Raw genomic sequence first — 41,869 nt, 5'->3', positions numbered from 1 at the left:
TTGTGCCTGGGCCGGCACGGCTCACCGATCCGAGGCCATGACGCCCCGAGGCCAGGAGCCCTGGCTCGACTCGGTGGGGATGTTCTACTTTTCGGCGGGGGTTGATTTGCTCGGTGGCGGGCCGGTTGTGCTTGGCGCCGAGACCGGGCCCCATGATCCCGGGGCGTGATCCGGCGGTTCCAGGTCTGCCACCACTCCGAAGTGATCGCTGGCCCACACGCCGTCGACCGGGCGGTCCAGGACGAGATCGCAGGACCGGACCTGAAGAGTGGGTCCGTGGTCGCCGGACCGGACCAGGATGTAGTCGATACGCCGGGACACCGCCGTGGCCACTTCACCGGCACGGACGAGTGGGTTGACGGCGGTGAACGTGAGGCCCGGTTCCGCCGTGTGCACCGTCTCCCAGGCGTCCTGATAACAGGCGCTGATCCCGTCGAGGGGTTGGCGTCCTCTCCAGAACCGCATGCTGGCCGCGTCGGGCGTCGCGTCGAAGTTGCCGAGCACGATGACGTGGTCGACCGAGTGGCCAGAGCCCCACCCACACCGTCCTCGGCGCTCCGCGAGAAGCCCCGGACGTGGTAGCCGGGGCCGAGCAGCTCGTCCACGACCTCGGGCGCGCTGCCGATGGGAACTTCCTGCAGGGCGATGATGTCGGGTCGCAGCCGCCGCAGCGCTTCCGCGATCAGCCGACGACGGCGGTCCCAGTCCGGATTCGCCGGTCCCAGAACATTCATCGTGACCACCCGCATCCGGTGATCATCACGGGGAGGCCGGGCGTCTGCTCAAGGGCAGCGGAAGGTGTGCTCGATGTCGAAGCGGCGCGGGAACGCCCGCCAGCACCGGTCGACATCCTCCGTGGTGGTGTCGACCTTGGACCACGACAGCTTTGCTCGCCGCGGCTGGGGCAGATGTCGACGGTGCGCCGGAGGACCGTGCCGGCGATGATCGGCAGCGGCTCGTCGTGGTCGACCCAGGCGGCCCAGAGCCAGCTGGACCCGGACGAGGTGCGGATCCGCCTGGAGCGGCCCGGCGGGTCAGCCGCGGGTGCAGGCGGTCTCGATCCAGGCCGACGGCCTCGTCGCGTTCGAGCTGACCATCCGATGCCACCGCCCGGCCGGCATCGTCGATTTCAGCCACGCCCGAGTCGAGCTGGCCGACCTACCCCAGCCGGCCGATCTTGAACGGCTTCATCTACCAGCAACTACGCAACCACACCGCCGTCACCGAGCGGCTCGCGATAATCCAAGACGCGAAACCGGCAACCGAGCCGCAGCCGTACGAGCAGCTGGCGAGCGTCCTGCGCGCCGCCGGCCAGGACGAGCAGGCCTGCGAGAGCAGAGAATGCGGATGCCAAATTGTCCTTCGTCCATCACGGCTTGGCCGGAAATGAGCGGCCGGGCGCGTTCTCCGCCACCGGACAGCCGGAAACGGAATGTTCGGTGGCGCTTAGGCGGTCGCTCGCTTGTGTGATCGTGGTCCGAGGCGCTTGCCGTACCAGACCTCCATGTAGGGGCCGGTGCAGTACGCCGGGATCTCGACGTACCCGACCCGGCTGTAGAGCGATCGTGCTTCGATCAGATCGAGGCGGGTGTTGAGAACCATCTCTGTCGCACCCATCTCGCGTGCCTCGTCCTCCAACGCCGCCAGTAGACTCCGGGCGCCCCCGCTGCCGCGGAAGCGCGGCCGCACATAGACGCGAGTGAGCTCTGCGCGATCGTCGTCCAGCATTAGGAATCCGCCGCACGCTGCTGGCTCACCGGCGAAACGCCCGACCCGAACTGGCCCGTGGGTGGGGTGAGCAGTGCCACCCCGTCGTCGGCCAGCCCTTGGTCGACTTCCTCGGTAGTCGCGGGCCGTCGCCAGTAACGGCTGACGACCTCGGCGTAGTACTCACGACGAAGGCGGTGGCCATCGGACGAATCAAAGGTTTCGGCGGCCACTTCCCAAGAGGTCATAGCGCGCTTCCTACCGGACTGGCCCATGCGTCGCTACCGAGATTGCGGCGCGCTCATCCGGCCGCTGAGAATGTGCGTGATCTGTCAGGGTCGCCAGCTCGGCTACCGACCAACCAGCTCGTCAGCGATGTTGCCGAGGTGGAGGCTGGCGAAAAGACCTTCCGGGCGTGCCGGGACGCCCCGCGTCTCCATGCCCATCCGCGCCAGCAGCGCGTCCAGGAAGCCCCGGGACGGGCACACGTTCACGCTCGACCTCGAACCGAGTGACAAGCTCACCGATCTGTCCGTACGGGCGGCCAGCAAGCGCGCCCATCTTCTGTCAGAGTTGTTCCGCCAAGCCGGCGCTGTGCACACACGGCCGAGGAGCCTGGCCAGGATGGGCTGCCTCCGGCCGGCGCCCCGGCCGCGACGATAACCGTTACAGTCGCATTCGTGGGCGCAGATCAGGGTCTTGTCCGGGTGTCCGATTCGTTCGGCGTACGCCGAACCCGAGCCGGATCGATCCTCGCGGATGATGGGACGAACTATCAGGTCCAGTGGGATGACACCGATGAGGAAGAGCTTGTCCCACGGGGCGCTGGCATTCACGTCGCGACGAGGGGTTCGCTGCGTTTCCTGGCTCTGTCCGACTCCCGGCTGTTCCACGCCGTCTTCGCCCAAGAGCCCCTCGCGGTGGTTCTCCACCTGTTGGCCGAGTCGTCGGTCCCGCTGAAGGTGCGCGAGATCCGGGAGCGTCTGGCCGAGCTCGGTCTGCGGAACGAGACCTGGGCCCGGCACGGGCCCCGCGCGCTGGCGGTTCTGCCCAAGTGGCCAAATGTCGTCCGACGGCAGAAGGGCGACACTCTGGCCTACACCTGGGTGGGGGACGACCTTCCCGAACTCCCGTCAGAGGCCGAGCCTGACCCGGAGCCGGCACCTACGCCCGCGCCTGTGTCGAAGCCCGCTCCTTCTCCCGCCAAGCCGATCGCGGCTGCGACGCCGGCCGAACCGGCGGTGCCGTCTGCCGAGCGTCTTGGGCGCCAGATGAGCGCCGCGCGGAGCCTCGGCGAGGTCGCTCGCCTGCTCACGCTCCCGAGAGAGTTCGTGGCTGAGTTGTCACCGGAGGTGGTCGCTTCCGCGCTCCGCCGGGTCGCCGCTGAGGATCGGCTGGTCGCGGGCTGGCTCGACGCCCTGACCGCCTCCGGGCCGATCGGTGCGCTGACCGAGGAACTGGCGACGGCCCGGGCGGCGAACGCCGCCCTCCAGAGCCGGGTCGATGAGCTGGAGGAGTGGTGGGCGGCCCTTGAGCAGAGCACCGATCCGGGCGCCGCAATCCGTCAGCCGGGTAGCTGAGGAGCTTCGGGTGCGTCGGCTCGGAAGTGCGCAGGAAGGGCGATCCGCACCGCCTTATTTTCCCTCGTTAGAACACGCCGATTTCTATAACCGGGTACGAGTAGCGCGTCCTCATTTGCCGCGACGAGTGCGCGTCGGGTGGGTGCGTCTGGCGTGGCCGCTGTCGACCGGACACGGATCTGGTTGGTTCGTGGACACACCTCACCCGATGGCGCACGAACGACAGGCTCGCGCACGGCGGCGGCCCGGTGCCAGGGCAGGGCTGTCAGCGGGTCGCCGGCGGACTATCGTGCGCTCATGAGCGGAGATTTGGTGCCGGAGCAGCCGGCGATCCGGCTGTCCGACGCCGATCGCGAGGTCGTCGCCCAGCGGCTGCACCGAGCGGTCGGCGAGGGCCGGCTGACACTGGACGAGTTCGAGCAGCGGGTGGCCGGGGTGCACGCCGCCCGTACCGTCGCCGAGGTCGAGCCGTACGTGGCCGATCTGCCCGGCGGCCCGGTGTCGCCGCCCGCACCGGAGCACACCGAGCTGCGCACCACAGCCTCCTCGCTGAAGCGGCAGGGCCGCTGGGTCGTGCCGCGGCGGCTGAGCGTCACGGCCAGGGCCGGCTCGGTGAAACTCGATTTCACCGAGGCGGTCCTGCCACACCACGTCGTCGAGATCGATCTGAACGTTACTGCTGGCTCCACCGTCCTGGTGCTGCCGCCGGGCGCGACCGCCGACGTCGACAGCGTCGAGATGATTGCCGGTAGCGCCAAGGCCAAGGCGCTCCGGAGTTCGCCGACCGGCAGCGGCCACCATTTCGTGGTGAGCGGCTCCCAGCGGGCCGGCAGCCTGGTCGTCCGCTACCAGCGTCGTTTCTGGCGCTGGCGGTGGTAAATCCCTGAGCCCTCCGGCAAGCCCACGAGGCGCCCTTACCCGCGGAGCAACAGCCTGCACTGATGTGCCGCCGGTCGGGACCGGGATCGTCCCGGCCGGGGCCTTCATCGGTGTCCGGCGCCGCCCGGTGCGGAGTCCGGGCGGCGACCCGGCCGAACACGCCGGCCGGGCATGCCGCGCCCGGTGCCCGCGGCGGCCACGGCGAGCGGGCGACCACCGGCGTAGGCGTGCTTGTTGGTTGTTCGTCGTGCCGGCGGCCGCCGGTGCTCAGCGGCCCGGGATGGGACGTGCCGCGGTGAAGACGTCCTCGTCGACGGTCACCTTGTCGAAGGTCGGGTTGGGCGTCCGGTTCCTGGTGTCGGACCAGACCGGGTGCGCGATGCCGTTGCGGTCGACGGTGATGCCCGAGTAGTCGCCGTTGAAGCCGGCCTGGATACCGTCCGGCGGCGGGAACTTCGGCGACAACACCTCGAACCTGTACGGGGTGGCCTGGCCGCTGCCGCCCGCGAGCACGAAGTCGGACATCTTCGTGGCCACGTCGGGACCGAAGCCGCCCGGTGGCGTGACGTTCTCGCCCGCCACGCGCCCCGTCCGGTAGTAGCCGATCGCCACCTGGGCCCCGTGGTTCTCGCCGACGTCGATGGCGGAGAAGTAGTGGTCGGTGCCGCGGTCGGGGTTCACCAGCCGCGGCGGGCTCCACGTCGTTCCGCCGTCGGTGGAGCGCGTCACGAAGACGTCGAACTCGCCGAGCCGGTAGTCGTACCAGGTGTTGTAGAGGTCGCCGGTGCGCTCGTCGACGGTCAGCCGTTGCGCGGTCTCGAAGGGCGCCCGGATGTACACGCCCGGGATGCATTGTTCGAGGCCCCCGCCGAAGTCGCAGGACGGACCGGTGACGTAGTCGGCCACCTTGTGCGGCGTGCCGCAGTTGAGGTGCGCGGTGCCGGCGGTCGAGCTGCCGGCCGGGTGGCAGCGCAGGCCGAGGATCTGCGGGTTCTGCGTCGGGGTGTTCTGGCCGATGAACGTGACGGCCAGCTCGCCGTTGGGCCGCACGGTCAGGTCGGAGTGGCCGTCGAAGTTGCACGAACCCGGGTTGAGATCCGGGTCGAAAGTGTTGCCCAGCGTGCAGACGGCTGGATTCACGCCGCTGATCATCTCGGGCGTCGACCAGGTGAAGCCGTGGTCGGTGGACATCGATCCCCAGACCGGTGACTCGCAGAACTGGTCGTGGGCGGGGCCGCAGCTGAAGTTGAAGACGGTCCACGTGAAGTAGACGTTGTCGCGGTTGGGACTGTGCACGAAGTGGTCGGCGGTCACCTTGGGCGCGTCGTAGCTGGCGGCCGCGCTGTTGTCCTCGGCGACGATGTGCTCGCGTCCGGTGTACGGCGGCTGCACCCCCGACGGCGGCGGAACCTGGTCGAAATAGGACCCCTTGGCGCCCGGCGGGGAGGGCACGACGAAGGCGAGCGAATCGTTCGACGCGATGTCGAAGCCGACGCAGGTGTAGAAGAAGCGCCCGCGGGAGTCGGCGGCCACATAGGGGTCGCTGCACGCGTCGTACGCATGCAGGGAGCCGGCGTCGCCCCTGATGGTGTGCCGGTTGGGGTCGGCGGCAGTGGGCAGCAGGTCCTGCGGGTCGTTGAGGCGGTAGCCGAAAGGCGCGGTGCTGATGGCGCCCCAGTGCCGGCCGCCGTCGACGGAGAAGTCGATGCTGGTGCGGTTCCAGCCGACGAGGCTGTCGTTCATGCCGGCCACGAGGTTGTTCGGGTTGTTCGGGTCGGCCGCGATGTGCTCCTCGGCCTGCCGGCGGTAGGTGCAGTCCTGGTTCACCCGCACGTTGCGGCCGCCGGCGCGCTCGGCGCAGCCGGCTGACTTCACGGCGATGCCGGCGCCATCCGACGCCACCCGCTGCGCCCGCGCGGCGGCCCGGGAGTTGGTCAGCAGCTCGGTGCGGCCGGGCGAGAGGAACGGCAGCCTCTTCGTGCCGCCGTCGACCTTCAGGTATGTGGGTTTGAGCGTGCCGGCGGCGATGCGCTGGGGCACGCTCGGGCCGGCGCTCGAGCTCCCCGGCTGCAGGGTGACGGCCACTGCCGTCGCCACCGCGATCAACCCGACCATCCAGATGCGTCGTTTCACGTTTTCCTCCTTGCCCAATGCCGACGTCGATCCGTTGTCCGAGGCGCGAGCAATGTCAACTTCGCCCGCTCATTCTGATCCGCCGTTCGGCTTGATCGGAATCGACGGGCGTACCCATTCGACATTGATGTGGACCGCTATATGCGGCGAATGCAGCTCTGTCGTTTATCGCGGGGTATGTACGACAGCGTCGGCCGGGCCCGGCAGTGCCGCCGGGAGTGCGGTGCTGAGCACACGGAGGCTCCGTTGCGTTGGCCGAGGCGAAATCGAGGCGAAGTTGCTCAAAGTCGCCGGCCCACGGACACGCCGATGTGCGGAGGTGCCAGGTGATCCGACGCTGTGTCAGGTGGTGAACAGGCCCGAGGGGTCGTAGACGGCGTTGATTAGGCGTAGCCGGTTCGTGTTGGTCAGGTAGTAGGCCTCGGTGTTCAGATGGGGCTCGGGAAAGTTGGGATAGGCGCCGCCGGTGCCGTGGGGATTGGTGAGCTGGTAGGAGTCGTCCAGCCAACTGCTCGGTTGCTGGTCGGCCCGTACGGTGGCGGTCTGTTTGAGTAGGAATCGGGCGTCGCGGTGAGGGAAGGCCGTCGCGTCGGCCGACGGCTGGTTGTAGGCGCCTCCCCAAGGGGTGAAGTCCAGTTCTCGTTCTTCGCCGGGTGTCCGGTCGGTGATGAGTCGTTCGAGCAGCTCGGGTGCAAGAACCGTGGACCGGAAGAACTCAGAGTGCAGGTAGGCGAAGCGGGGATGGACGTCGTCGGATGTGGCCAGCCACCTCTTCGCCGCTGGCAGGGTGTCGTGGTGTCGTTCGTCAGCGCTGGGCTGCTGCCCGAGGCTGCGGCGCAGCAGGTCGACCGCGGCGCCGTCGGCTGCGGCGCCGAAGACGGTGACGCGGGTTGCATGCCTCGGGTCGGCCGGAGCGGTGATGGTGAGGCTGGGCGCGGTTGCTTCGTCTAGGTCGGGTAGCGAGTGCTGCCAGGCGTCGAGGAGATCGGCAGCGTGATCGGCGGGATAGCTGAGCCGAAAGGCGGTGCATGTGGGCGCGGCCAGGGTCGCGAAGGTGAGGGAGGTGACCACGCCGGGGGCGCCACCTCCGCGCATGGCCCACAGCAGGTCGTCGTCCGCCTCGACCGTCCGGCCGTCGGCGAGGACCAGTGTCGCCGCAAGGAGGCTGTCGCAGGTCAGTCCGTGACGGCGGCCGAGGATACCGAGCCCACCGCCGAGCGTGAGCCCGGTGATGCCTACGGTAGGCCCGCAGCCGGCCGGGATGGTCCGGCTGTGGGCGCCGAGCCGGCCGTAGACCTCGGCGAGGCGGGTGCCGGCGCCGATGACGGCGCGGCTGCCGTCAAGCTGCACCCCGGCCATCGGGCTCGTATCGATCACGACGCCGGTGGTGGTGGATCGTCCGGCGAAGCAGTGGCCGCCGCCACGTACCGCGACGGGTAGGCGACGCCGCCGCGCCGTGGCGAGGGCTGCGGCGACGTCAGCTGTCGTGGCGCAGGGCAGCACCGCCGCCGGCCGGATGTGCGCGAAGCGGGCGAGGACCACGGCTACGCGGGGACCGTGCTGCCGATGTGCCGAGCCCAGTTCGGTTGGCGCCCATCGACGTCGTACAAGCCGTAGTGCTCGGCGAGGTCCCAGGAAGTGAGGACCTGACCCGCTCGTTCAGTGATGTGCGGATCTGCGGCAAGCGCGCTGATCGCGCGGCCGATGTAGCGCGGTGTCTCGGACGCTAGGAAGTGGGGGTCGCGGGCGCCGCCGTCGCGCCAGTTGTCCTCGGTGACGCCGAACTGGTCGAGCATCGCCTCGGAGCGCAGGAAGCCGGGCGTGACGGCCAGCGCGGTGATCCCGTGTTCGCGCAGTTCCTCCGCCTGGGCCAGGGCCAGGCGGTTGACGGCGGTCTTGGTGAGGTCATAGGCGAGGTTGCCGCGGTACTCGCGCCCCAGCCCGTCGGTCACCTCGATGATCAGGCCGGTGCGGTGCCGCATCATCAGCGGGACGGCGTGCTGGCTGGTGATGAGATGGGTCAGCACCGCGCGTTCCCACATGGTGCGGAACGCGGCCAGGTCCAGCTGCCAGAAAGGCGTGCCCCACTCGGTCAGCGGATCGCCACCCCAGATGTCGTTGACCAGGACGTCGAGCCGGCCTTGCTCGTCGTCGACCCGCCGGAGGAGTGCCGCCACCTGCCGCACGTCGCTGTGGTCACAGCGCACGGCGATGCCGTGGCCACCGGCCGCGGTGACCAGCTCGGCGGTCTCCTCGATCGTCTCGGGCCGGTCCATGTCCGACCGCCCGGTGCGCGAACTGCGACCAGTGACATAAACCCGCGCGCCCCCAGCGCCGAGCTCTACGGCGATGCCCCTTCCGGCTCCGCGGGTGGCCCCTGCCACCAGCGCAACCGTATCCGTCAGTGGCTTGGTCAACGAAGTCTGCATAACGTTAGTGAATCACGGTTTACTAACTGCCGCGACCCGGTAATGTGCAGCCCATGGCTCGACCGCGGACCGTCTCGGATGCCGCCATCCTTGCCGCCGCCGCCCATGCCGTCGGTCAGGCGGGACCGGCGAACGCGACTCTTGCGCAGATCGGGGATCGTGTGGGGCTGACCGCTGCCGCCCTGCTGCGTCGTTTCGGCTCGAAGGACGGACTGCTGCTGGCCCTTGCCCGCAATGCCGTCGCGACCGTGCCGGCTCGCCTGGCCGCCGCACAGTCCGCCGAACGCCCGCTGGCGGCGCTGATCGACACCCTGGTGGCGATGGCCGGCACCGTCCGGAACGCCGCCGAGTTCGCCAACCACCTGGCGTTTCTGCTCATGGATCTGTCGATTCCGGAGTTTCAGCAGATCACTCGGCAGTACGCCGCCGCCGTGGAGACGGCGATCGGCGGGGTGCTCCAAGCCGCGACAGACGTCGACGAGCTGAACCCCGCCCGGGTCGACGAGGCAACAGCGGAGACGATCCATGCCACCTACAACGGCGCCATGATCACGTGGGCAATGGCCGGCCACGACGGCAATCCCGCAGAGCACGTCCGACGGCACTTGCTGCGCGTCACCCGTCCCCTCCTCAACTCGCCGCCCTGAGTCGGCCATCGACGCCAGCCTGTGCACGCCGAATGAAAGCTCACCGTGAAGACCCACACACGGATCTGCCGGCGATATCGCGCGGATGCACCAGGGGAGCGGTGAGGTGTCATTGCCGTCGTGTTCGCATACCGTTTGTTCCGCGCGGAGCCAGGTCAGTCGCGAGCATGATTCCCGCCCTTACGATCGATATACGATGTCAGCGCTTGATCGCCTTGGCTGCCTGTTCGGGGTGCCGGAGCACGCCGATCCCCGCAGCCCATCGCACCCACCGAGCGGCAAGGCCCTCCGGCGCACCCGGAGCGTAGGGCAGTGGCGCAGCACGCCGGGTCCGCGAGAAGATCGACATGGTGGGGCACCTACTTGACCATCCCGGAACGGTGCCAGCAACCGATACGTGTCGCCGCCTACACAGCACAACTCACGGGGCCGATCAGCGCACTCAACTGCCGCTGTGCGGACAGGAGCGCATCGATGGTCGCGATGGCATCGTCTGCTCCGTGAGGCGGCGGGCCAGACCCGGAGCACCCCGCGGACTTCGGCGATGGGTGGGGCCTGCGTCGTCGGGTGGCGTGCGGGTAGGTGCCGGTACTCAGGCTTGGTCGAGTACCGGCGCTCGGACGCTCGGGCCCGGCGAACGTGAGGCTGACAGTCATGAATGATTCGTGTGCGTGGAATCCGTCGCGTTGCGGGAGTGGTTGTCGCCGCCGCACACTCCCGGTGCGTGGTCCGGTCAGTGCGGGCGGGTCGGGCCGCGGTGGTCCGGTGAGGTACGGGCGGCCGTCGCCACCCCGTGCGGGCGTGGCGGTCGTCGGGCTCGCCGCCGCTGGTACGGCCGGGGTGCTGTGATGGGGGACGCGTCGGAGTTTCCGGACGCGGGGGCCGGGGGTGTCGGGGTAGTCGAGGAGTTGTCCGGGCGACGGCTGCGGTCGGGCCGGCTGGCCTTGCTGGTGGCCGCGGGGCTGGTGCTGGCCGGCCTTGTCGCGGCGTGCTCGGCGCGGAACCCGCCGTCTTCCGACCGGGCGGCCGATCCGACGGGACCGCGGGCCGGCTCGCCGGCCCCGTCGGCCGCCGCTCTGTCCATGGTGGACTCGCCGGTGGCCGATCCGGCGCCGCTGCCGGACCGGCCGCTGGCCCGCGCGGCCTTCCTCTATTCACGGTGCAACCCGATGAACGTCGAGGACGAGAACTGCCGATTCCGGCTCGTGCTCACCGACGGCTCCCAATACACGCTGCCCAAAAGCGTGATGCACGAGGGGCCCGGCCCGATTTCTCCGGACGGCGCGTTCCTGCTGCTGTACGACGGGTCCGACGGGTTGGTTCTGCGCCATCTGGACAGCGGAACGTCGCGCACGGTGGCCCTACCCGACCACCTCGCGGCGTGGGGCCCGGTGTTCTGGTCACCCGGCACGCGCTGGGCAGCGGTTTCTGCGGACGGCCCCGATGGGCAAAAGGTCGCCGTCGTCGACATCGCCAGCGCGAGCGTGCGGCGGGTGGAAGATCCAGCCGCCGCCAGTGGCGCCCAGCTTGTCGCGGTCTCCGCCCACGGCGACCCGATGTGGGCCAAAGCCGCGAACACCAGCGCGACCACGGTGCACTGGATGGTGAAAGGCCGGCAGCCCGGCGTTGTCGACGCCGACCTGCGCTCCCACCTGCGACCCGGTGAGATCATCAACCCGACGGGATGGCCGGGCGAGGTGATGCTCGGCGACGGGATCACCGCCGTAGTGCCCATCATCCGGGCCGGCGGCGACCCACGAGAGGCCCCGTGGGCCGACGGCGATGCGATCCTGCTGGTCGACCTCACCACCGGCGTTGTCCGGCACCGCTTGGATCTGCCCACCCACACCGCACGCGTACGCCTCCACAGCAGTGGATGCGCACTCGGCCCCAACGCCCTCGTCCAGTTCGAGGGAGGCGACCCGACCACCGGGCAGCAGCCGACCGATCCCACCCGTCCCACCGACATGGTCGCGCTCGATCCCTGGACCGGCGCCCGCGGCAACGGCTACCGCTTTCCCTCGGAAGGGGTCCCTTTGCTCATCTGCTGACCAGCCACAGACGACTCACCGTCGGACCGGGACGGGCCACACATGACGAATCCGTAACTCGACCGCGACCCACGCCCCGGTCGGCCCCGACGAGCCGACCGGGGCGTCGGCATGCGCGGTCGAGCAGGCGAGAACGGACCCAACCACGGCAGTGTGGTCTCCACGAGGGCCGGAGATGCCCGGCTTGCAGTGAACACTGCCGGACGCCGAGCCGGAACTCAGAATTACTGTTCTGCCGCATCAAGGGCGTCCGCTGGAGACGCCGGAAGGATCGCGCGCTCGGACCGGGCCACTTGCTTGGCGGCCACGTCGACGGTGAGGAGGTCCGGTAGCCGAAGGTCGGCCCAGAAGGCGCCCGGGTCCGCGAGGGCGACCGTCGTGGTCAGCCACAGGGTCATGGCCATGCCATGGCTCGCGATGACCAGCGGTCGCCCATCCGCCCGAGCAGCCCAGAATCCCACTCCCTCAGCGAATCAGGCCACTACCTGGTCACGGGCCTCCCAGCCGGTGTGGTCGGTCCCGGTCACATACGCGCGCCGACGCGTAGGAGACGATGCCGACTGGTTCCGCGGCCGACTCGGTCGTGCTTGGCGGTCGAGTGGTCACAAGTTGACCCGGCGATCTACACGCCTGGCTATCCGTACGCGCCGGCCCAACAAGCTCCGGGTGTGGCACTGATCGTCCTGGCCACGTTGTTTTCCGGCGTCCTCGGGCTGGCTTTGGTCATCAATCGCGCCGGCACCGCGCGCCGCATGGGCCTACCGACCCGACGCTACTGGCTGGCCTGGACCATCCCGCTGACCGTCTGGTTGCCCCTGGTCATCTACATCAACGTCTTCGCCGGCGACCCCAACTGCTCCTGCTGAACCGCCGCCGCACAGCCGGGTGCAACCGTGGTTCCGCCACGCCGCAGACCTCGCTGAACGGATCATCCGCGTTGCGTCGGAGCTGCCGCGACTCGCGCAGCCTGGCTGGAGCTTCCGGGACGCTCTGCTGGCATGGAGGTGGATGCCGAAGTCGGGCGGCACCAGATGCCAGGACGACTGTCATACCTCGGCGGCGTCCGAGTCGTCGGTCGTCGGTGGTGCGGTAACGGCTGGTACGCCGCCGACGGTGGCCACGGCAGCGCGCAACCGTTGCTGGGTGTCGAGCATCCAGGACAGGACCTCTGGCCACCGCTCTCGTTCGCCGATTTTCGGTCCGAGTAGGCGGGCCTCGATGCGACAGCTCTTGTTGTTGGGTAGGTCATCGAAGACCAGCTCGTCGCCGAACTCCTTCTCGATCTCGGCGCTGCCTTGCCTGAGCACCTGCCAGCGTGCGGAGTTGATGTCCGGGTCGGGGTGGCCGAAGTACAACTGGGAGCGGCATCCGTACATTGCGTAGGACACCTCCCATGTCGCGCCGGTGACGCCAGTCGGCATGCTCCACCAGTTCGTCGCCGGTGCGGATGCGTTGGTCCACCCGCGGGCTTTGGCCTGGACCTCGAACTCGGACCAAAAGTGCCGGTACAGCTCCTGGGTTGGTGTGGTCTCCGCCGTGCCGGCTGCGGTTGCGGCCATGGCCAGCTTCTCCCAGTCGTTCGGCTTGACGACCAGTTCCAACAACGGCGCCACCAGGCCGGCTGGTGCGCCGGCCAGCGTCACGGCCGCCAGCCGCACCCCGAAGAACCGGATGGTGGGGTCCGTGTGGGTGTTGAGCCACTCCAGGGCGGCCCGATGCTCTTCACGGAACTGCTCCGCGACCCAGATGATGGTGGTCGGTTTGGTGCCGCCGGCGTAGGTGAGAATCTGTCCGAGGTGGGAGTGGTCCGTCGCCCCGTACTGGTTCTCGATGATCACGGGTGTTCCGGTGGCCACTTCACGGCCGATGACGTCCAGGGAGAACTTGCCGACCTTGTACTCCCGCGCCTCCAACTCAACATCCAACCCGAGCACTTGGCTGAGCAGGTCGCCGTTGGCCAGCAGCCAGGGGGTGAAGTGGTGCGGCTCGGTCGGCCACACTGCCGTCACGGCGACGGGCTCGAGGCTGGTCAACGTGACCAACGGTGATCGCGCATCCGACCGCCCGGCGGGAGGATCCCCATCCAGGGCTTGCGCAGCGGACACGGGAGGGCTTGGGGCCGGCGAGCCTCGTACGGCGTCCTGCATATGGGCAAGGCTACCGAAAGTCCGGTAGGTCGACGGCTGCAATCCCCATCGACTACCGCTGGAGAATCGACTCAGCCGAACACACACCCCGACCCTGCACCGCTCCGAGAACCGATTGCCCGGGACGAAAAGGGCACATGGCGGGTCCGCACCAAGATCGGTGTTTCTCCGGCGGGTCCGTGGCGACGATGGCGCTCCGCCAGGCCGATCCCCTACAGTCCGGGTGCCCCGTCGCGAAGAAGGAACCCCGTCATGCGTAGGTCAGCAGTGTTCGCCGCGTCTGTCCTAATTGGAGTACTCGCCGGTTGTGGTGACACCGTCGCCACCGGACAGTCGGCGGTGAGCGAAGCCACCGACGCCGCACCCCAACCGGCCGCGGAGACCACGGCACCGCCGGCCACCACGCCGACGAAGACCCTCGTCGCCCGGCCGGCGGCGACACCCAAGCGCACCCGCCCGGCGCCGGCGTCGGGTTGTGCGGCGGTGGCCGGGGCGCGGGTGCTGGGCTCCGAGGCCCCGTACGCCGATCACCCGGACGGGTTGCCGCTCACCGGCGGGACCTGGAGCCGGGGCGGCGAGAAGCTGGCGGTGCAGCGGCCGTGCACGGCCGGCCGGCTTGACGGCCTCAACGGCACGGCCACCCTGGCCACCCTGATGTGGAGCGCCGAGGGCACGACCGGTCGGTGGTGGGCGCTCGCGCTGTGTGCGCCGGCTTCGGCCGGCACCCGCTGCGTTGTCCAGGACGTCCTGGGCGACCGCGAGCCGATCCAGTCGGTCACCATCGCGGGCGGCGACGCCGTGGTGGTCTACCTGGCCCGGACCGAGGACGTCCCGGCCGCCGGGGTCAACCTGCGGCGGACGGCGAGCTACCACTACCACGTCAACCGCCTGAAGCAGACGAGCTTCGGCGACCAGCCGTACACCCCCTGAGACCCGGGAGTCCCGATGCGTTTGCCCGTTGTCCTCGCCGCCGTCGTCCTCGTCGTGACGTTCAGCGCCGGCGCCGCATCCGCGAGCACCGGGCTGGGCGACGGCGAGGTCCGGCTCGCCCGGACCGCCCAGGACTACACCTACCGCACGTACCAGCGGCACTGGTCGGTCGTGGCGGTCCAGCCGGCGGCCGCCGCGGATTGGGACCTCACCCTGCGGGACAACGCGGGGACGACCGTGGCGACCAGCCTGTACGGCGCCGGCCGCACGGACTTCGTCGCGGTCGACTCCAACGCCGGCCGCCGTCCGCTCGGGGCTTACACCGCGGCGGTCACCGCGTACACGCCCGGCCTGTACTGGGTGCAGCAGCACACCGGCACGGACACGATCACCCTGCCGCCGGTCACGCACCACGGGGTCACCGGCGCCGGCGACCCGGACCTGGCCTTCGCCGGCCTCGCCGACCACGATGTCGTCTCGATCGTCGACATCGAGCTGAGCGCCGGGGAGTCGTTCTGGGCGACCACCACGACCGCCGCCTCGTCACTGTTCCTGCTGGAGAGCGACCCGTCCGCGCCGGCCACCTTCGCCCAGGGCCGCGCCACCGCGGCGGCCCGCCAGCACACCCAGGTCCTCGACGGCTGCACGCTCTACACCGCACAGGTCAGCGGCCGGCACGCCCTCGTGATGATCGGTGACCGGTCGCCGGAGACCCACGACCCCACCCAGGGCCAGGGGTACGCCCTGCACCGGGTCGACCCGAGCACACCGGCGAGCTGCCCGCAGCGCAACTTCCCGGCCCCGACCCCCTGAGCAGGCGTACCCGAACGGTTGTCATCTTCTCCGCTTGCCGCACCGCGGTCCTGTGCCGCGCGCCGGGCCCGGAGCGGTCCAGGGAGTGGTTGTCGTCAGCTCACGGTGAGCGCCGTGTCGTCGATGACGAACGACGTCTTCAGCGAGGAGTCTTCCGACCCGGTGAACTTGAGGGTGACGGTCTGACCGGCGAAGGCGGCCAGATCGTACGAGCGCAGCGTGTATGCGCTGGCGTTGAGGTTGGAGAACACCTGCAGAGTGGTGGTGCCGACCTGCACGGTCAGCTTGTCGTATTGAGTGCGCGTCGTGGTTTCCGCCGTGCTGACCTTCAAATAGAACGACAGTGCGTAGGCGCTGCAACCGGTGGGAAGGGTCACCGACTGGGACAGGGTCTGGGTACGGGTCGCACCGTAGCCGCCGAGCCACGCGTCGCGGGTGCCGGTTCGCGGCGAGGCGTCGCCGGTGTTCGCGCCGATGACGCCGGCCGAAGCGGTCCACGGCGTCTCCGCGGTTTCGAAGCCGGGATTGCCGAGCTTCTGGCCGGCCCCGGTGCAGCCGCCGGTCCCGTTGAGCGTCAACGTGTACGAGGCGCTGCGGACCGCCGAGCCCGTTCCCGTGACCGTGATGGTGTACGAACCGGGCGCCGCGGCCGTGGTGGTCCTGACGGTCATGGTGGACGACCCACCGGAGGTGACCGACGCCGGGCTGAAGCTCACCGTGACACCGGCGGGAGCGCCGGAACTGGCCAGCGTGACGGTCTGCGCGCTGCCCGAGGTCGTTGCGGTGTTCACCGTGGCGGTGGCCGAGGAGCCCGGACTCACCGTGCCCGCGCCCGGGTTGAGCGACACCGAGAAGTCGTTGGCCGTCGACGTGCCCGTGGTGAGAGTCCAGAGGGCGTACTCCTCGGCGTTGGCCCAGCGGCCCAGCGAGGTGCTGTTGATGTTCGACGGGTACGAGTCGCAGGCCTTGTGGTAGCAGGAGTCGTAGGCCTTTCCGGCGGTGCCGCCCCACTTGGTCACCTGGGCGCTGGTCTTGGTGTAGCTGGCTCCGGTGGAGTTGATCGACGACGGTATGCCGGCGTTGCGGAACGAGCCGTCGTCGCTGCAGCACTCGGTCGACGTCTCGGTGGGTACGTTGATCGAGGCGAAGTACTCGCGCAACTTCACGGCGATGGCGTCGGTGCCGGTGACGAAGTAGCCGCCGTTGGGGGAGGCGACCATGTCGAAGGTGCCGTACGCCTTGATCGCGGTCTTCTGGGCCGAGCTCAGCGAGTTGACGTAGAACTTGGAGCCGATCAGACCCTGCTCCTCGCCGGCCCACCAGCCGAACCGGAGGTGCTTGGTCATGGTCGGGTTGCTCGCGGCCAGGCGCAGCGCGGCCTCGAGGAGCGTGGCCGAACCGGAGCCGTCGTCGTTGATGCCCGGCCCGGCCGACACGCTGTCGGAATGCGCCCCGAACATGTAGGTGTTGCTGGTGTCGCCGCCCGGCCAGTCGGCGATGATGTTCTTGGCGGAGCCGCTGCACGTGGTGCAGGTCTGCGCCGTGACGGTGAAGCCGGCTGCCTGCAGCTTCTGCTGCAGATAGGTCGTCGTCGCGGTGTGACCCGCCGTGCCGGTGGCCCGGTTGCCGCCGTTGTTACTGGCGAAGGTCTGCAGTTGCTGCAGGTGGGCGTTGACGTTGTTGACATCGACAGCGGGGGGAGCGGCCAACAGGGAAGCGCTGAACGCCGGCCGGGATGAGCCGGACGACGGCACACCGGGCGAGGCCGCGGCCGGCTGCGCGGTGAGCGCCAGCGTCACCGCGGCGAAAACAGCTAGGGCAGGTCCTGCCGTCACCGTTCTGTGTCTCATGGGGGTGCTCCTAGGGTCGAGGCCGATTCACGGCTGGCCGTAGGAGAACAGGAACGTGCCACCACGCACAAGATATCGAAATCACTATATTCTTGGCCTCCGGTGTCACCGGACTCCCCGCCATCGCCCGGGCCGGGCCAGGGCAATCACCGGCCCGGTAAGGGGGACCGGGCCGGCCGATCCCCTCTCATGCCCCTCCGTCAGCAGGGCTTCAGCGACCACACCGGGCCCCAGTCGGCGGTGCCCGAGCTGTACGCCGTGGAGGTCCAGATCTGCTGCCCGACGCTGCCGTAGAAGCGGGCCACCGTCCCCGGCGTCTGGTTGTTGATCCACGGGCCGACGCCGTACCAGTTGGTCACGTTCCATGTCCGGCAGTAGTAGAAATCGAAGTTCGTTCCCCGCACGGTCATGCACAGGTGCCCGAAACGGCAGTTCAGCGCCAGCGACGACGCGTTCACGGTGACCGTGAGCCCGTCGTACTGGACCTTGGTCGTCGAGACCTGCCGGCCGCCCGGGACGGCGGCCATGACTTCATTCACCTTCTGCTGCACGCCCGGCGTCTTCCCCGAATCGGCCGAGGCAGCCACGGCCGGTCCGGTCACCAGCGCGGCGATCACGGCGAGCAACAGCACGATTTTCCTGGTCATCGATGGTCCTTTCATCGGAGGGTCACCACCACGGGGTGCAACTGGAGGCCCCGCTCGAGAGGCGGCCACACGCGCGGAACACCACCCTGGCCAGCGGACTCGTGGGCTTGGCCCGGGAGAAGCCGATCGTGCCGGCGACGTCCACGGTGTAGTACCCGCAGGTGGTGAACGGTGCGGTGCCGCCGGTGTTGGAGATCTGCAGGGCCACGGAGTCCGAGCCGGCCGTCGGCCCGGAGATCTCCGCCCAGCCGTACTGCTTGCTGTCGAACGGGCGGACGCCGGCCATCAGCTTCAGCGTGCGGCTGCCGAGCGTTCCGCGGGCGACCATGCGGTAGTTGTCGACGCCTTGGCCGGCCACGTTCGAGTGCGGATTGATCGACGGCGCCGGACACGACGCGGCCGCGGCGGCGGGTGAGGGGAGGGCGAGTACGCCGGCGCCGGCCAGCAGGGTGGTGGCGGCGAGGAGCTGGCGGATCATGGTAGGGCCCTTTCGTACGGGATAGCGACGCCGACCGACGCTAGGCCTGTCGGTGCGAGCCCGGCAGCTGTCAGCTCACAGGGTTCGGCGGGCCGCCTGCGGTCCTAGAGTCGGCAGCCATCCGACGAAGGGACGCATGATGCGTACACAGGGAAAGCGGGCCGTCTCCGCCGCCGCGCTGTTGCTCGCCACGGCCGGCGCCGTGGTGGCCGGCGGCGGCCCGGCCTCGGCGACCGCGGCCGATTGCAGCAACGGCGCCAACGGGTTCGTCACCGTCTCGGACAATGCCAGCGGCGCGGTGGCGCGGCACATCGAGCCGTACCCGGAGTTCATCATCAACCTCGAGTACGGGACGATCGGCGGCGTGCAACGGGGCTTCGCCCGGCTGCGGGGCAGGACCGTGCAGGGCGACAAGGTCTGGATGGACTGGACCAGGGACGCGGGCAGAACCTGGATCCAGTGCGGGCCGTTCACGGTCAGCTACCTCTTCGCACCCAAGACCAGCGCGGCCCAGCGCACCTCGAGGGACGCGAACTGGAGATTCCGCGCCTGCGGCCGCGGCTCCGGGGCCAATGAGAGCTTCTGTACGACCTGGTGGTGAGGACCTACCGTCGGCTTCATGGGCGTGCTCGTGCAGTTACCCGGCTCGTCGACGACACTGCCGGTCGAGCCGGGGCGTCCGGTCACGTTCGGCCGCGGGCATCCCGAGGTCGCGGTCGACATCGAGCTGCCGCACGCCGGGGTGTCGCGGCTCGCCGGGCAGATCACCGCGGTGGCCGACCACTGGCTGATCAGCAACTTCAGCGCCACCACCGGGTACGTCGTGGACAACCCCGAGGGCGGCGGCGAGTACCTCAAGGTCGCTCCGCGGCGGCTCGACGCCCCGGTGCCGTTCGAGTTCTCCCGGGTGATCATCCCCGTCGACGGCGGATCGCTGGGTTTCCTCGTCTACGCGCCCGAGCATGCGTACGCCGAACCCGGCGGCTCGGCGGGCGCCGACCAGGACCGTACGGTCGCGGCCTTTTCCCTCGACGAGACGGCCAAGTACTTCACCGTGCTGGTGGCCCTGTGCGAGCCCCGGCTGCGGGACAGCTCGTCGGTGGCGATCCCGCTGATCCCCGAGATCGTGGCCCGGCTGCGCGAGCTGCCCGCCTTTCACGACCTGACCCGTACGGCGGTCAACTTCCACGTCGACTATCTTGCCGGCCGGAAGCTGCGGATCCGGCAGCGCACGGCGACCACCGAGGCGGCCCGGCTGGAATGGAAGCGTGAGGCCGTGGTGTCCTGCGCGCTGCGCTTCGACCTCGTCCGCGAGGAACATCTGCTGCTCCTGCCGTCCCGCCGGTATCCGCTTTCTGACATTGATCCACATTGATCGGCTCTTTTCGCCCGGCCTACGATGACCGGGCGGGGGTGCAACGATGGTTACCGAGCAGCAGGCCTGGTCGCTCAAGGTGCCACAGGGCTACCGGGTGGGCCGCTGGCGGGTCGGCGAGCCGATCGCCACCGGCACGTGGAGCAGCGTCCACGAGGGCGTCAAGATGTCCGGGGACGGGCCCGATCGGGTGGCGCTCAAGTTCGTGCCGGCGGGCGCGGGGACTCTCCGTCAGCAGCGCGCGATGGCGGCACGCGAGGCGGCGTTCGCGCGCTCGCACGAGGGCCATGCTTTCATCCGTACGCTGGAGATCCGCACCGTGGACGACCCCGGACGGCCCGGGCTGGACGGCTGCGTGGTCCTGGTGATGGAGCGGGCCGAGCGCAGCCTGCGGTCGGTGCTGCTCGACGCGGCGCCGGGCCGGCCGATCGGCGACGCGGGCCGGCTGCTCGCCGAGATCGCCGGGGCGCTGCGCGACCTGCACGAGGCCCGTTGGGTGCACGGCGATCTGAAGCCGGCCAACGTGCTGCTCATGGCGGACGGATCGGTGCGGCTCGCCGACTTCGGCCTGAGCGCCGAACTCGAAGGCACCCACGCCTACCTGCCGGTGGCCGGCACCTCCGACTACGTGCCGCCGGAGTGGTGGACCGAGCGGGTCAGCGAGCGCGGCATGGCGATGCGCACCACCCGCGACGTCTGGGCGTTCGGCGTGCTCGCCCACCAACTGCTCACCGGCGGCCTGTTCCCGTTCCATGGCGGCACGGCCCGGGACCGGGCCGGGGCCGCGCAGCAGTACGCCGAGGGTCACGCCGACCTGCGCCTGGCCACCACGATCCCGTACGGGTGGCGCATGCTGATCGCCGACTGCCTCGCCCCCGACCACGCCCGCCGCAGCCGTCACGACGCGGCCTGCCTGGTGAGCCGCATCGACGAGCTGCGGTCCCGGCGATCCGGCGCGAGCCGGGCCACGCTGTGGCGCCGGGTCGCGGCCGTGGCGGTCGTGTTGGCCGGCACCCTGGTCACCACGAGCGCGGCCGCCGGTGTCCCGCCCGAACGGCCGGCCCCGCGCCGGCTCGGCGGGGAGCTACGCCCGTCCGCGCCGGTGCCGCCCGCATACCGAGCTGCCATCGTCGCGGCGGGCCACCAGTGCTCGGCGCCGGTGACGCCGGCGCTGGTGGCCGCGATGCTCAAGGTGGAGAGCAACTTCGACCCGAACCTGCGCTCCCCGCAGACCGACGAATACGGCATCGCCCGCTGGACGCCGTGGGTCTTCCAGCAGTGGGCCGAGGACCAGGACGGCGGCGGAGCCTCCCCGATGTCCGCGGCCGACTCGATCTACGCACTCGGCCACTACCTGTGCGGGATCAACTCGCGTCCCGAGTTCGCGAAGATCCCCGGCGACCCGGCGCTGCTGCTCGCGGCCGCCTTCCGGAACGGCAGCAAGCGGGTGATCGCCGCGAACGGGGTGCCGGCCGCGGTCCGCAATTATGTGAACCGAGTGGCCGAGTACATCGGTGCGTATCAACAGCGCTGAGTGGCCTGCGCTCATGGTGGCGGTGGACTGGCTACTGTCCGAATGTGTACCGCAGGTTCGCGTTGATCAGCTCGTTAAGCCGCTTGCGCAGGTGTCCGAGTAGCGACGGATCCGGCAGTGGCTCCTCGACGAGGAGGGTCCACCGCAGAAGGGTGCCCGCTGCGCCGTCAGGTGCCAAGTCGAATCGGACGCGGGCGTCGGGCCGTTTGCTCCAGAGAGAAGACCAGACGAGGACGTTCGGCTCCTCGAAGTCGATCAGCCGCGGCGGCAGCTCATCGTCCAGGAGCCGCAGCCATGACCGAGTCGGATCGCGGAGGGGGTCGGACAACGTCTCGAAAACGACATGGGGCGGTGCCGGCTGACTTCGCTGCCGGCTGCCTGCTTCAAGCACACCCCAGCCTACAGCGGTATCGACGCGTGGCGGCGATCTGCGACTGAACGAGGCGTCCTCTTATGCCGCGCCGAGCGGACTGGTGCTCCGGCGGCAGCCTGCGCGATGTGCAGAAGTGAACGCGTAGCATCAGGTTTCGCGGTCCGTCCGCGGAGCGGGCCGCATTCCAAGCGCGCTCGTGCCGAGCAAAGGGCTTCGGTTCCGCTGTGGCGGGTCCTCGCTCTTGCGCTCTAGTCGGAAATGCTCTCCACATCCCGCGGATGGTAACCAGCCTCAGCCGCTCCGATAATCCGCTGAGGAGTATGAAGTCGCACACGTCTCCCCTGAAGGCCATGGGCATCTACGAATTGCGTGTCTATGGAGAGCTCACCTAGTGGCGGCTCCGTTTGGTCAGCTGGCCAAGTCACGACCTCAGGCAAATCCCACCAGCCTTCCTGTGTGGTGTGGGGTTCCAGGACGTATTTGGCCTTCCGGTATCCACCTCGGTCCGATGCGCCTTTCCGATAAACACGGACAAGTACTACCATGAGTGGGGCTGCGCTGTGGTTCTGGACGACCCGCTTGACGGCGCTATCGGGGAATAACCAGACGAGCTTGCGCCGTTTGGTAATCTGCGTGATCGTTGGGCTTTCCGCAGCCAGCATGTCATCCAAGGTAGAAGATGGAGGCCAGGTCGAGGCCATGCGTGCGCGCCCGGTGCGCCCGATAGTCGTGATTGCTTCCCCGCTTAGGTTTGACATCGCCGTCTGACGTGAATGCATCGACGCACTGATCTGTCGCTGTAGTCGCCGTTGACCACGTAGCGGCTACTCCGCTGTGGCGCCGGGCGGGGTCGAAGGTCAAACGACAAGCTGATCGCCTGTTCCAGAGCCGCGCAGACTCACCCTCTCGCTGACCCATCCGTATTCACCGCGAGCACAGCGGCTGACGATCAACAAACTCGCGGCTGTCCGCCCGGCACGGCCCACTGAGTACGCGTACCGATGGCGGCGGTGGCCTGGGCGGCAAGACTGGGCCGAACCGATGAGGGGGGAAGTCAGTTGATGCGGAGACGAACGGTGGCCGTCTTGACGGCGGCGGGTGTGGCGGGGATCTTGTTGGCCGGCGGCTGCGGATACGAGGAGAAGATTTGCTCCTCAGGCGAATACCCGGTCAAGGCCGTGCGGAGCCTGACCGGCGCTACCTGCGTGCCGGACGGCGAGGAGCCGCCGGACGGCTATGTGCGGTTCCCGGAGGGCAAGGTTCCGAAGGTCGTCAACGACGACTGGGACCGGTACTGGGAGGAGCACATGCTGGACGAGAACGGCCGCGAGCTCAGTGGTCCGCCGGTGCCGAGTAGTGGCGGGGCGCGGTCTCCGTCGTAGGTGGCGCCGGCCCAGACGGCGTACGGCTTCCAGGGAAGGACGACCCCACCCTGCCGCACCGGTTCCCGTGCGCCGCAGGCGGCGGCAACCTGCTATTCGGCCGGCGCCGGCGCGGTGTGGGTGTCGACCGGAGTGCCGAGCTCAACCGTGCGCGAAACCGTGCACAGCCGGTCGTGCGACATCCGCGTCGCGCGCGGTAGCGCCTCCCGGGCCGCGTCGCCGGCGGCGCCCTCCGGAAAAGTGACGCGCAGCTCGACGGCCAGGTTGACCAGCCGGTTGCCGCCGGCCTCGTCCCGGACCTTGTCGCCGGTGACGTGGATGACGAAGCTGTCCGGCTCGGCGCGCTTGCTGGTGATGAAGTCGACGTCGGCGCCGGTGCACCCACCGAGCGCGGCGAGCAGTAGCTCCACCGGGGTGAATTCCTCGCCGTCGCCGACGCCGATGGTCATCGTGCCGCCGCGGGCGTTGTGTACCTCGTAGTGGCCCAGGCTCGTGCGTTGCACGGTCACCGTACGCCGGGTGTCGTCCGCCATACCGGCGAACCTATCGCACCGTGATCGGCTGCTTCGCCGGGTGCGGTCAGCCGGGCGAGCGGTTCCTCGGCGGGCCGGCCCGGCCCGGCGGCGAAGCGCGGAGCTGCCCTCGAGTGGCCGCCGCGACGTCAGGGGGGAGGACGCTACGGGCGCGGGTCGACGAGGCGGGCCACGGCCGGCGCCAGCATCGGGGTCAGCGGCAGCCGGGCCGTCAGGGTCGCCTGGAGACAGTGGTACAGGTCGGGTTTGCCCGGCCAGACCGTGTCCGTCGGGATGTTCGAGGCGTCCAGCTGGTGGAACCACGACCCGTGCTCGTGGTCGAGCAGGTACGTCCCCGCGTAGTCCCACCACGTGCGGTACCAGGTCGCGTACCGGTCCTCGCCGAAGCGGGCGTGCAGGGCCGCGGCGGCGCTGATCGCCTCGGTGGCCACCCAGTGCATCCGGTCGCGCACCACCGGCGTGCCGCTCCAGTCGGTCGTGTAGACGAAGCCGGGCCGGCCGTCGACCGCCCAGCCGTCGGACACCGCCCGGTCGAACAGCGCCCGGGCGGCCTCGGCGAGCCAGGACTCGGCCGGCCGGGCGGCCTCGGCGTGCAGGAACAGCCGCGACCACTCCAGGCCGTGACCGACCGTCGACCCGTACGGCTTGAACGGGTGGTCCGGCTGGTCGCGGTGGAAGTCGGGCAGCGGCCGCCAGTGCTCGTCGTAGTGCTCGGGGATGCGCCACTCGTACGCCCGCGCGGTGTCGGCCACGAACCGGCAGACCCGCAGCGCCCGCTCCAGCCACGCGTCGTCCCCGGTCACCCCGGCCACGGTCAGCATCGCCTCGACGGCGTGCATGTTGCCGTTGATGCCGCGGTAGCCGTCCAGCACGGTGAAGTCGGCGTTCCACGTGTCGGCGCACCGCCCGGCCGTGTCGTCCCAGAAGCGGGCCGCGAACACCGCCTCGGCCTCGGCGAGCAGCGCCCGGCCGCCGGCCAGCCCGGCGGTGGTCGCCGACGCCCCGGCCAGCAGCACGAACGCGTGGTCGTAGCCGGCCTTGACCGTACGGTCGGCGACGCTGGGGAACCAGCCGCCGTGCTCGGGGTCGCGCAGCCGGCCGGTGAGCCCGCGCAGGGACTGCTCGGCGACCGGGCCGGCGCCGGGCACGCCCAGCAGCGCGCCGACCGCGTACACGTGGGTCATCCGGGCGCTCAGCAGCGTGGAGACCGGCTGCTGCGGGTCGGGCCGGCCGCGGGCGTCGAGCCAGCGGGCGCCGCCCTCCGGGTCGGCGGTCCGGCGCCCGAACGCCAGCAGGTCCCGGGTGTGCTGGTCGAGCCAGCGGTGATGGGCGGGGTTCGTCGGCCAGGAGGACACCTGGATCACTGTAGGGCGGCGGGCCGGGTCACGGCGCGGCATCCCCGGTCCCGACGCCGTCGCGCGCGACGCCCACCGTCATCAGGGCCACGTCGTCGTCGAGGACGGCGAAGGTGCCCAGCAGCTCCACGAACGCCGCCATGAGCTGCGGCGCGGGGGCCGGGGCCAGCTTGCGGGCGAACGCCTCGAGCGCGTCGCTGCCGTACCGCCCCTCGGCGGTCCGCGCCTCGGTCAGCCCGTCGCTGTAGAGCACCAGCGTGTCGCCCGGGGCCAGCCGCAGCGTGCGGCTGACCAGCCGGGGCTCGGCGAGGATCCCGATCAGGGTGCCGCCGGTGGTGTGCTGGTAGGCGGCCGTGCCGTCCGCGCGTACCAGCAGCGGCGGGGGATGCCCGCCGCCGGCGATCGTGGCCGACCAGCCGTCGCCGTCCGGCGTCAGGACGCCGAAGACCACCGTGCAGTGCCGGTGCGCCTGGTCGCGGTACTCCTGGTACAGCACCGAGTTGAGGTTGCGCAGGACCGCCTCGGGCGTCGGGTCGTAGACGGCGGCGGCGCGCAGCGTGTAGCGGGCCGCGGCGGTGACGGCCGCGGCCTCGACGCCCTTGCCGCACACGTCGCCCAGGAAGAAGCCCCAGCGGCCGGCGCCGAGCGGGAACAGGTCGTAGAAGTCGCCGCCGACCTCGTCGGCGGAGGCCATCCGGTAGTGGCCGGCCGTGTGCAGGCCGGGCGGCGTGGGCAGGCTGGCCGGCAGCAGGCTGCGCTGCAGGCCGGCCACCAGGCCGCGGAGCCGTTCCCGGTCGCCCTCGGCGTCGCGGCGGGCGCGCAGCAGCTCCTGCTCGTACGCGCGGCGCTCCCGCGCGTCGAACACGGTCATCCGCACGGCCACCGGCTCGCCGTCGGGGCCGGTCCTGGTCGCGGCGGTGACCAGCACCGGCAACCGGGTGCCGTCCGCGGCCCGCAGCTCCAGGGCGATCCCGTTGATCTCGCCGCTCATCCGCAGCAGCGGCGACAGGTGGGTCTCGTAGTACACCTGGCCGCCGACGGTGAGCAGCTCGCGGAAGCGGCGCCGGCCGACCAGCTCGGCGCGGGTGTGCCCGAGCCAGCCCAGCAGTGTGCTGTTGATCTGGGTGATCGTGCCGTCCGGCCGGGTGGCGAGGTTGCCGCAGGGCGCGTGGTCGTACAGCTCGTCGATGTCGTCCCCCATGAGGGCGGCGAGCTCCGGGGAGTCCCCGTTGCCGCGGGACGAGACCGCGTCCATCGGCACATTGTTTCATCCTCCCGGTCGGTCGGCGACCGGGGCGGTGTCACCGGCGGTGCCGGCGGACGCCGCTGCGGGGGTGGCTGCGCCGGCGCCGGCGGTTGCCGAGCACCAGCGCGAGCACCCCGCCGAACCCGGCGATGACGATCGCCGCCAGCGCGGTGCGGACCGCCGGGTCGGCGCCCGGGCCCTCGTCGCCGCTGACCAGTGCGCTGCCGCCCGCGGCGGGTGGGCTCGGCGCCGGGCCGGAGGGCCGGCCGGAGGGCCGTGCGGAGGGCCGGGCGGCGGCGGGGGACCGGGAGCCGGACGGGGCGGGCCGGCCGACGATGCCGGTGATCCAGCCGGCGATGGTGTCGATGCGCCCGCTCAGGTCCACCCGCGCGTGCGGGCACGACGGCCCGTGGCTGACCACCGACACCAGCACCGCCGCCTCGTCGCCGCGCTGGGTGAAGTACGGGCCGCCGGAGTCGTGCGCGCAGGGGCTGGTGGTGGCCCGGGGGGCGTGGCCGGTCATGCCGACGTACCCGCGGGCCAGCGAGACCACCTTGAACTGGCCGGTCTGCAAACGGGTGGCCAGGCTCGACTCGTCGTCGTCGACCGTCAGGCCGTACCCGGCGAGCCGGACGATCGCCCCGATCCGCGGCGGCGTGCGGCTCAGCCGGACCGGGGTGATGTCGGTGATCGGCCGGGCCAGCTTGGCCAGCGCCACGTCGGTGGTCGGGGACTGGCGTACCGCGACGACCTCGACCCGGTGCCCGGCGGTGCCGGTGAGGTCGGTCCGCCCGGCGGTGGCGGTGGTCAGCCGGGCCACGAGCCGGGACACGTGGGCGCCCTGGCTGGTCTTGAAGCAGTGCCCGGCGGTGATCACCCAGCGGGGGGCGACGAGCGCGCCCGTGCACGAGCTGTCCCGGCGCCCGCCGCCCGGGGTCGGGATGCCGGTCATGGTGAGCTTGACCGCGAAGCCGTACCGGCCCGGCGGCACGTCCTGACCGTTGGCGATCGCGGGCGGCGGCCCGGCGGCCCGCGCCGGGGCGCCCGGGCCCGCCAGCAGCCCGGCGAGCACCGCCGGCAGGAGCACCACCAGCAGCATCGTGACGGAGCGTGGTCGCAAAAGTGCGGTCCTTCCGGCGGGAGCGGCGGGGCGGCAAGACGTGCGGAACGCATCCTAAATGGCCCGCGCCAATGCCCTATGGCTCTCCGGAAGGGGGTGCTGACGGTCCGCTAAATCGCCGGGGAATGGGCCGCCAGGAAAAGCCGGATGAGGTCGGCGAAATCGTCCGCGCGCTCGATCTGGGGCATGTGCCCGGTGTCCGGGAACAGGTGCGTGGTGGCGTGCGGGAACGCCTTGCGGGCGGCCGCCAGGTGGGCGGCCGGCAGGATCAGGTCCCGCTCGCCCCAGACGATCAGAGCCGGGCGGGGGTGCTCCGCCACCTGGCTGAGCAGCGCTTCCCGCCAGGGCGCCCGGACACCGCGCAGGGTGCCCAGCTCGCGCGCCGTCTCCAGGTAGACCCGGGCGTGGTGCGGCCGGGCGGCGACCCGCAGGGCCAGCTCGACCCGCTCCTGCGTCACGTGCGCCCGGTCGTGGAACAGGCTGCGTTCGATCCGGTACGCGGCCCGCGCGTCAAGGCGCCGCAACAATGGCTTCCCGAGTCCCGGAACGGCCAGGATGCGCAGGGCCAGTGTCACCTCCTTGCCGAAGCCGGCGCTGTTGACCAGGGTCAGGGTGGCGACCCGCTCGGGTTGCGTCACGAGCAGCCGCATCGCCACCGCGCCGCCCAGCGAATTGCCCATGACGTGCAGCGGCCGGTGCTCACCGAGCGCGTCCAGCGTGGCGGCCACCCCCTCGGCCAGCCCGGCCAGCGTCACCCGGCCCGGCAGCGGCTCGGACAGCCCGAAGCCGGGCAGGTCGGCGCTGATCACCCGGTGGTCGCCGGCCAGCCGGTCGTGCTGCGGGTCCCAGTCCTCCAGGCTGCGGCCGATGCCGTGCAGCATCAGCACCGGCGGGCGGGCCGGGTCGCCGCCGCACCGGACCCGGATGCGCGCGCCCCGCACGGTCAGCTCGGTGATCACCTGGTCACCGCCGTCCGGGCGCGGCGGCCGGCCGTCGCGGTCAGCCGGCCGATGACCCGCATGTGGCTGACCGGCAGCAGCCGGGCCAGCACGTCGGGGATCTTCGCGCTGGCGGCGATCAGCAGCCGGGCGCGCCGCCGCTGGACCGCGTCGAGGATCTCCCGGGCCGCCTTCTCCGGCGGGTACGTCAGCAGCGCCGCGAAGACCCGCTGCTGCGGCTCGACGTCGGCGGCGGGCACCTTCGCGCCGATCAGCGCACTCTCCGCGATGCGGGTGCGGATGCCGCCCGGGTGCACGGTCGTCACGCCCACCCCGGACTCGAGCAGCTCGCCGCGCAGCACCTCGCTGAGCCCGCGCAGCGCGAACTTGCTCGCGCTGTAGGCCGACTGTCCGGGCGGCGCGATGATCCCGTACAGGCTGGAGACGTTGACCAGGTGGCCGCCGGGCGCGGCGGTCAGCGCCGGCAGCAGGTGATGGATGAGCAGCAGCGGGGCGGTGAAGTTGACCGCCATCACCTGCTCGAACTGGGCCAGGTCGACCTGGTCGAAGCGCCCGCCGAGGGCCATCCCGGCGTTGTTGATCAGCAGCCCGATCTCGGGATGCCGCTCGCGGATGCCCTCGGCGGCGCCGACCACGGCCGCCCGGTCGCTCAGGTCGGCGACCAGCGTCTCGACCGTGCGGCCGGGGTGGGCGGCGCGGATCTGCTCGGCGACCGCGTCGAGGCGCAGCGCGTCCCGGTCGACGAGCACCAGGTCGCTGCCGCGGGCGGCCAGCCCGTGGGCCAGCTGCTCGCCGATGCCGCTGGCGGCGCCGGTCAGCACGGCCGTGCGGCCGGCGAAACGGTACGGGGTCAGGCGCGTCATCGGATCTCCTCGAGCACGGGTGCGGTCGACCGGCTGAACGTCATGTCCCGGCGCACGTCGGCGCGCGGGGTGGTGAGCACGTCGAGCAGGTAGTTCTGCCGGACCGTCCACGGGTCCTTGTCGCCCTGCTGCGGGAAGCGGTCCAGCGCCCGCTGCACGTAGCCCGAGCTGAGGTCGAGCAGCGGCCGCCGGTTGCCGGGCGTCTCCTTCGGGGTGGCGGCGACGTAGCCGGTGCGGTCCAGGTAGCTCAGCAGCCGGCAGACGTAGCGGTGCGACAGGTCGGCCCGCAGCGTCCAGGAGGCGTTGGTGTAGCCGATGCAGTAGGCGAAGTTCGGCACGCTGCTGAGCATCACCCCGCGGTAGGCGACATGGCGGCCGGGATCCACCGGGCGGCCGTCGACGGTGAGGGTGACCCCGCCGATCGGCAGCAGCGACAGGCCGGTGGCGGAGACCACCACGTCGGCCTCCAGCGTGCGGCCGGAGCGCAGCCGGATGCCCTCGGGCACGAACCGGTCGATGTGGTCGGTCACCACCGAGGCGGCGCCGGCCTTGATGGCCTCGAACAGGTCGGCGTCCGGGATCACGCACAGCCGCTGGTCCCACGGCTGGTAGGTGGGGGTGAAGTGCTCGTCGACGTAGGCCGCGTCGGCCAGGTGCTGGACGGCGAAGCGGCGCAGCAGGGCCTTGACGCGTTCCGGGCGGCGCCGGGCGAGCTGGTAGAAGCCCTGGGTGAGCAGGATGTTCTTGGCCCGGGCGACCTTGTGCGCGACCCGGGCGGGCAGCCGGCGGCGCAGCAGGTCGGCGACCACGTCCCGGCCGGGCAGCACGGTCAGGTACGACGGTGAGCGCTGGAGCATGGTGACGTGCGCGGCGGTGCCGGCCATCGCGGGCACCAGCGTCACGGCGGTGGCCCCGCTGCCGATGACCACCACGCGCCGGCCGGCGTAGTCCAGGTCGGCCGGCCAGGACTGCGGGTGCACGAACCGCCCGGTGTAGTCCTCCAGCCCGGCGAAGTCGGGCTGGTGGCCGCCGGCGTAGTCGTAGTAGCCGGCGCACGCGTACAGGAAGGCGCAGGTCAGGGTCTCGCCGCCGGCCAGCCGGACGGTCCAGTGGTCGGCGGTCCAGTCGGCCGCGACCACCCGGGCGGAGAAGCGGATGTGCGGCGTGATGCCGCCCTCGTCCGCCGTGTCCTGGATGTACCGGCGGATGCTCTCGCCGGACGCCAGCGACCGGTCGCCCTGCCAGGGCCGGAACGGGTAGCTGAGCGTGAACATGTCGGAGTCGGAGCGGACCCCCGGGTAGCGGAACAGGTCCCACGTGCCGCCGATGGCGGAGCGGGCCTCGAGGACGGCGTAGCTGGCGCCCGGGCGCTGCTGCTGCAGCCGCCACGCCGCGCCGATGCCGGACAGGCCGGCGCCGATGATGAGCACGTCGAAGTGTTCGGCCATGGCGCCAGTCTCGGTCACCGGGGCGGCGGCCGACTTGTCCCGGCGCGACACTCATTTACCCCTGCGCGACACACTGGCTATCCTGCGGCATGGATTCCATGGTCCGGGCCGCATCCCTGCGCGGCCTGCCCGCGCTGGTGGACGCCCTCGGCGGGGACGGCGCCGCGCTGCTCGCCCGGTTCCGGGTGCCCGCACCGGCCCTGGACTCCGACGACGCGGTGGTCCCGTCGCCGGCGGCCGCCCAGATCCTGGAGACCGCCGCGGCGGAGCTCGGCTGCCCCGACCTGGGCCTGCGCCTGGCCGGGCAGCAGAACGCCACCGTGCTGGGCCCGCTCGCGCTGGCCATCGAGAACTCGCCGACGTTCGGCGCCGCGCTGGACACCGCGAACCGGTTCCTGTTCGTGCACAGCCCGGCGCTGACCGTCTCGCAGATCCCCGACCCGGCCGGCCGGCCCGGGGTGGTCGGCCTGCTGTACCGCGGCACCGAGGCCGAGCCGCTCCCGCCGCAGGTGGTCGACCTGGGGCTGGGCCTGTTCCACCGGATCATCGTGCTGCTGCACGGCGGGCCGTACGGCCTGCGCTCGGTGCACCTGCCGCACGCCGCGCTGGCCCCGCCCGGCAGCTACACCGGGTTCTTCGGCGCCGACGTGCGGTTCGACCGGCCGGACGCGGTGCTGCGGGTGCCCGCCGGGCTGGCCGCCATGCCGGTGCCGGGCGGCAACCAGGTGTTGCGCGACATCGCCGTCGACTACATCACCAGCCACTTCCCGGCGCCCGGCCGCGCGGTCGCCGACCGGGTGCGGCTGCTGCTGAGCCAGGCGCTGGGCACCTCGCCGGTCGAGGTGGGCGCGGTCGCGCGCCTGCTGCGGACCCACCCGCGCACGCTGCAGCGCCGGCTGGCGGCCGAGGGGACCACCTTCGAGGCCATCCTCGACGAGGTCCGCCGGGCCACCGCGGCCCGCCTGATCACCCAGACCGACCTGCCGTTCACCCAGGTCACGGCCATGGTCGGGCTGACCGAGCAGTCCGCGCTGAGCCGGGCCGCGCGGCGCTGGTTCGGCCTGAGCCCGCGCGCGCTGCGGGCCACCGCGGCCGCCCGGAGCCGGTGAGACGCCGGTTCAGCCCGCGGCGGCGGCCTGCCACGGCGGGCGGCCGGTCCCGGTGAGGCGTACGCCGCCCCACGGGTCCGGCTCGCCGAGGCGGGCCAGGGCCGGCACGCCGCCGATCCGGACGGTGGCCTCCCGCAGCCCGGCCCGCAGCTGGGCGGTCAGGGTGTCGTCCGGCGCGGCCCGGCCGGCCCAGCGGTAGCGCCCCTCCAGCGGCTCGAAGCGCGCCGACAGCCGCACGGTCACGGTGACGCTCAGCTCGCCGGTCTCGATGACCGCCTCGCCCCGGTACTCCTCGTCGTCGCTCACCGCCCGCTCACCGCCAGCCCGCCCGGGGTGTCGGCCGCCGCGCGGATACCCGCGATGCCGCCCCACAGGAACGTCGTCAGGTAGTCGGCCAGGGCGCCGCGGCTGATCGGCTGCTGCTGCCGCAGCCACCAGTCGGCGACGGTGTGCACGTAACCCACGATCCCGTACGCCCACGGCAGCGCCGGCCCGGCGTCCAGGCCCAGCGCCCGCAACCGGTCCCCGACGATCCGGGCCAGCCCGCTGGCCACGGTGTCCATCGCGTCGGCGACCACGTCGGTGTCGCGGGCGATGCCGCGCTGGTGCACCACGAAGCGGTACACGTGCGGGTCCGCCTCGATGACGGTCAGGTACGCGTCGATGGCGGCGGCCACCACGTCGCGTTCCTCCCGCACGGCGGCGACCGCCGGCGCGATGGCCTCGACCACCGCGGTCGCGGCCTGCCGGCCGACGGCCAGCCACAGCCCGGACTTGTCCGCGAAGTAGCGGTAGAGCACGGGCTTGCTGACCCCGGCGTGCGCGGCGACCGCGTCGATGCCGGGCTCCGGCCCGAGCTCCCGGATGGCCGCGATCACCGCCTCGACGAGCTCGGCGCGGCGCCGCTCGCGGTGGTCGGCCCAGCGGCGGCTGCGCCCGTCGGGACGGTTGACGCCCTCATCGACAGCATTCATAGTACGAGAAGTAGCTGTTACTTCCGGTAACGTCAACCCCCTGGAGGTCTCCATGGTCGTCTCCGACCGCGACCGGACCGCGACCCGGCTGCTGCGCTCGTCGGCCGAGCACTCGTACGACCCGCACGTCGAGATCGACTGGGACGCGCCCCTGGCGGCCGACCGGTTCTTCACCCCGGAGCGCCGGTCCAGCCTCTACGGCACCGCGCTGTGGGACGGGCTCAGCCGCGACCAGCGGATTGCCCTGACCCGGCACGAGGTGGCCAGCATCGCCGGGCTCGGGGTGTGGTTCGAGACCATCCTCATGCAGCTGCTGATCCGCGAGTACTACCGCGCCGACCCGACCGCCGCGCACGCCCAGTACGCGCTGACCGAGGTGGCCGACGAGTGCCGCCACTCGGTCATGTTCGGCCGGATGATCGCCAAGCTGGACTGCCCGGTCTATCGGGTGGGCGCCTTCGACGACGTGCTCGGCAAGTGGATCGCCGCGACCGCCACCGGCCCCCGGATGTACGCGGCGATCCTCATCGCCGAGGAGATCCTGGACGCGCTGCAGCGCGAGGCCGCCGCCGACGAGACGGTGCAGCCGCTGGTCCGGATGGTGTCGCGGATCCACGTCATCGAGGAGGCCCGGCACGTGCGGTACGCCCGCGAGGAGCTCGCCCGGCAGGTGCGCGCCGCGGGCACCCGGCGGCTGGCCTTCGACCGGGTGGTGATCGCCCGGGCGGCGTACCTGATCGGGACGCGGATCATCGCGCCGGAGGTCTACCGGGCGGTCGGGATCGACCCGGAGGTGGGCCGGCGGGCGGCCCGGGCCAACCCCCACCACCGCGAGACGATGCGCTGGGCGGGCGAGCGGATCGTGGCCTACCTGCGCGAGCTGGACCTGATCGGCGGCCCCGGCCTGGCCCTGTGGCGGCGGTCCGGGCTGCTCTGAGCTAGCGCGCCGGGGCGGCCTCGTACGCGGTCCGCAGGGCCTGGCCGAACACCTCGGCGGACTGGGCCCCGGAGACGCCGTAGGCGCTGTTCAGCACGAAGAACGGCACGCCGGTGGCGCCGTACCGGCGGGCCTGGCGGATGTCGTCCTGGACGTCGGCGGTGTAGTCGTCGCCGGCCAGCACCCGTTCGGCCGCGGCCGCCGGCACGCCGATCTCCGCGCCCAGCGCGACCAGCGCGGGGGTGTCGAGGGTCACGCCCTCGATCAGGTTGGCCCGCATCAGCCGCTCGTGCGCCTGCGGGCCGAGCCCGTGCGCCTGGGCCAGGTGGATCAGCCGGTGCGCGTCGAAGGTGTTGACGCTCACCGCGCGGTCGAAGTCGTAGTGCAGGCCCTCGGCCGCGGCCAGCGCAGCGACCTGCGCCGTCATGGCCCTGACCTGCTCCCGCGAGCCGCCGAACTTCGTGGCCAGCGAGTCGTACACCGGCTCGGCCGTGCCCCGGGGGAACGACGGGTCGAGCTGGAAGCTGCGCCACCGCACCTCGACGTCGTCGGCGTGCTCGAATGCGGCGAGGGCGGTCTCGAACCGCCGCTTGCCGATGTAGCACCACGGGCACACGATGTCGGACCAGATCTCCACCAGCACGCCGGCCACCTCAGCCACCCGTCCCGCCGGCGCGGGTCTCGGCGTCTTGTTCTCGTCGGTCACCGGTCCATCATGCGTCGGGAAACGGAGATCGTTCAGTACGCACTTCGAGGTGCGTGTCACCGACGCGCGGGGCATTTGCCCGATAGGTCGGCCGGTCCCGCGCGGGCGGCGCCGGGTGGGCTAGCGTCGGCCTTTCGTGCCGAGCTGTCAGGGGGAGTCGTGGCCAAGGCCGGGGGAGTGTTCTGCGTCGAGGGCCAGTGGGAGGACGACCTCAACAGCCGCGGGTCCGTGCTGCCCACCCTCGAACTGCTCGAACGGCTCAACAGCATCCGCTACATCCACCGGGACACGGCCACCGCCGAGGAGCTGCACTACTACCTGGACACCTGGCTGTCCCGCAAGTACGCCGACTACAAGGTCGGCTTCTTCGCGCTGCACGGCCAGCCGACCCAGCTGTGCCTGACCAGCAAGCAGACGGTCGAGCTGGACGAGATCGCCGCCTGGATGTCGGGGCGGTGCGCCGGCCGGATCCTGTACTTCGGCAGCTGCTCGGTGCTGCGCGCCTCCGACCGGGTGCTGAAGGACTTCCTGCACGAGACCAAGGCGGCGATGCTCTGCGGCTTCACCAAGTCGATCGACTGGGTGGAGTCGGCCGCCTTCGAGACCGTGGTGCTCAACACCCTGGTCAACGGCGGCAAGATCGACAGCGCGGAACGGCTGATGCGGGCGTCGCGCTGGACGGCCCTGTCGGACCACCTGGGGTTCCGCGCGGTCTACGCCAACGGCCGCGGCTGACCCCGGCCGCCGTCGTCAGCTGAGGAACGGCATGCCGGCGTACCCCAGGGCCTCCAGGTAGGCCTCCTCGGGCGCGCCCACGTCCGGCAGTTGCCCGTTCAGCTCCAGGTTGACCATGCCGTGCGAGACCGCCCACAGATGCAGCGCGATCCGGTGCGGCTCGTCCCCGGTGAAGACGCCCGCCCGCTGACAGCGCGCCACCGCCTCCACCAGCGGCTGGTAGGTCGCGTCGGCGGCGGCCCGGTCGTCCGCGGCCGGGCTGAACTCGGGCGCCATCCGGCCGAACATCAGCCCGTACAGGTGCGGGCTGGCCAGGGCCGCGCGCCGGTACGCGACGCCCAGGGCGATCACGTCGGCCAGGGGGTCGTCGGTCCGCGGGACGGCGCCCAGGGCCGCGCCCAGTCGGCGGAAGCCCTCCCGGTGCATGGCGGCCAGCAGGCCCTGCTTGTCGCCGAACAGCGTGTAGACCGGCATCGTCGACACGCCCACACTGGCCGCGAGCTTGCGGAGCGACAGCCCGGCCGGTCCGTGCTCCAGGAGCAGGCGCGCGGCCTCGTCGACCAGGCGGGCGGTCAGGTCTGGTCCGTTGACGGCGGGCACGGGCTCCACTATAACGGTGTTATGGCGAATAACGTTGTTATCGGGCTGCACGCCAGCGGCGCCACCGTCGCGCTGGCGCTGGGGGCGTACAACCTGGTCCGGCGCGTGCGCGGCGACCGGGCGCACCGCTGGGTGGGCCGGGTGTGGGTCGTCGCGATGTACGGGACGATCCTCAGTTCATTCGCCATCCGGGAGCTGCGCCCGGGCCACTTCAGCTGGATCCACGGGCTGTCCGCGTTCACCTTCGTCACGTTGTCGATCGGCCTCTGGGGCGCGCTGACCCACCGGCCGGCCGTGCACCGGCAGTTCATGACCGGGTCGTACCTCGGGCTCGTCGGCGCCTTCGCCGGCGCGGTCGTGGTGCCGGCGCGGGACATCCCGCAGTGGGTGGTGCACCAGCCGGCCCGGCTCGCCCTCGGCGCCGTCGGCTGCCTGCTGCTCGCCGCCGCGGTCATCGCGGTGAGCCGTCGGCCGGCCCGGCTCGGCGGTGATGCCGCCGCCGCGGGAACCGTTCCCGGAGCCGGGGAGCCGCACCGGCCGGCCTGACCCGATCGCACGCCGCGATCCGCGGATTGGCCCGCGCCGGGACGGCGGTGATCGTTCTACGGTACGGCCATGGAGCACAGCGAGAACGTGGGTTTCCTGGGCCTGGGCATCATGGGCGAGCCGATGGCCGGCAACCTGGCCGCCGCCGGCGTGCCGGTCGTCGCCTGGTCGCGTACCCCCCGGCCGGTCCCCGGGGTGAGCGCCGCGGCCCGGCCGGCGGACGTCTTCGCCCGGGCCCGCACGGTGCTGATGATGCTGGCCGACCGCGAGGCGATCGACGCGGTCCTGGGCCGCGGCGGGCCCGGCTTTCCTGAGCTGGTGCGCGGGCACACGATCGTCCACATGGGCACCACCGCGCCGGAGTATTCGGCGGCGCTGGAGGCCGACATCGTGGCGGCGGGCGGCTGCTACGTGGAGGCCCCGGTGTCGGGCTCGCGGCTCCCGGCCGCCGCCGGCGAGCTGGTCGCGATGGTGGCCGGCGACGACGCGGCGGTGGCCCGGGTACGCCCCCTGCTCGCCCCGATGTGCCGCGAGGTGGTCGGGTGCGGCCCGGTCCCGCAGGCGCTGCTGATGAAGCTGGCGGTCAACCTCTTCCTGATCACCATGGTCACCGGGCTGGCCGAGGCGACCCACTTCGCGCAGCGGCAGGGCCTCGACCTGGAGCGGCTGCGCGGCGTGCTCGACGCCGGCCCGATGGCCAGCGCCGTCTCCCGGGGCAAGGCCGCGAAGCTGGTGAGCCGGGACTTCGCCGTGCAGGCGGCGATCCGGGACGTGCTGATGAACAACCGGCTGATCGCCGAGGCGGCCCGGGCCGCCGGGGTCGCCACCCCGCTGCTGGACGCCTGCCATCAGCTGTTCGGGGAGACGCTGGCGCTCGGGCACGGCGGCGAGGACATGGCGGCGGTGGTCCGGGCCCTCGAGGCCCGCACCGGCGATTAGCGGCCGTTGCGGGGCTTCGCCCGGTACGCGGCATCGGCGGCGGCTGTCGCTTTGCTGCCCGGCCGGCCCCGCCTGACCGGGCTGTGCTCCGGTAAAAGACCTGGTCAGCCACGTTATGGAGGCGATCGGCCGACGCCTGTGGCGGGCGCGGCGGGCATCGTGGAGCCGGACGCGACCGCCGCGTCCGGCTGCCGACGAAAGGAAGCCCACCATGACCGCCGAACCCCCGGGCGGCCGCGGGCTGCCCCGTCGCCGGCTGCTGGCGCTGGCGGCCCTCGCGCTGCCGGCCGCCTGCTCCACCGCGCCGTCCGCGCCGGCCCCGCCGTCCGCGGCGGGTGCCGCCACCGCGGCTGTCCCGGTGCCGTCCTCGGCCGGGCCGGTCGTCTCGACCGCCGCCGTGCCGTCGTCCGGCCCGCCCAGCGCCACACCGTCACCGTCGGCCCCGAAGAAGGCCGCCCCGGCGCGTGGCGGCCCCGTGCCCGCGACGGCCGGCAAGGCGATGTTCGGCTCCTATCTGGCCCTGAGCGGCCGGTCGCTCGGCCAGAGCCTGGCCCTGCGCCGCCGGCAACTGGGCCGCGAGCAGCGCATCGTGCACGTGTTCTACCCGTGGGACGGCTACGTGCCGTCGTCGGAGCCCGCCGTGGCCGCCGCCAGCACGCTGATGGTGTCGTGGCACGGGGCGCCGTACCGGCAGATCAACGACGGCTCGTCCGACCGGGTCATCGCCCGGGTGGCCCGCCGGCTGGCCGGCATGAGGCGCCCGATCCTGCTGCGGTGGGGCTGGGAGATGAACGGCGACTGGTTCGAGTGGGACGGCAGCCACAACGGCCAGGACCCGGGCGGCTACGTCAGGGCCTGGCGGCGGCTGCACCGCATCTTCGGCGAGCAGGGCGCCGACAACGTGGCCTGGGTGTGGAGCCCGAACTGGAACTCGTCGCCGGACACGTCCTGGAACCGGTTCACCCGGTACTACCCGGGCGACGAGTTCGTCGACTGGGTCGGGGTGTCCGGCTACGACTTCTTCTCCGAGTCGCCCCGGACGCTGTTCGGGGCGGTGTGCTCCGCGTACGGCGAACGCAAGCCGATCATCCTGAGCGAGACCGCCGCGGTCGACCACGGCGGCGGGAGCAAGGCCGCCTGGATCCGCAAGCTCGCCTCCTGGGTGGAGGACACCCCCGCGGTCGGCGCCGTGGTCTGGTTCGACACCGACACCCAGGGCGACAGCCCGCACAACTTCCGGCCGGACACCGACGGAGCCGCCCTCGCCGCCTACCGGGCCATGGCGCGCAGGCCCCGCTTCGGCGGCTGAGGCGTCCCCGGCCCCACCGGCCGGGCGTCCGAACCCCACCGCGCGGTCATCCACCGCGCGGCCCGGCGCCCGAGGCGCTGCCCGGGCAGTTCCACGAACCGGTACGTCAACCCCGAGACGCCCACCACCACGGCCAGGTACGCCGCGGCCACCGGCGCCTCCGCGAGGGCCGGCCACCGCTCGCCCAGGCCGGTCAGCCACGGGCGCAGCAGCTCGATCAGCACGTAGTGCACCAGGTAGACGGAGTAGCTGAGCAGGCCCAGGCGGGCCAGCCCGGGCGGGGCCGGCCACCGCCGGGTGAGCCGGCCCAGCGCGAACGCGCCGCCGAAGACGGCCAGCGTGACGACCGAGCGGGTCACGTACCGCGGGGTCAGCGCGCCGAGCGAGGCCAGCTCGGCCCACCAGTTCACCAGCAGGGCGGCGGCCACCACCGCGGCCGTCAGTCCCGCCTGCCACCAGCCGATCCGGCCCTGGTCGGCGCGGTGCAGGGCGGTGCCGACCAGCATCACGGCGATGATCAGCAGCCCGTCCCAGGCGTGCGCCGGTTCCTGGCCGGCGATCAGCAGCGTGCCCGCGATGCCGCCCAGCAGCAGCGCGCCGGCGACCACGGCCGGGCGCCGCCCGCTGGCCACCGCGCCCAGGCCGAGCACCAGCGCCGCCGCGACCACCAGGGTCAGCTCGCGGGCGGCGGCGGGCGTCGGCGCGAGCAGCCTCGGCGCCAGCGGGGCCGTGCCGACGGCGGCGACCGCCAGCACCACCGCGGGCACGGTGCCCGACCCGTGCCGCCGTACCGCGAACATCGCGCCGACCAGCAGGTAGAACGCCATCTCGAAGGTGAGCGTCCAGAGCACCGGGGTGAGCAGCGGCACGCCGAGCAGCTGCGGCAGCAGGGTCGCGTGGGCCACCGCGGCGGTGAGCGGGTCCGCCGCCAGCGCCGGGTCGAGCGGCAGCAGCCCGCCGGCGCCCAGCGCCGCCACGAGCGCCGCCACCACCAGGTACAGCGGCAGCAGGCGGCACAGCCGGCTCACCCAGAACGTGCGCAGGCTGCCGTGCCGTTCCAGCGACGCCGGGATGATGTAGCCGCTGACCAGGAAGAACAGCATGACCCCGGCGGTGCCGGCGTGCAGCCACTCGGCGCTGACCGCCCGCGCCCCGCGGAACAGCACGCGGCTGAGGTGGGCGTAGAGCACCAGCAGGACGGCGACCGCGCGCAACCCGTCGAGCCAGGCCATCCGGTCCGGGCCGGCGGCGTCGTTCGTCGGGGCGGGCACCCGGCGAACGATAGCCGGGCCCGGGGCCGGTCAGGGCAGGGTCCAGGCCTGGTCGGCCGCGCCGGTGCAGTCGGTGACGGTGACGGTGACCGCCGGGCGGCCCGGATCGGTCAGGCAGCGGCGGGTCCCGGGGTTGACCAGCGAGCCGTGCGGACCGGCCCGCCACTGGCCGGCCGGCTGGTCGTCGCAGCCGCCGATCCGGACCGTCGCGTCGGCGGCCACCCGGGCGCACCGGCCGGCCACCAGCAGCGTGCCGTCGGCGGCCAGCGTCCACCGCTGGTAGTTGACGTCGGCGCAGCCCGCGGTCTGCACCGGGGTGCCGTCCAGGGCGAGCAGGCCGCCCAGGTTGAGGCAGCGCCCGCCGGCCGCGGTGACGGGTCCGGTCCGGGGCGTGGCGGGGGGCGGCGTCAGCGTCGGGGCCGGAGCCCCGGACGCCGGCGGGTTGCCGGGCGCCTGGCCGGGGCCCACCGCCGCGCCCGTGGTGGCCGGGGTCGCCGGCGGGGTGGTGGCCGCGGACCGGCCGGCGCCGGGGCTGGGCGCGACGCTGATGGTGGCCGCGCTGGCCGCCGGCGCCGCGGCCGGTGAGCCGCTCGCCCCGGGCGCCGGCGGCGCCGGGCGGGCGGTGGCGGGGAGATGGTCGTCGCCGGCCGGGCGCAGCAGGAAGAGGCCGAGGCCGCCGAGCATCGCGAGCGCACCGACGGCGGCCAGGACCACGAGCCGCTGGCGGCGCAGGGCGGTGGTCTTCGCGGCCGCGTCGGCGGCCCGCGGTGGCGCGGCGGCGCCCGCCGCCTGCGGGGTGCCGTCCTCGGGCAGATCGGCGGTCGCCGGCCACGTCTGCACCTGCCGGTCGCCCGGTTGGGTGGTGATGTACGGGCGGACCAGCACCGGGTCCTCGCGCTCGAATTTGTCAGCCATCTCGTGTCCTGCCGTGGGGAGACCGGCCGCCGGGACCGGCCGGTACGTCAAGATACGCGAGGTTCCGCCAAAGAGATCATTCGATGTCCGGCCATTCTCGACCTTCCACCGACATCGGTGGTCGAAGCCCTCCGCCGGCGGTCCCCGGGCGGGGCGGCCGGGGCCTAGGCTGAGCCCATCGTCACCGGCGAAGGTGAGCTGACATGGATCTGGTGACCCGGATGGCGCGGCGGCTGCCCGTCCTGCTGGCCGACATCGAGGCGCTGGTCACGTGCGAGTCGCCGTCGTCGGATCCGGCCGCGCTGGCCCGCAGCACCGAGCTCGTGGCCGGCCTGGGCGAGCGGCGCCTGGGCCGGCCGCCCGAGCGGGTCCTCGCGGGCGGCCGCACCCATCTGCGCTGGCGGTTCGGCCCCGGACCGGCCCGGGTGCTGCTGCTCGGTCACCACGACACCGTGTGGCCGCTGGGCTCGCTGGCGACCCACCCGTTCGCCGTGACCGACGGGGTGCTGCGCGGCCCCGGCTGCGTCGACATGAAGGCCGGCCTGGTGCTGGCCCTGCACGCGCTGGCCGAGCTGGGCGGCCCGGCCGGGGTCACCCTGCTGGTCACCAGCGACGAGGAGCTCGGCTCGCCGAGCTCCCGCGGGCTGATCGAGGACGAGGCCGCGGGGTGCGCGGCGGCGCTGGTGCTGGAGGCGGCCGCGGCCGGCGGCGCGCTCAAGACCGAGCGCAAGGGCGTCTCCCGGTACCGGCTCCGGGTGCACGGCCGGGCGGCGCACGCCGGCCTGGAACCGGAGCGCGGCGTCAACGCCACCGTGGAGCTGGCCCACCAGGTGCTGGCCCTGACCGCGCTGGCCGATCCGGGCCGGGGCACCACCGTCACGCCGACCCTGGCCGAGGCGGGCAGCTCGGCGAACACGGTGCCCGCCACCGCCGAGGTCGCCGTCGACGTGCGGGTCCGCGACGCCGCCGAGCAGGGCCGGGTCGACGCGGCGCTGCGGTCGCTGCGCCCGGTGCTGCCGGGCGCCCGGCTGGAGCTGACCGGTGGACCCAACCGCCCGCCGATGGCGGCCCCGGCATCGGCCGGCCTGCTGCGGCGCGCCGCCCAGGTGGCGCGGCGCCTGGGCCTGCCGGAGCCGATAGGGGCGGCGGTCGGCGGCGGCTCGGACGGCAACTTCACCGCCGGCATCGGCACGCCCACCCTGGACGGCCTGGGCGCGGTCGGCGGCGGCGCGCACGCGGACGACGAGCACGTGCTGGTCGACGCCCTGCCGGCCCGCGCGGCCCTGATCGCCGGCCTGATCGCCGACCTGCTCGGCCCGCCCGCCGAGCCGCCCGGCGCCCTCGCCGAG

General features: G+C 72.1%; 44 protein-coding genes. 19 read left to right on the top strand and 25 right to left on the bottom strand.

What is annotated here, in order from left to right:
- A partial coding sequence (locus Ani05nite_RS42500; RefSeq protein ID WP_498367949.1) for an endonuclease/exonuclease/phosphatase family protein occupies positions 1–734 on the bottom strand: 734 nt, incomplete at its 3' end.
- A 443-nt stretch (positions 735–1,177) separates the two neighbouring features.
- On the opposite strand from Ani05nite_RS42500, the gene Ani05nite_RS20060 reads away from it, so the two are divergent.
- On the top strand, positions 1,178–1,390 hold the full coding sequence (locus tag Ani05nite_RS20060; RefSeq protein ID WP_203770297.1) for a hypothetical protein: 213 nt from the start codon (positions 1,178–1,180) through the stop codon (positions 1,388–1,390).
- 56 nt (positions 1,391–1,446) lie between these two features.
- Here Ani05nite_RS20060 and Ani05nite_RS41200 read toward each other — a convergent pair whose 3' ends face one another.
- Positions 1,447–1,728, bottom strand: coding sequence for a GNAT family N-acetyltransferase (locus Ani05nite_RS41200; protein WP_239130387.1), 282 nt, complete (start codon positions 1,726–1,728; stop codon positions 1,447–1,449).
- Positions 1,728–1,955, bottom strand: coding sequence for a hypothetical protein (locus Ani05nite_RS41195; RefSeq protein WP_239130386.1), 228 nt, complete (start codon positions 1,953–1,955; stop codon positions 1,728–1,730). Before Ani05nite_RS41195 ends, Ani05nite_RS41200 begins: the two co-directional genes overlap by 1 nt.
- A gap of 432 nt (positions 1,956–2,387) precedes the next feature.
- On the opposite strand from Ani05nite_RS41195, the gene Ani05nite_RS20050 reads away from it, so the two are divergent.
- Both Ani05nite_RS20050 and Ani05nite_RS20045 read left to right on the top strand, forming a co-directional pair.
- Positions 2,388–3,287 (top strand): hypothetical protein, encoded by a 900-nt coding sequence (locus Ani05nite_RS20050; RefSeq protein WP_203770295.1) that lies wholly within the window; start codon positions 2,388–2,390, stop codon positions 3,285–3,287.
- A 297-nt stretch (positions 3,288–3,584) separates the two neighbouring features.
- The gene (locus Ani05nite_RS20045) at positions 3,585–4,166 is read left to right on the top strand and encodes a DUF1707 SHOCT-like domain-containing protein (protein ID WP_239130383.1); all 582 of its coding nucleotides are present in this window, start codon (positions 3,585–3,587) and stop codon (positions 4,164–4,166) included.
- Positions 4,167–4,433: 267 nt separating this feature from the next.
- Here the strand turns inward: Ani05nite_RS20045 and Ani05nite_RS20040 are convergent, their stop codons facing one another.
- From Ani05nite_RS20040 to Ani05nite_RS20030, 3 genes are all read right to left on the bottom strand, one after another.
- Complete coding sequence (locus Ani05nite_RS20040; protein WP_203770294.1) at positions 4,434–6,299, bottom strand: hypothetical protein; 1,866 nt, start codon at positions 6,297–6,299, stop codon at positions 4,434–4,436.
- Positions 6,300–6,641: 342 nt separating this feature from the next.
- A complete protein-coding gene (locus Ani05nite_RS20035) occupies positions 6,642–7,841 on the bottom strand; it encodes an FAD-binding oxidoreductase (protein ID WP_203770293.1) in 1,200 nt (399 codons plus the stop codon).
- A 2-nt stretch (positions 7,842–7,843) separates the two neighbouring features.
- Positions 7,844–8,728, bottom strand: a complete 885-nt coding sequence (locus Ani05nite_RS20030) for an SDR family oxidoreductase (protein WP_203770292.1) — start codon at positions 8,726–8,728, stop codon at positions 7,844–7,846.
- A gap of 53 nt (positions 8,729–8,781) precedes the next feature.
- Here Ani05nite_RS20030 and Ani05nite_RS20025 point away from each other — a divergent pair, with 53 nt between their 5' ends.
- On the top strand, positions 8,782–9,375 hold the full coding sequence (locus Ani05nite_RS20025; RefSeq protein ID WP_203770291.1) for a TetR/AcrR family transcriptional regulator: 594 nt from the start codon (positions 8,782–8,784) through the stop codon (positions 9,373–9,375).
- Between the two features lie 848 nt (positions 9,376–10,223).
- The gene (locus tag Ani05nite_RS20020; RefSeq protein WP_203770290.1) at positions 10,224–11,426 is read left to right on the top strand and encodes a hypothetical protein; all 1,203 of its coding nucleotides are present in this window, start codon (positions 10,224–10,226) and stop codon (positions 11,424–11,426) included.
- 224 nt (positions 11,427–11,650) lie between these two features.
- Here Ani05nite_RS20020 and Ani05nite_RS20015 read toward each other — a convergent pair whose 3' ends face one another.
- Positions 11,651–11,824, bottom strand: coding sequence for a hypothetical protein (locus Ani05nite_RS20015; protein WP_203770289.1), 174 nt, complete (start codon positions 11,822–11,824; stop codon positions 11,651–11,653).
- Positions 11,825–12,094: 270 nt separating this feature from the next.
- Between Ani05nite_RS20015 and Ani05nite_RS20010 the strand changes: the two genes are divergently transcribed.
- On the top strand, positions 12,095–12,292 hold the full coding sequence (locus tag Ani05nite_RS20010; protein WP_203770287.1) for a hypothetical protein: 198 nt from the start codon (positions 12,095–12,097) through the stop codon (positions 12,290–12,292).
- A 180-nt stretch (positions 12,293–12,472) separates the two neighbouring features.
- Here Ani05nite_RS20010 and Ani05nite_RS20005 read toward each other — a convergent pair whose 3' ends face one another.
- Positions 12,473–13,459, bottom strand: a complete 987-nt coding sequence (locus Ani05nite_RS20005) for a DUF4268 domain-containing protein (RefSeq protein WP_203770285.1) — start codon at positions 13,457–13,459, stop codon at positions 12,473–12,475.
- A gap of 453 nt (positions 13,460–13,912) precedes the next feature.
- On the opposite strand from Ani05nite_RS20005, the gene Ani05nite_RS20000 reads away from it, so the two are divergent.
- Together Ani05nite_RS20000 and Ani05nite_RS19995 are read left to right on the top strand one after the other, a co-directional pair.
- Complete coding sequence (locus Ani05nite_RS20000) at positions 13,913–14,503, top strand: hypothetical protein (protein WP_203770283.1); 591 nt, start codon at positions 13,913–13,915, stop codon at positions 14,501–14,503.
- Between the two features lie 15 nt (positions 14,504–14,518).
- Positions 14,519–15,316 carry a hypothetical protein gene (locus tag Ani05nite_RS19995; RefSeq protein ID WP_203770281.1) on the top strand — a complete coding sequence of 266 codons (798 nt, stop codon included), beginning with the start codon at positions 14,519–14,521 and terminating at the stop codon, positions 15,314–15,316.
- Positions 15,317–15,411: 95 nt separating this feature from the next.
- On the opposite strand, the gene Ani05nite_RS19990 is transcribed toward Ani05nite_RS19995, so the two are convergent.
- The 3 genes from Ani05nite_RS19990 to Ani05nite_RS19980 form a co-directional block, all read right to left on the bottom strand.
- Positions 15,412–17,166: a M28 family peptidase gene (locus tag Ani05nite_RS19990; RefSeq protein WP_203770279.1), complete on the bottom strand. Its 1,755-nt coding sequence runs from the start codon at positions 17,164–17,166 to the stop codon at positions 15,412–15,414.
- A gap of 200 nt (positions 17,167–17,366) precedes the next feature.
- Positions 17,367–17,813: a hypothetical protein gene (locus tag Ani05nite_RS19985; RefSeq protein ID WP_203770277.1), complete on the bottom strand. Its 447-nt coding sequence runs from the start codon at positions 17,811–17,813 to the stop codon at positions 17,367–17,369.
- A gap of 22 nt (positions 17,814–17,835) precedes the next feature.
- Complete coding sequence (locus Ani05nite_RS19980) at positions 17,836–18,291, bottom strand: hypothetical protein (RefSeq protein ID WP_203770275.1); 456 nt, start codon at positions 18,289–18,291, stop codon at positions 17,836–17,838.
- A gap of 139 nt (positions 18,292–18,430) precedes the next feature.
- Here Ani05nite_RS19980 and Ani05nite_RS19975 point away from each other — a divergent pair, with 139 nt between their 5' ends.
- The 3 genes from Ani05nite_RS19975 to Ani05nite_RS19965 are packed head-to-tail and all read left to right on the top strand — an operon-like array spanning position 18,431 to position 21,200.
- Positions 18,431–18,892: a hypothetical protein gene (locus tag Ani05nite_RS19975; RefSeq protein ID WP_203770274.1), complete on the top strand. Its 462-nt coding sequence runs from the start codon at positions 18,431–18,433 to the stop codon at positions 18,890–18,892.
- A gap of 18 nt (positions 18,893–18,910) precedes the next feature.
- Positions 18,911–19,666, top strand: coding sequence for an FHA domain-containing protein (locus Ani05nite_RS19970; protein ID WP_203770273.1), 756 nt, complete (start codon positions 18,911–18,913; stop codon positions 19,664–19,666).
- A 46-nt stretch (positions 19,667–19,712) separates the two neighbouring features.
- Positions 19,713–21,200 (top strand): serine/threonine protein kinase, encoded by a 1,488-nt coding sequence (locus Ani05nite_RS19965; protein ID WP_203770272.1) that lies wholly within the window; start codon positions 19,713–19,715, stop codon positions 21,198–21,200.
- 31 nt (positions 21,201–21,231) lie between these two features.
- Here Ani05nite_RS19965 and Ani05nite_RS19960 read toward each other — a convergent pair whose 3' ends face one another.
- On the bottom strand, positions 21,232–21,591 hold the full coding sequence (locus tag Ani05nite_RS19960; protein ID WP_203770271.1) for a hypothetical protein: 360 nt from the start codon (positions 21,589–21,591) through the stop codon (positions 21,232–21,234).
- A gap of 1,058 nt (positions 21,592–22,649) precedes the next feature.
- Here Ani05nite_RS19960 and Ani05nite_RS19955 point away from each other — a divergent pair.
- On the top strand, positions 22,650–22,955 hold the full coding sequence (locus tag Ani05nite_RS19955) for an SCO0607 family lipoprotein (protein ID WP_239130380.1): 306 nt from the start codon (positions 22,650–22,652) through the stop codon (positions 22,953–22,955).
- A gap of 92 nt (positions 22,956–23,047) precedes the next feature.
- On the opposite strand, the gene Ani05nite_RS19950 is transcribed toward Ani05nite_RS19955, so the two are convergent.
- The 7 genes from Ani05nite_RS19950 to Ani05nite_RS19920 form a co-directional block, all read right to left on the bottom strand.
- Positions 23,048–23,488 (bottom strand): OsmC family protein, encoded by a 441-nt coding sequence (locus Ani05nite_RS19950; RefSeq protein ID WP_203770269.1) that lies wholly within the window; start codon positions 23,486–23,488, stop codon positions 23,048–23,050.
- Between the two features lie 143 nt (positions 23,489–23,631).
- Positions 23,632–24,885, bottom strand: coding sequence for an AGE family epimerase/isomerase (locus Ani05nite_RS19945; protein WP_203770267.1), 1,254 nt, complete (start codon positions 24,883–24,885; stop codon positions 23,632–23,634).
- Positions 24,872–26,098: a PP2C family protein-serine/threonine phosphatase gene (locus tag Ani05nite_RS19940; RefSeq protein ID WP_203770265.1), complete on the bottom strand. Its 1,227-nt coding sequence runs from the start codon at positions 26,096–26,098 to the stop codon at positions 24,872–24,874. The genes Ani05nite_RS19945 and Ani05nite_RS19940 overlap by 14 nt, the downstream gene beginning before the upstream one ends.
- A gap of 46 nt (positions 26,099–26,144) precedes the next feature.
- A complete protein-coding gene (locus Ani05nite_RS19935) occupies positions 26,145–27,209 on the bottom strand; it encodes a S1 family peptidase (protein WP_239130373.1) in 1,065 nt (354 codons plus the stop codon).
- Positions 27,210–27,319: 110 nt separating this feature from the next.
- Positions 27,320–28,168 carry an alpha/beta fold hydrolase gene (locus tag Ani05nite_RS19930; protein WP_239130370.1) on the bottom strand — a complete coding sequence of 283 codons (849 nt, stop codon included), beginning with the start codon at positions 28,166–28,168 and terminating at the stop codon, positions 27,320–27,322.
- On the bottom strand, positions 28,165–29,031 hold the full coding sequence (locus Ani05nite_RS19925; RefSeq protein WP_377882824.1) for an SDR family NAD(P)-dependent oxidoreductase: 867 nt from the start codon (positions 29,029–29,031) through the stop codon (positions 28,165–28,167). The genes Ani05nite_RS19930 and Ani05nite_RS19925 overlap by 4 nt, the downstream gene beginning before the upstream one ends.
- Positions 29,028–30,479 carry a flavin-containing monooxygenase gene (locus Ani05nite_RS19920; RefSeq protein ID WP_203770263.1) on the bottom strand — a complete coding sequence of 484 codons (1,452 nt, stop codon included), beginning with the start codon at positions 30,477–30,479 and terminating at the stop codon, positions 29,028–29,030. The genes Ani05nite_RS19925 and Ani05nite_RS19920 overlap by 4 nt, the downstream gene beginning before the upstream one ends.
- A gap of 89 nt (positions 30,480–30,568) precedes the next feature.
- On the opposite strand from Ani05nite_RS19920, the gene Ani05nite_RS19915 reads away from it, so the two are divergent.
- The gene (locus Ani05nite_RS19915; RefSeq protein WP_239130367.1) at positions 30,569–31,588 is read left to right on the top strand and encodes an AraC family transcriptional regulator; all 1,020 of its coding nucleotides are present in this window, start codon (positions 30,569–30,571) and stop codon (positions 31,586–31,588) included.
- Between the two features lie 9 nt (positions 31,589–31,597).
- Here Ani05nite_RS19915 and Ani05nite_RS19910 read toward each other — a convergent pair whose 3' ends face one another.
- Together Ani05nite_RS19910 and Ani05nite_RS19905 are read right to left on the bottom strand one after the other, a co-directional pair.
- Positions 31,598–31,894 (bottom strand): DUF4873 domain-containing protein, encoded by a 297-nt coding sequence (locus Ani05nite_RS19910; RefSeq protein ID WP_203770261.1) that lies wholly within the window; start codon positions 31,892–31,894, stop codon positions 31,598–31,600.
- The gene (locus tag Ani05nite_RS19905; protein WP_203770259.1) at positions 31,891–32,562 is read right to left on the bottom strand and encodes a TetR family transcriptional regulator; all 672 of its coding nucleotides are present in this window, start codon (positions 32,560–32,562) and stop codon (positions 31,891–31,893) included. Before Ani05nite_RS19905 ends, Ani05nite_RS19910 begins: the two co-directional genes overlap by 4 nt.
- Positions 32,563–32,614: 52 nt before the next feature.
- Here Ani05nite_RS19905 and Ani05nite_RS19900 point away from each other — a divergent pair, with 52 nt between their 5' ends.
- Entirely contained in the window at positions 32,615–33,499 is an 885-nt protein-coding gene (locus tag Ani05nite_RS19900; protein WP_203770257.1) for an AurF N-oxygenase family protein, read from the top strand.
- Between the two features lies 1 nt (position 33,500).
- On the opposite strand, the gene Ani05nite_RS19895 is transcribed toward Ani05nite_RS19900, so the two are convergent.
- Positions 33,501–34,205 carry a DsbA family oxidoreductase gene (locus Ani05nite_RS19895; protein ID WP_239130364.1) on the bottom strand — a complete coding sequence of 235 codons (705 nt, stop codon included), beginning with the start codon at positions 34,203–34,205 and terminating at the stop codon, positions 33,501–33,503.
- A gap of 159 nt (positions 34,206–34,364) precedes the next feature.
- Here Ani05nite_RS19895 and Ani05nite_RS19890 point away from each other — a divergent pair, with 159 nt between their 5' ends.
- Positions 34,365–34,940 carry a DUF6642 family protein gene (locus Ani05nite_RS19890; RefSeq protein WP_203770256.1) on the top strand — a complete coding sequence of 192 codons (576 nt, stop codon included), beginning with the start codon at positions 34,365–34,367 and terminating at the stop codon, positions 34,938–34,940.
- A gap of 15 nt (positions 34,941–34,955) precedes the next feature.
- Here Ani05nite_RS19890 and Ani05nite_RS19885 read toward each other — a convergent pair whose 3' ends face one another.
- Positions 34,956–35,540: a TetR/AcrR family transcriptional regulator gene (locus Ani05nite_RS19885; protein ID WP_203770255.1), complete on the bottom strand. Its 585-nt coding sequence runs from the start codon at positions 35,538–35,540 to the stop codon at positions 34,956–34,958.
- A gap of 21 nt (positions 35,541–35,561) precedes the next feature.
- Here Ani05nite_RS19885 and Ani05nite_RS19880 point away from each other — a divergent pair, with 21 nt between their 5' ends.
- The 3 genes from Ani05nite_RS19880 to Ani05nite_RS19870 all read left to right on the top strand — a co-directional run bounded on the left by Ani05nite_RS19880 (position 35,562) and on the right by Ani05nite_RS19870 (position 38,334).
- Positions 35,562–36,086 (top strand): DUF2306 domain-containing protein, encoded by a 525-nt coding sequence (locus Ani05nite_RS19880; protein ID WP_203770254.1) that lies wholly within the window; start codon positions 35,562–35,564, stop codon positions 36,084–36,086.
- 69 nt (positions 36,087–36,155) lie between these two features.
- Entirely contained in the window at positions 36,156–37,025 is an 870-nt protein-coding gene (locus Ani05nite_RS19875) for an NAD(P)-dependent oxidoreductase (RefSeq protein ID WP_203770253.1), read from the top strand.
- Between the two features lie 211 nt (positions 37,026–37,236).
- Complete coding sequence (locus Ani05nite_RS19870) at positions 37,237–38,334, top strand: glycoside hydrolase family 26 protein (protein ID WP_203770252.1); 1,098 nt, start codon at positions 37,237–37,239, stop codon at positions 38,332–38,334.
- Here the strand turns inward: Ani05nite_RS19870 and Ani05nite_RS19865 are convergent.
- Entirely contained in the window at positions 38,295–39,605 is a 1,311-nt protein-coding gene (locus Ani05nite_RS19865) for an acyltransferase family protein (protein ID WP_203770250.1), read from the bottom strand. The two genes, Ani05nite_RS19870 and Ani05nite_RS19865, sit on opposite strands and share 40 nt — an antisense overlap.
- Positions 39,606–39,635: 30 nt before the next feature.
- A complete protein-coding gene (locus Ani05nite_RS41910; protein ID WP_203770248.1) occupies positions 39,636–40,520 on the bottom strand; it encodes a ricin-type beta-trefoil lectin domain protein in 885 nt (294 codons plus the stop codon).
- Between the two features lie 203 nt (positions 40,521–40,723).
- Here Ani05nite_RS41910 and Ani05nite_RS19855 point away from each other — a divergent pair.
- Positions 40,724–41,869 (top strand): M20 family metallopeptidase (locus Ani05nite_RS19855; protein ID WP_239130353.1); only part of this gene is annotated, 1,146 nt, incomplete at its 3' end.

Origin of the sequence: Actinoplanes nipponensis, from assembly GCF_016862275.1 — a bacterium.
Classification (GTDB): domain Bacteria; phylum Actinomycetota; class Actinomycetes; order Mycobacteriales; family Micromonosporaceae; genus Actinoplanes; species Actinoplanes nipponensis.
The sequence above is the reverse complement of the archived record's forward strand: the minus strand, read 5'-3'. Positions and strand labels throughout refer to the sequence as shown.

Excerpts from the sequence above, each read along its gene's own strand:
- Ani05nite_RS41200 (WP_239130387.1), bottom strand. The coding sequence starts at position 1,728 with ATGCTGGACGACGATCGCGCAGAGCTCACTCGCGTCTATGTGCGGCCG.
- Ani05nite_RS41195 (WP_239130386.1), bottom strand. The coding sequence starts at position 1,955 with ATGACCTCTTGGGAAGTGGCCGCCGAAACCTTTGATTCGTCCGATGGC.
- Ani05nite_RS20045 (WP_239130383.1), top strand. The coding sequence starts at position 3,585 with ATGAGCGGAGATTTGGTGCCGGAGCAGCCGGCGATCCGGCTGTCCGAC.
- Ani05nite_RS20030 (WP_203770292.1), bottom strand. The coding sequence starts at position 8,728 with ATGCAGACTTCGTTGACCAAGCCACTGACGGATACGGTTGCGCTGGTG.
- Ani05nite_RS20025 (WP_203770291.1), top strand. The coding sequence starts at position 8,782 with ATGGCTCGACCGCGGACCGTCTCGGATGCCGCCATCCTTGCCGCCGCC.
- Ani05nite_RS20020 (WP_203770290.1), top strand. The coding sequence starts at position 10,224 with ATGGGGGACGCGTCGGAGTTTCCGGACGCGGGGGCCGGGGGTGTCGGG.
- Ani05nite_RS20015 (WP_203770289.1), bottom strand. The coding sequence starts at position 11,824 with ATGACCCTGTGGCTGACCACGACGGTCGCCCTCGCGGACCCGGGCGCC.
- Ani05nite_RS19995 (WP_203770281.1), top strand. The coding sequence starts at position 14,519 with ATGCGTTTGCCCGTTGTCCTCGCCGCCGTCGTCCTCGTCGTGACGTTC.
- Ani05nite_RS19990 (WP_203770279.1), bottom strand. The coding sequence starts at position 17,166 with ATGAGACACAGAACGGTGACGGCAGGACCTGCCCTAGCTGTTTTCGCC.
- Ani05nite_RS19985 (WP_203770277.1), bottom strand. The coding sequence starts at position 17,813 with ATGACCAGGAAAATCGTGCTGTTGCTCGCCGTGATCGCCGCGCTGGTG.
- Ani05nite_RS19980 (WP_203770275.1), bottom strand. The coding sequence starts at position 18,291 with ATGATCCGCCAGCTCCTCGCCGCCACCACCCTGCTGGCCGGCGCCGGC.
- Ani05nite_RS19975 (WP_203770274.1), top strand. The coding sequence starts at position 18,431 with ATGCGTACACAGGGAAAGCGGGCCGTCTCCGCCGCCGCGCTGTTGCTC.
- Ani05nite_RS19970 (WP_203770273.1), top strand. The coding sequence starts at position 18,911 with ATGGGCGTGCTCGTGCAGTTACCCGGCTCGTCGACGACACTGCCGGTC.
- Ani05nite_RS19965 (WP_203770272.1), top strand. The coding sequence starts at position 19,713 with ATGGTTACCGAGCAGCAGGCCTGGTCGCTCAAGGTGCCACAGGGCTAC.
- Ani05nite_RS19950 (WP_203770269.1), bottom strand. The coding sequence starts at position 23,488 with ATGGCGGACGACACCCGGCGTACGGTGACCGTGCAACGCACGAGCCTG.
- Ani05nite_RS19945 (WP_203770267.1), bottom strand. The coding sequence starts at position 24,885 with ATGCCGCGCCGTGACCCGGCCCGCCGCCCTACAGTGATCCAGGTGTCC.
- Ani05nite_RS19940 (WP_203770265.1), bottom strand. The coding sequence starts at position 26,098 with ATGGACGCGGTCTCGTCCCGCGGCAACGGGGACTCCCCGGAGCTCGCC.
- Ani05nite_RS19925 (WP_377882824.1), bottom strand. The coding sequence starts at position 29,031 with ATGACGCGCCTGACCCCGTACCGTTTCGCCGGCCGCACGGCCGTGCTG.
- Ani05nite_RS19920 (WP_203770263.1), bottom strand. The coding sequence starts at position 30,479 with ATGGCCGAACACTTCGACGTGCTCATCATCGGCGCCGGCCTGTCCGGC.
- Ani05nite_RS19915 (WP_239130367.1), top strand. The coding sequence starts at position 30,569 with ATGGATTCCATGGTCCGGGCCGCATCCCTGCGCGGCCTGCCCGCGCTG.
- Ani05nite_RS19905 (WP_203770259.1), bottom strand. The coding sequence starts at position 32,562 with ATGAATGCTGTCGATGAGGGCGTCAACCGTCCCGACGGGCGCAGCCGC.
- Ani05nite_RS19900 (WP_203770257.1), top strand. The coding sequence starts at position 32,615 with ATGGTCGTCTCCGACCGCGACCGGACCGCGACCCGGCTGCTGCGCTCG.
- Ani05nite_RS19880 (WP_203770254.1), top strand. The coding sequence starts at position 35,562 with ATGGCGAATAACGTTGTTATCGGGCTGCACGCCAGCGGCGCCACCGTC.
- Ani05nite_RS19875 (WP_203770253.1), top strand. The coding sequence starts at position 36,156 with ATGGAGCACAGCGAGAACGTGGGTTTCCTGGGCCTGGGCATCATGGGC.
- Ani05nite_RS19870 (WP_203770252.1), top strand. The coding sequence starts at position 37,237 with ATGACCGCCGAACCCCCGGGCGGCCGCGGGCTGCCCCGTCGCCGGCTG.
- Ani05nite_RS41910 (WP_203770248.1), bottom strand. The coding sequence starts at position 40,520 with ATGGCTGACAAATTCGAGCGCGAGGACCCGGTGCTGGTCCGCCCGTAC.